Source organism: Alkalihalobacterium chitinilyticum (assembly GCF_029028005.1).
In the GTDB taxonomy this organism is placed as follows: Bacteria; Bacillota; Bacilli; order Bacillales; family Bacillaceae_F; genus Alkalihalobacterium; species Alkalihalobacterium chitinilyticum.
In genome coordinates, this window is record NZ_JAOTPO010000006.1 from 115344 (window position 1) to 173014 (window position 57671).

A 57671-nucleotide genomic window follows, 5' to 3' on the forward strand; every position below is an offset into this window, starting at 1 on the left:
GACGACCAGAACGAAGCCGCTTCACCACGCGGGCGTATTGCCTTAATGAAAGCAGTCGTCGATGGTAAAATGGAACCGGATGAAGATTTTGAAAAACAACTAAACCTATGTTTAGGCTGCCGTGCCTGTGAAACAGCCTGTCCGTCAGGTGTAAAATACGGGCACTTACTAGAAGAAGCACGAGATATTTTAAATACAACGAAGAAACACAGCTTGCCTGTTCGTGTCATCCGTAAAACGGTGTTTGAACAACTATTCCCATATCGAAACCGCATGCGCTCTTTGAACAGCCTGATATGGTTCTATCAGAAGTCGGGTGTGCAAAAAGTCGTTCAGACAACGAATGTTCTAAAATTAATGCCAGGAAGCATGGCGACGATGGAAAAGGTACTGCCTCAAATTCCATCACCAAAAGCGATGAAAAACCGTCCGACCTATGTGGAAGCAGAAGGTGTTAAGAAGAAGCGAGTGGCCTTTTTCTCAGGTTGCTTAATGGATACGATGTTTATGGAAACCAATGATTCTACGCTATTTTTATTGAAAAAAGCTGGTTGTGAAGTCGTTATTCCAAATAACCAAGGATGCTGCGGTGCGTTACATGCTCATAGTGGTGAAAAAAATCAAGCAAAGGAAATGGCGAAGAAAAACATCGTCGCCTTCGAGAATGAGCAAATTGATTATATTATTTCAAATGCGGGCGGATGTGGAGCTCTTCTGGTAGAGTACGATCATCTTTTAAAGGATGAGCCAGAATGGGCAGAGCGAGCACAAGCCTTTGCTAAAAGTGTCAAAGACATCTCCGAGATCTTAGTTGAAGTGGGAATGCCAAAGATGAAGCTTCCTCAACAGATCGTCACGTATCAAGACTCTTGTCACTTACGTAACGTGATGAAAACCGCTTCTGCCCCGCGTAAGTTGTTACAAGCGATCGAAGGTGTTGAATTTAGAGAAATGAAGAATGCCGATCACTGTTGCGGGTCTGCAGGGATCTACAATATCATTCAACCTGAGATGGCGAATGAAATTTTAGATTATAAGATGGAACAAGCCAAAAACACCACAGCACAAACGATCGTTACGGCAAACCCGGGCTGTCTGTTACAAATGAAAGCCGGCGTTGAGCGTGAGAAGCTGACAAAAGAAGTTAGTGCCGTGCACATTGTCGATTTACTCGCTGATGCGGTAAGATATGCAGAACAGCACAAATAACTGAAAAGATTAATAATGTTTGTAGAAGCCCGGTTTTGCTCTTGTTGAGTAAAACCGGGCTTCTTTGTGTGCTGATGCTGGTGAGAGGGAAAGAGAGGCTGCAGCGGTAACCAAAGAGGAGGAGCAATGATGCCCGCCAGAGGGAAAAAGAGAAGGGAGCGGTAATCAAAGAGGAGCAATGATGCCCGCAAGAGGAAAACCGAGGATGGAGCGGTAATCAAAGAGGAGCAATAGTACCCGCAAGAAGGAAAAAGAGAATGTAGCGGTAATCAAAGAGGAGCAATGGTGCCCGCCAGAGGGAAAAAGAGAATGTAGCGGTAACCAAAGAGGAGCAATGGTGCCCGCAAGAAGGAAAAAGAGGATGTAGCGGTAATCAAAGAGGAGCAATGGTACCCGCAAGAGAAAAAAAGAGGCAGGAGCGGTAATCTAAGAGCAACAATGGTGCCCGCAAGAGGAAACCAGAGGAGAGAGTGGTAACCAAAGAGGAGCAATCTAACCGAGCTCCCCCTAGAAGCACACTCAAGCAATTAATCTCACTCCTCTCTACTCTCTCAAACAGGATTCTTTCTCTTCTCCAACAAAAAAGCTAAAGGAGAAAACTCCTTTAGCTTTTGGCACGACTCTTTTTCTTGTCTTTTTCCATCTTCGCTTTCAGATCATCTTGAATGCTGTGTTCCCACAGCGGGACACCGATGCGGTAAGCCGATCTAGACATCATTAGACCAGCGACCGGTGCTGTTAAGAAGACGAAGAGGATCGTTAGTAAGATTTTTGCAACAAACAGTTGTTCATAAAGAAGAAAGAACAAGAAGGTTGCTGTCATGATTAAAATAACGCCTAATGTAGCACTCTTTGTAGCCGCGTGTAAGCGTCCATACACATCAGGGAACCTTATCATGCCTACCGCGCCTAAAAGGCTGAGAAGGCCGCCTAATAGGACGAACAGGCTAATTATTATCTCGATCAAAGACAACACCCCTTTCTAAGAACTTAGCTAATGCAATGGAACCGACAAAAGCAAGAATACTAATGACTAGAATGATTTCTGCGTAGGCCGTTGTTTCTTGAATAATCATGAGGATTCCAACAAAGCCAATTAAATTAATACCAAATGTATCTAGTGCAACCACACGGTCAGACATAGTTGGTCCAATAATCGCTCGAATGAAGCAAACGAAAAGTGAAATGGACATGATGACTAGAACAATTTGCAACACAGTTTGCAGCATCAATGGGTCACCTCCATGATGGCTTTTTCAAACGTATTTTGAATTTGTTTGATCATCTCTTCTTTGTCAGGAACATGGATGGAATGGATATAGAGAATTTTATTATCATCCGAGAAATCCATCGATAATGTACCTGGTGTTAACGTAATGAGAGAAGCTAATAGTGTTAATTCCCAATCCGTTTTTAATTTAGTTGGGACCGCAATAATTCCAGGCTGTATATTCATTTTAGGACTTAATACGATCTTAATAACATCCCAGTTGGCTAGAATTAATTCTTTACTAAACAGTAAGATCAGCTTGATTATTGCAATCACACGTCTGAAGTAAAAATCGAATTTAAGAAAACGTCTGAGTACAAACAGGATAAACAAACCAACTACATAACCGATTAAAAAGTCGACCCAGGTGTAGCTATTTTGCAAGAAGACCCAAATGACAGCAATGACGAGATTTAATAAAATTTGAAAAGCCATAGCAACTACTCCTTAAGTACAGAATTAATATAAATCGATGGATTTAAAAGCTCTTCTGCAACTTCTAGTGAATATGAGAAGATCGGTTCTGCGAAGAAGCCTAACACAATCGTTAAAATGACTAAAGGAACAATTGGGAGAATTAACTTTCCAACTTTTTGTTTTGCTTGCTTTTCAGTCATCTTCTGCTCTCCCCAGAAAGCATAGATAAAGATTTTCATCATTGAGAAGAGGGTTAGTAAACCTACGACTAGGGCAACGGTAACGATAATGTAACGTCCTTCTTCAAAGCCCGCAAGAATGAGGGCAAACTTACTGAAGAACCCACTAAGCGGCGGAATACCAGCTAAAGAAATCGCAGAAATAAAGAACAACCAAGACAGCCAAGGATGTGTTTTTAAAATTCCACCCATCTCTTTTAAGTTCGTTGTACCTGTTAACTTTTGTGTCGCTCCCGCAAATAGGAATAGTGCAGCTTTTACGATAATGTGGTGAGCGATATAATAAATCGCACCCGCAATCGCAAGCGGTGTAAAGATACCAAGACCCATTACCATGTAACCAACCTGACTAATGATGTGATAGGAAAGGATACGTTTGAAGTCGAACTGTGATACCGCTCCTAATACCCCAAAGAACATTGTTAATCCAGCCAGGATAAGAATGATCGTATGTGTAAAGCCAGGGTCATGATTAAAGATTAACGTAAACATTCGAATAATCGCATACATTCCTACTTTAGTTAAGAGACCCCCGAATAGTGCGGCAATCGCAGCAGGCGGGCCATAGTAAGAACGAGGCAACCAGAAGTAGAGTGGAAATAAGGCACCCTTCATTCCAAATATGATCAGGAAGAGGATCGCAATTACATTTAATACCCCTTGTTGTTCTAGTAAAGCAACTTTAACTGCTAAATCGGCCATGTTTAACGTACCAGTTGCTGCGTAAATATAAGCAACACCGACGATAAACAGGATGGAAGCAAATATATTGATAGCTACATATTTTAAAGATTCACGTAGTTGATATTTGGTTCCGCCCATAACAATTAAAATGTACGATGCAATAAGCATAACTTCGAAGAATACGAACAAGTTAAACAAATCGCCTGTTAAAAATGCACCGTTTACCCCTGTCAGAAGGAAAAAGTAAAACGGATAAAAGTAAAATTTTTCGCGTTCATTTGAAATCGTTTGAAAGGCAAAAAATAAACAGACAAGACCTACAATACTTGAAAGCACGACCATCATCGTAGCAAACATATCAGCAACTAGGATGATACCAAATGGTGCTTGCCAGTTACCTAGTTCTATTGTTTGAATGCCTTCTTGATAGACTAAAACGGCTAAGTAGATAGATACACCAAGAAGAGCAAAAACTGTAATCCCACTGATTGCGCGTTGGATCTTATGCTTGTTTGCAAGGAAGATGAGTACAGTCCCGATGATAAATGGTATTAATATTGGTAATATTACTAAATTATTCATCGCCAGTTCCCCTTAATTTATCTAAATCATCTGTTTTGTGCTCTTTATATGTTCGATAAGCTAAAACGAGTAAAAATGCCGTAACACCAAAGCTGATAACGATCGCTGTCAGAATTAATGCTTGTGGCAGCGGATCGGCATAGAAGGGAGCTTCTTCTCCTAGTAAAGGAGGGGCTCCTCTTTTTAATCCCGACATTGTTAGTAACAATAGATGTGCACCATGAGAAAGCAGCATTAATCCTAAAACAAGGCGTAACAAACTTTTCGTTAAGATTAAATACGTACCGACCATAAAGAGGACACCAACTGTGATGGACATTAAGATTTCCATTAAGCATCATCCTCCGCAATCGTTAAGATTATTAACAATGCAATACCGACAACAACTAAGTAAATGCCTAAATCAAACGGTAATGCAGTTGTTAAGTGAAACTCGCCTAAAAACGGGACTGTAACATAACGATCGAACTGGGTTAAGAAAGGAAAACCGCTAACGATACTTCCCAGTCCCGTAAAGATTGAAATTAATAAACCCACCGCAATCATATGAGTGAAATTAAATGGGATTGCTTTTTTTACACTTTTCATATCAAAGCCCAAATACATGAGCAATAAAGCACTTGCCGTCATTAATCCACCGATAAATCCTCCACCTGGATTGTTATGACCCGCGAAAAATAAGTAGACGGAGAAGGCAAGAATAATGAAAGTAACAATCCGCGTGATTGTGTGAAGCATTACGTTGTTCGACCTCATACATCTTCCCTCCCAGTCATTCTTAACTTAATAAGCGTCACTACTCCAAGTGCTGCTATTCCAAGTACGAGTACCTCTAGTAACGTATCAAGTCCACGGAAGTCAACTAGGATAACGTTAACCATATTTTTACCGGCAGCCAGCGTATAAGAGTTTTCCACGAAAAATTGAGAGATCGGCTCAATTCCATTGGACGTACTAAGAGCAAATGAACTAAATGCAGTTACCGTTACAAAAATACCGACAGCAATTGAAATGATTAAGTTCACACCATTGAAGCGTGGAGTGAATTTTTCTTTTCTAAGCTCAGGTAAATGATAAAACGCAAGTAATAACAATACGACCATTACTGTTTCAACGAGCAACTGAGTTAACACAAGGTCAGGCGCTCTAAATACAGCGAAGAATAGAGCGAGCAAGAACCCGATTACCCCGACAATAATGATGGCAGTAATTCGGTGATTAATAAACGGAACGGATAGTGTTGCTGCAATAAATACGAGTGTTAAGATCCACATGTAAGGTGAGATGGTAGCTACATTGACTGTATCAATGGCAAAAACATCGTATCTGATAAAGGTGTATCCAAGTAAAAGAACTGTGAACGTAATCATGTAAGCAAAGTAATCACGTAATAATCCAGTCATTTGAATTTGAGTAACGCTAGTAGAGCCTTTAATTAACCCAACTAATGATTGATCGTAAAAGTAATTTAGCGGGTCGCGCTCTTTTAGGTAAACATTTAACTGCATCCACTTCTTCGCTGTTAAATAAATGAATACCCCAACAGCAATTACACCAATCGTCATTAATAATTCGGTATTGAACCCGTGCCAATGATAAATATTGACATAGAAGCGCTGACCTTCATCCAACAGACCTGGAAGAATTGCCGCCATTGCCGGTTCAATTACAGTGTAAGATAGCAGGTTCGGGAAAAATCCGAAAATAACAACTAATGATACTAAGATGATCGGACTGATTAACATTCCAATCGGTGCTTCGTGTACATGTTTTACATCGAAGTTTTCAGGTTTGAATTTACCAGTGAACGTTTTGAAGAACATGATCGTACAGTAGACGAATGTAAAGACACTAGCAATCCAACCGACTACAGGGAAAAGTAAGCCCCACGTTTGCATATTGAAAATGTCTAGCTCAGAAGCTCTTAAAATTCCTGTAAAGAACATTTCCTTACTTAAGAAACCATTCAATGGAGGAAGACCTGCCATTGCTGCAAGACCAATTAAAGAGATCGTAAAGGTAATTGGCATGATGGCCATTAATCCACCTAACTTGCGAATATCCCGTGTCCCTGTTTCATGGTCGATAATACCGACGGCCATGAACAAGCCGCCTTTAAATGTTGCATGGTTAATTAAGTGGAAGACCGCTGCTAATGTAGCTGCAGAATAGTAAAGTGCAGCTTCTGTCCCTGTACCATAGTATAAAGAAGCTGAGCCTAGACCTAGTAATGCCATAATTAAACCAAGCTGACTGATCGTTGAGAAGGCGAGAATAGATTTTAAATCCTTCTGGCGAACAGCTGAGACTGAGCCCCATAGCAACGTGAATATACCAAACACTGAAATGATCCAAAACCACTCTGGCAACCCGCCAAAAACAGGAGTCAAGCGAGCAACTAGATAGATACCGGCTTTAACCATTGTCGCTGAGTGTAAGTATGCACTTACAGGTGTTGGTGCTTCCATCGCATCCGGTAACCAGATGTGGAATGGGAACTGTGCTGATTTAGTGAATGCCCCTAATAGAATGAGAAGCATAGCAGGTAAAATTAACGGATCATTTGCAATGACAGCTGCCTGTTCAATAATGCCGCGAATACTGAACGTATTAGTCATGACGTAAAGCAGTGAGAAACCACCAAGCATTGCAAATCCGCCGAACACAGTAATAAGCATTGATTTTTGTGCCCCGTAAATCGACTTCTCACGGTGGAACCAATAACTAATTAAAAGGGATGACGCTAAACTTGTTAATTCCCAGAAAACGTATAAGACAATTAAATTGTCAGAAATAACAACTCCAAGCATTGCCCCCATGAACATTAATAAATAAACATAGAAGTTATTTAGAGATTCTGTTTTATTTGACAAGTAATAGATCGAATAGAGAACTACAAGAGAACCAATTCCGGTAATCAGTAATAGGAAGAGTAAACTAAGTCCATCCACATAAACAGTGAAATTAATGCCTAAAGAAGGTACCCATGGAACTGTATGTTTTACGACATTCCCATTCGATGTCACCGGAAGAAATTGAATGAAGTAAATAAATAAGAAAACGGGTAATGCCAGTACGAACCAGCCCGTATGTATATTTCTAATATACTTATAAAGAAATGGAACAAGAATGGCTAGTAAAAATGGTGCTACTGTAGCCCAGTGTAGAGCAGTCAATGTTTATTACCTCCTTAAATTATTTTATGTGACATATCAGACTTAAAGAGGCTGAGTCATCAGTGTTAAGTTTCCTGAGTCCATAAACGAATAGTTGCATATCACGATTTAAGATTGTAACTATTCATTTATCTTGAGGAACTTATCACTAGCATTTGATTCAGCCTCTTTAGAGAACACCAAGATTGCTATGTCAAAGAAATACGTGTACGAACAAAAAAGTCATTTCAGTTAAAAACAGGTGCTTCATCGTTCATGATATGCGGACATTACAAGGCTAAAACAAATTATATAATAAATTAAAAACACTTGCACCTTTGAAACCATAGCAAAACACTCAGTATTTATCGTTTATTTTAAATATGAAGAAATTCGCAAAAACGAAAAAAAAATTTTTTTTTAAAGCGTGTAAAAACATTGATAGTTTTCACCTAAATGACAAAAATATGTAACTTTTTACTAAATCCATGTATAAAAGTTTGGTTTATTTTTCATTCTATAAGTACAACCACTTTCTTTTAGAACTTACTGGAGTGAAAAAAATGAGACTTAGAAAAGGTTTAGTTGCGCTGTCCATCTTTACGATCATGTTCATTGCTGCCTGGCAAGCTGATTCATTTAATGACCGCATGATACAAATGTATAATTTAGATGAAGAGCATGAAAATATGGGTATTCTAGAAGCACCGCAACAAATCCAACAGCTTGAACCGTTTAGGCCGAGAGAATATATTAAAATTCGATAAAGCAGAGGATATCCAAAACCAGTTGCTTGGGTGTCCTTTTTCGTAATTAAAAAGATAAATTGTCGGCAAAGAAGATTATTCGACGTATAATAGGAATGAACTAAGTACAATAACGCCGCTGTCTTCGCTTAAAGGGCTCGCCTAATCGGCGAGTTTTCTTTATTATGGTTTAGAGGAGAAGTTGTGAGAAGGGCGTTTTTTACATTTAACCTTTAAGTTACTTAACGAAATCGCCATAAGCAACGCACATTTAATCGTGTTTACAAAAATATATTACAAAAAAGACCAACTCGAGAATATACCGAGTCGGCCTGTTGATTTTCTAAGGTGTCTTAAGAAGAAAGTTTAATTTTGTCTGCTAACGATCGACGGTCAATTTCAAGTTTAATGAGGTAGATAAAATCTTCACTTAATTTAAGTTCGATCGCTTTAAAATACGTTTCAATTAATAGATCATCTGATAGTTTCTTCATTAATATTAACCTCCTCAAAAGGAAATTTACTTGGCGATTAAAAAGTAACGGTTAACGAGTATACTTTTATGTATTAAGCATGTTTTACTAGTTCGATTAATATACTAATAGGATTTCCAATTTGTTGTAACCTAATCCTAACATGTACAAAAAAATAGAACAACCGTTCGTTTTATCCACAATTGACAGTGGATAACTTGTTGATTACTTGTTTATAAATGTAAAAATTCCATAATTTATAAGATGTTAATAGGTGAATAAAGTTATCCACAGTGTAGATAACAGCCAATTTTTGTCGAAAACTTTTTTAATTTTTTTTGAAAAAAAAACGAATTCTTTCGAAATATCTCATATTTTTTAGAGATACGTTGTCTAAAGCGACAGATTATTTTTTGAGCGCATTTTTACATAACATAAGCTGTTTCATAAATGCAGCAACTCCTCAAGATAAAATCATTGAAATAAACAGAAAAAAATTGTATACTTACGGTTTGATTAAAGGTTTGGAACATTTATCCTTTGATGACAAATAGAACACGTCAATTGCTATACCCGGAAAGAAAAGATCTTACACATTTTCCAGAAAATCATTAGACATAAGAGGATAACAAGATACTTGTTTCAAATAATAGGAATAAGGAAAAGTGTAAAGAAAAAGTAAATCACTTAAAAGCACGAACATTGGAGGATGAATAGTGGAAGAAAGAGATATTATTTGTGCTGGTTGTGGTGTCAAAGTTCAATCCACTGATAAAAGTGAATTGGGGTATGCCCCAGCTTCAGCATTAGAACGCGATGTAATTATCTGTCAACGCTGCTTCCGTTTGAAACATTATAATGAAGTCCAAGATGTTAAATTAACCGATGATGATTTCTTAAAAATCTTAAATACGTTAGGGAATACTAATTCTCTCATCGTAAAAATTGTTGATATCTTTGACTTCAATGGTAGTTGGTTACCTGGTTTACACCGTTTTGTAGGTAATAATGATGTCCTTTTAGTAGGTAATAAAGTCGATTTACTTCCTAAATCGCTGAACCCTAACAAATTGGTCAACTGGATGAAGCGCTCATCAAAAGAATTAGGTTTGAAACCGATTGATGTGATGTTGATTAGCGCGGAAAAAGGACATGGTGTATTAGATGTTGCTAATCGGATTGAAGAATTGAGAAAAGGTAAAGATGTTTATGTTGTAGGTTGTACAAATGTCGGGAAGTCCACATTTATTAATCGGATCATTAAAGAATTCGGTGGAGATGAGGAGCAACTAATTACGACATCTCACTTTCCGGGAACGACCTTAGATATGATTGATATCCCTTTAGATGATGGCTCAGCTCTCTATGACACACCAGGTATTATTAATCATCATCAAATTGCTCATTATATTGATAAAAAAGAATTAAAAACGATCACACCGAAAAAAGAAATCAAATCTATGGTGTTTCAACTAAACGAAGAACAAACATTATATTTCGGTGGTTTAGCAAGGTTTGATTATGTAGAGGGTGAAAGAGGTTCATTTGTTTGTTATTTCTCTAACGAAATTAATATTCATCGTACGAAATTAGAGAAGGCAGATGAGTTGTATCAAAATCACCTAGGTGAATTGTTGTCACCGCCGGGGCCAGAAACAAAAGAAAACCTGCCGGAACTAGTTAAACATGAATTTTACATCAAAGAAAAAAGCGATATTGTTTATTCAGGTTTGGGCTGGGTTTCGATACATCAAGAAAATGTACGCGTCCAAGCATACGCTCCTAAAGGTGTAGGTGTGACGATTCGACCAGCGCTCATTTAAAAGGGGAGAGAACGATGGGGAAACTATTTGGATTGATTGGTCATCCGGTAAGTCATTCTATGTCACCAAGTATGCATAATGATGCTTTTAGAAACCTAAACGTAAACCATCATTATCACGCTTTTGATGTAAAGGAAGAGGATCTTGAAGCTGCAATTTCAGGTATACGTGCATTAGGAATAAAGGGATTTAACGTAACTATTCCTCATAAAGTGAATGTGATGAAGTTTCTTGATGAGGTTGATGATGAAGCGAAATTAATTGGGGCTGTAAATACAGTTGTAAATGAAGATGGAAGATTAATCGGATATAACACAGATGGAGAAGGGTACTTACAATCATTATTAAAAGTAACTGGACCAAACCTTCAGCAAATGAAGACAATGATCATTGGTGCCGGCGGAGCTGCACGCGCTGTGTTTACGGTTCTTTCCCGGTACGGGGTTTCCGATTTGCACATTTCTAATCGTACAACAGAAAAAGCAGCTACACTTGCAAGTGAATGTAATTGCGGTCAGGCAAACGTCGGGGTTCTTTCAATAGAAGAAGCCGGGGAACGATTGGCCGAATATCAATTAATTATAAATACAACTTCAGTTGGAATGAGTCCTCACACAGACGATATGCCGATTGTTTTGAAGAACTTAAGCGAGGCATCAGTCGTGAGTGACTTAATTTATAATCCCTTACAAACGAAATTTTTGCGTGAAGCAGAAGGAAAGGGAGCAACCATCATAAACGGAGTAGGAATGTTTGTGGAACAAGGGGCGCTCGCTTTTGAAAAGTGGACAGGTACTGCACCTGACCGCCAAAGAATGGAAAATATTGTATTACAACAACTAGGAGGATTTTAAAATACATGTTAACGGGAAAACAAAAACGTTTTTTACGCTCAAAGGCACATCACCTCACACCGATTTTTCAAGTAGGAAAAGGCGGCGTGAATGAAAATATGATTAAACAAATTAACGATGCATTAGAAGCGAGAGAATTATTAAAAGTAAGCGTCTTACAAAATTGTGAAGATGATAAAGATGAAGTGGCCAATGATCTAACTAAAGGAGCCAGAGCTGAACTTGTTCAAGTGATTGGGAATACGATAGTACTGTACAAAGAATCAAGAGAAAATAAACAGCTGGAGCTCCCACAATAATTAGAAAAAAGGGGAGAAGGATGGTGCGAAAAATCGGTATTCTTGGAGGTACTTTTGACCCTCCGCATATCGGACACTTACTTATTGCTCAAGAAGTGCTGGAGCAATGTAAGTTAGATGAAATATGGTTTATGCCAGCAAATATTCCTCCCCATAAAAAAAACGATGAAGTATCATCTGTTACTGACCGTATTGAGATGGTAACGAAAGCAATTGAAGGTGTTGAGCAATTTACTGTATCTACTGTTGAGTTGGAGCGAAATGGGCCATCTTATACAGTAGACACATTAAAAGAGCTTAAAATGAAATTACCAGATGTTGAATTTTACTTTATTATCGGTGGAGATATGATTGAACAACTTCATACGTGGGAACGGATCGATGAGTTGTTTGAGTACGTGACGTTTGTAGGGCTGCAGCGACCTGGGTACTCACAATCTTCCAAGTATGCGGAGAAGTTGCAATTGTTAACAATCCCACAAGTGGACATTTCTTCATCAGATATTAGAGAAAGACTTAAGGAAGGGCGAGGTATTCGCTACTTTGTGCCTGAACAAGTCCGTCAGTTTATTGAGGAGAGACAGTTATATGGAACGAGCGCAAGCGTTAGAAATCGTTAAACCACACTTAACCGAGCATCGTTATATTCATACAATCGGCGTGATGGAAACGGCTATACAACTTGCTGAACAAGAAGGGATCGATCAAAAAAAAGCGGAACTGGCTAGCGTTTTCCACGATTATGCTAAATTTCGGCCAAAAGAAGAAATGCGTCAACTCATCAAAGAGCAAAACTTAGGCATGGATTTTCTTCACTATGGTGATGAACTGCTTCATGCCCCATGTGGAGCGTATTGGGTAAAACATGAGGTCGGAATTGACGATGTGGAAGTATTATCTGCGATCCGTTATCACACGACGGGAAAACCGGGGATGACGACGTTAGAAAAGGTTGTTTTTTTAGCTGACTATATTGAACCTGGGAGGCATTTTCCTGGTGTCGAAGAAGTGAGAGAAGCGGCTGCTAAAGACATGAATTATGCTTGTATAATGTCGTTACGTAATACAATGACATTTTTAATGAAAAAAGATCACCTCGTATACCCGGATACATTAGCCGCTTACAATCACTTAGTAACTGAATGGAAAAAATAAGGAGGTAATTAACTTAATGGATGTAAAAAATGTATTAAAATTAGCTGTTAATGCAATTGATGATAAGAGAGCCGAAGATATTGTTGTACTTAATATGAAGGGTGTTTCTTTAATTGCCGATTATTTTATCATTTGTCACGGGAACTCAGATAAGCAAGTTCAGGCAATTGCACATGAATTAAAGAAAGTCGCTCAAGAAAACGGATTCGATTTAAAACGTTTAGAGGGGTTTGACCAAGCACGCTGGGTTCTTGTTGACTTAAATGACATTGTCGTTCATGTGTTCCACCGTGATGAGCGTTCATACTACAATTTAGAAAAACTATGGGGCGACGCACAAGTGATGGAGCTTGAAGGGGAACTACTGTAGGGTAAATAGAAAGGAAAAATGATGAACTACGAGCAGTTTGCTTATTTATATGATCAATTAATGAAGGACGCACCGTATGACGAGTGGTTAAATTTCACAAAAGACAAGCTTCACCTATATTTACCAGAGGCTAGCGAGCTATTAGATGTTGGTTGCGGGACTGGCGAACTATTGCTTCGATTAGCCAAAGCTGGGTACGATGTGACAGGGGTAGATTTATCGAGTGATATGTTAGTTGTTGCCAATAAAAAGGTAGAGGCTGAAAAGGTAACTGCGAAGTTGTTTGAGCAGGATATGAGAGATCTGGAAGGACTAGGTCATTTTGACGCTGTTCTTACGTATTGTGACAGTCTAAACTACTTACCGAATGAGGATGATGTTCAAGCTGCATTGTCAGCTTTTAACCGATCATTAAAAGATAATGGCTTATTAATCTTTGATGTTCATTCTTGTTATAAAATGGATGAAATCTTTACCGGGCAAGTTTTTGCGGATGCTGATGAACAGATCTCCTATATTTGGCAGGCGTTCGAAGGTGAGTATCCATATAGTGTGGAACACGATTTGACGTTTTTTGTTCAAAATGAAGATCAGACCTACACTCGTTATGAAGAGTTTCATGAACAGCGGACTTATAGTATTGACCAATATAAGCAGTGGTTAAAAGACGCGGGCTTTTCAGTCCTTGAAATCAGCGCAGACTTCGGTGGAGAGGTTACTGAAGTAAGTGAGCGAATTTTCTTTGTGGCGCAAAAAATATAAGCAGGAATTTGAATATCAACAAAGAATAAGACAAGAGACGAAGTAAAGTCTCTTGTCTTATTCTTTGTATGTTTTAGATGAAAATTGTTGTTCAATCAACTCTTTGTCTTCGTAATACTTGGCATGTGTTTGTTGAAAAAGATGATCAAACATTGGGCCAATCTCTTCCTCTAATACTTTAATTCCTTCACCCGTGATGCCCCCAGGTACACAGACTCTTTGTTGTAATGTTGGTAATGTAAATACCTCTTTTTCCAACAGCTTACCCATTCCGATAATCATATTCGTTGCAAGTGTCGTTGCATCCTCATTTGTAATTTCGGTTTGTCTTACAGCCGCATCCACAAACCGTTGTAAAATGTAACTAAAAAAAGCAGGCCCGCAACTTACGATATCCGAAGCCACTCTCGTAACATTTTCATCAATGACAAGAGGGGTAGAAATATGACTCAGAAGGGAGGTGAGTACTTCTTTGTCTTTACTCGAACAACGGCTGCCGAAACTAAGTAGTGAAGGACCCGCGTGTGCACGGTTCAAAATACTTGGAATTGCTCTTGCCACTTTACAATTTACCATCTGTTCAAGCTGCTGGACGGAAATCGGACTTGTAATGGAAATGAGTAACTGACTGCTGTACAAATCCGCTTGAATCGATTCTAACAACGAGTGAAATTGTAAAGGTTTTACACAAATGAAAATGAAGTCCGTTTTCTGTACAACCTCATTTGGTGTTTCACATACGTTAAGAGATTGGTGCTTTTTCTCAAGATTTTTTGCCTTTTCTAATGTGCGATTATGAATGAACAGCTGGGATGGAGTGACAGCTTTTGCTTCAATTAAGGAATCAATTAAAATGGTTCCCATGCTTCCTGTACCGATTATCCCAATATTCATGTTGCATCCCTCCCTTTCCTCACGCTGTGCTACTAGGGGTTACAGAATGTCCTCTAGACAGTCTTTAAGGTAAATATATGAGGGATGCTATCGTATTATGTTTGTTTTTAAATTAACCGTTTGTATTCGATCTATTTGCGTATTCTGAAACCATTTCTTTTGTCACCGTTTTTCTAGTTGGAAAACCAAACTTCATCGCTATTCCGTTCATCTCATTTGTAATTTGATTAATTTCAGTAACTGAAAAATCCTTCCCATTCTTCGCATCAGCTACTACCTTTTCAATAGTTGCTTCACGCATGGCATCTAGTCTTTTAAATTCCGTTTGTCCATTTATATGGTTTTCAACCTGTTTAGATATCGCTAAGTGTACACTCATGTTTTTAACATCCTTTCCGAAAGCGAGGTGTAGTGATTGATGAAATTCTCCAAGCGTGAGCTAGTGCTCGTTAGTTTGATTGGAGTATTACTTCTAGTAGTAAGTTTAAGCTTTATTTTTAACTTTGACAACAACTCCGATGCAGAAGAATTAAATTGGTACTTTGAAGAAGAGGCGGACAATGAACAAGTTCCGGTTGAACAAAAATTTTCTATAATTGTCGATGTAAAAGGGCAAGTTGTGTTACCCGGTGTTTACGAGCTTGAAGAGGGTCAAAGAATGAAAGACTTAATTGAATTAGCGGGGGGGTTAACGCCAGATGCAGATGAAATGAAAATTAACTTAGCAGCCATTCTATCTGATGCGATGGCGATTTATATCCCTAAAGTGGGGGAGGAAGATTCGACAATGATTGATTCAGTCATGGTCGGTAATGAATCATCAACAAGTAAAAATGGAAAAGTTAATATTAATCAGGCAACAGCCGAAGAACTTCAAAAGCTCCCCGGTATTGGTCCGGCAAAAGCAACTGCTATCATTGCTTATCGCGATGAAAATGGTCCCTTTCAAACAATTGATGACCTGCAGAATGTCTCAGGCATTGGTCCAAAATCGATTGAAAAAATGAGCGATGAAATAACAACTAGATAACAGAAAACTCATAATACATTGACAATTGGTTGGATTAAAGATATAATCAGCGCAAAATTCATATAATTTCTATCTGATTTTTAGGTGGGAGTAGGAGGAAGAAAAGCATGAGTGAGAACAAGTGGTCTTTAGAAACTATAGCTGTTCATGGAGGACAAGAAGTAGATCCTGCAACGCAATCAAGAGCTGTACCTATCTATCAAACGACATCATACGGCTTTAAAAGTACTGAACATGCAGCAAACCTTTTTTCTTTGGCAGAACCTGGGAATATTTACACGCGTATTATGAACCCGACCCAAGACGTATTTGAAAAACGTGTGGCTGAGCTAGAAGGTGGAGTTGCCGCACTTGCTACAGCCAGCGGAAGTTCTGCGATCCATCTTGCTATTCTTAACATTTGTGAAAATGGTGATGAAATCGTCGCTTCAAGTGCATTATACGGGGGAACGTACAACTTATTTGTACATACGTTAAAAAAGATGGGAATTACTGTTCATCTTGTTGATGGAACGGATCCTGAAGCATTTGAACGTGCGATCACAGCTAATACGAAGTTACTATATGGTGAAATGATTGGAAATCCTCAAGGAGACATTCTCGATGTAGAAGCCGTTGCTGCAGTTGCGCACCGAAATGGGATTCCGCTTATGGTCGATGCGACACTTGTAACACCTGCACTATGTCGTCCAATTGAACATGGCGCAGATATTGTTGTTCATTCAGCGACTAAATTTATGGGTGGACACGGAACATCCATTGGTGGAGTAATCGTTGATGCTGGAAAGTTCGACTGGGGTAACGGAAAGTTTCCTGGGTTGTCTGAGCCGGATCCGAGTTATCATGGTTTAGTCTACACTGAAGCTTTAGGAAACCTGGCATACATTATTAAAGCGCGTGTTCAGCTGTTACGTGACCTCGGACCAGCAATTGCTCCGTTAAACTCTTTCTTATTACTACAAGGATTAGAAACGCTTCACTTACGTATGGAGCGTCATTGTGAAAATACTGAGAAGGTGGCTCAATTTTTAGACAACCATGAGCTTGTCGAGTGGGTAAGTTATGCAGGTCTGCCGTCACACCGCTCATATGATTTAGCCAATAAATACTTACCAAATGGTAAAGGGGCAATTCTTACATTTGGTATTAAGGGTGGTACAGAAGAAGGTAAGAAATTCATTAATGCATTAGAATTGCTTTCACATGTTGCCAATGTAGGAGATGCAAAATCACTTGTCATTCACCCTGCAAGCACAACGCACCAACAATTATCTGAAGCCGATCAGCGAGCAGCTGGCGTAACTCCAGAGCTTATCCGTCTTTCGATTGGGATCGAAAATGCGAATGATATTATTTCAGATATTGAGCAAGCACTTGTAAAAAGCCAAAGCTAAGCAGGATGAGGGTGACTCCTAAGTAGTTTGTACGCAGTATGATGTGATGACGTCCATTTTATTGTCGTATCACGTTACTGGAGTCACCTCTTTTTCTTGAGAAGAAACTTTTGGTTGGCAGGGGGCAGTAGAGGTCCGCGAAACGGGGATGTGGGATGTCAGCTTAGTTTTGCTGCAGCTGGCTGCGCGTTCGGCGTTTTACTGGGAGAAGGGCTTCACATTCATATCGCTCGTTTCATAGGCTTCACAAGCTTCATGTGCTTAATAATAACTGGTAGCTGCAACATGGAATATGATAGGGCACTGAAAGGCCTTTATTCGCTTCAAAAAGCCACTTTTGTTTACTTTAGGTAACTCAGAAGCCCTTATTTACTAGTTTTTATGGAGTTTTGTAATGATTTTAGGCAAATAGGGTCCTCTCAGTTCCCTAATCCCTAAAGTCAAATGCTCCACAATTTGTTTTATATTTTTGCTCCAGACTTTCCTTCTAGTTTATTTTGTGCCACCTGTCGTGGTTTGACTACAGTGACAGTGCTATCTGCTCGGGGATGCTTCGGTCCATAAACGTGTCGCAACTTTTCTTACCATTGACGCATGTTTCTGACGTTGGATAAACTATAGACATAGAAGCCATTTTACTAGGAGTTGAAAAAGTTGAATCGAATTTCATGGGACCAATATTTTATCGCACAAAGTCATTTATTGGCGATGAGGAGTACATGTACACGTTTGATGGTAGGCGCTACGATTGTCCGGGATAAACGAATTATTGCAGGCGGGTACAACGGATCGATTTCCGGTAGTGATCATTGTATAGATGAAGGTTGTTACGTCGTGGATAACCATTGTATTCGAACGATCCACGCGGAAGTGAATGCTCTTTTGCAATGTGCTAAATTTGGGGTACCGACACAAGGAGCTGAAATTTATGTTACTCATTTTCCGTGCTTAAACTGTACGAAGAGCATTATCCAGAGTGGTATCTCAGCCGTCTATTATTCAAAGGATTATAAAAACCACCCATATGCGTTGGAATTACTTGAACAAGCTGGGGTGGAAGTGAAGCAAGTTGAATTGGAAGAAATGATCTTAGATAAAAATTCAAATGAAAAGCTTCAATTTACTGCATCATTGTTAGAAAAGCTGGCTGCAAGCGGGCTTTCGGAAGACGAGCTTAAAAAGCTTCGTGATGAAGCAAACAAGCTTTATACTCCACTTTAATGTAAAGGAGTTACTTTCTTTGACTGGACGTTGGCATATTGTTGTGTTGGCAGCGATCATTAGTATTGTAACGGCTACAAAAGGATTTCAAATGTGGTTACTTTTTCTTATAGCATACCTAAGCTATTATTTAATGGTTCACAGGCGAAGGATAAGGATGGACGGACTCATACTTGTCCTTTGCTTGCTGTTATTTTATACGAGTAGTTCTTTTATTCATCATCATAATGTAACGAATTATTCCTCAGAACAAACCTCTTTTATTGGTACAATTAATTCCATTCCGCAAATCAATGGCGACCGCCTTAGCTTTCAATTCAAGACCTTAACGGGTGAAAAGTTACAGACGAATTATTTAATAAAAACCGAACAGGAGCAGCTACAGTTAGAAGCTCTTACAGTTGGAATGAAGTGCCCTCTGCAAGGTAAGCTCCGTAAGCCGTCTCCGTCAACGAACTTTTATGCTTTTAATTATGAGGAGTTTCTTTTTTATCAAAAAATCCACTGGAATTTCCATCCTGAGACGATAGATATGCAAAAATGCAACTCATCATCTTTCTCTTTTCGCTATGCTCTACAAACCATTCGGCAGCATGGAATTCAATACATTAGTGCTCACTATCCAGATGGTTCAAAGGGAATTGTAACTGCTTTACTATTCGGTGATCGAGCGAGTATGGAGGAGGGTGTGTTAGAAGCGTATCAGCGTTTAGGTGTTATTCATCTTTTAGCTGTTTCTGGACTTCATGTAGGACTCATTTTCTCTGCGTTATTTTTTCTCTTCATTCGTTTGGGTATCACGCGTGAGCGAACGATTGATCTATTGTTAATTTTATTACCGATGTACATGCTCGTTGCGGGTGGCGCTCCTTCTGTTATTCGTGCGGTATGTATGACTATTGTCGTGCTGGTTTCATTGCGTTTTAAAAAGAAATTACATCCACTTGACGGAATTAGTTTCGTCTGTCTTTTGTATTTACTTCTATCACCTTATTCCTTATACCAGTTAGGCTTTCAGTTATCGTTTTTAATTAGCTTTACTTTAATTGTTTCTGCAGATATGGTCAGTAAACAAAATCATTATTTCAAGCAGCTGGTAACCGTAACTGCCATCTCACAGCTCGCCTCTTTTCCCATTATCGTTTTCCACTTCTATGAAATTTCTTGGCTAAGTCTTCCACTTAATTTGGTGTATATTCCATTTATCTCTTTACTCGTTTTACCTGCTGTTTTTTTAACCTACTTTATTCGTTTAGTTTCACCTCTTTTTGGAAACTTCTTATTAGAGATTCTGGATAGAATCATTGTTTATTCACATTCAGGTTTAACATACCTTAATGATTTGCCTTTTAGCTCGATCCTTTTTGGTCAATTTGATATTTGGATTGCTTTCTCCTTCACGTTCATTAGCTTCGTCGCGTTCCTTTTTTATGAGAGGAAAGTTGCGTTCAATCGTTGGGTCATTCTTATAGGTGTCTTGACAAGTTTGATGCTCATCCATTTTCTTAGCCCTTTTTTTACAGGAAAAGGTGAAGTGACGATGCTGGATGTAGGGCAAGGTGACAGTATTTTCATTGAACTCCCGCATCGTCAAGCGGTTTATTTAATTGATAGTGGAGGCTTGGTGAGTTTTGGAAGGGATGAGGAATGGAAAAGAAGATCTCGTGAATTCGATGTCGGCAAACATATCGTCGTTCCGTTTCTTAAAGCAAAAGGCATTCACACGATCGATAAGTTAATTTTAACGCACGGTCATTACGATCATATAGGTGGTGCCGAGGCGCTTCTTGATCAAGTAAAAATAAAAGAAATCGTCTATGCTTACGGTCCTGTTGAGGGAGATTTTGAGCGGTATTTATTAACTGAATTTCAGCAAAGAGGGACTGACATACGATTTGTTAAAGAAGGAATGGGGTGGGCGGTGGCAGAAAATGATTTTCGTGTTTTATCACCTCAAGGAAATGAAGACAGCCTGAATAATCGATCCATCGTTTTGTATAGTACATTGGGAGGGGTGCGGTGGCTTTTTACCGGTGATTTAGAGGAAAGTGGTGAAGCGCGTCTTATTCGTGATTTTGGTGAGTTAGACGTCGATATTTTAAAGGCGGGTCATCATGGCAGTCGTACATCGTCAACTCCTCCATTTATCGATCATATTCAACCTAAACTGGTGCTCATTTCCGCTGGTAGAAATAATCGGTTTCAACATCCTCATCCCGAGGTGATTGAAACATTTAATGAACGTAACATTCCTTTTTATCGCACGGATGAACATGGAGCGATCCGCTTCGTTTTCTCGAAGAAAGGACTTCTTCATATAGAGACGGCAATCCAATACAAACAAGAAAAAAGGTTACCAATGCGGTAACCCTTTTCCTTCTTTAAGTATGTTGTCTTACATGTTGCCGAATACGTCAACTAGTGAAGCGATAATAAATAAAGTGGCAAAGAAGCCGAAAGAAACGATAAACCCAACACCTGAATCAATTGCGTCGTTGCGTTTACATTGTACTCTTTTTTCGAACTCACTCATTAGTAACCCCTCCTATTTCATTCTTTAGTATAAGGGAAGACAAGAAAAAAATCCATACCATCCATGAGTCCTTTTTATGTGACATATTCGCAGCTGTCTAGCTCCAACGCCCAGCGACTAGTGAGACTTCCCTCACCTCGTACGATAAGTCAACATCGACTCACTGTCGTTCATCGTGTTTCCTTTATCTCCTACGGCTCAGTCCAGTCCATACGTCGTTGAACGTGCGTTTGCGCTTTTCGTGTCAAATTTTAAAATATTGTCTTCCACTGCTGTAAAGAGTTGTCACCTATAGTTTTCAACAGCATAGGATATCATAACTAGTGTAGAGGTCGCAAACATGATTATCGTCATTAGAGGGGTTTCCTAGGGTCCCTTTGGTGGCGTTTATCATAAATGGAGGTTAACTCATGTAATTGGGTCTTAACTTAGTTATGTTAATGAGATGACTCGCTCATTTCATTATTAGGGATTAAGTTTGGGAGCCAATGAATAATGGGTTGACCTCTTTTTCATGCTTAAATTGCTTCACAAGTATGGACAATGCTTTTTATATTACCCATAATAATATTACCAATCTCTTTTAGGAATATCCAACTATTAGAAAGGGACGTAAAAATGTCATACATAGAAACAAAACGAAACATTCTGAAAGAAAAAATTGCCCCGGTTTATTTGTTTATTGGTGAAGAGCGCTTTTTAGTTGATGATTTAATTCATTCGATTGTTGCTAAGACATTAACGGAAGATGAGCTGGATTTTAATTTATCAACTTATGAATTAAAAGAGACACCGGTTGATGTGGCTGTAGAAGATGCTCAAACCCTTCCATTTTTAGGGTCAAAACGAGTAGTGATTGCAAAAGATGCCAATTTTTTAACTGCACAAAAAGACGATAGTAAAATAGACCATAATTTTAAATTACTGGAAACATATCTACAAAATCCAGTTCAAGAAACGGTATTTATTTTAACGGCACCGTATGAAAAATTAGATGAGCGGAAAAAGTTAGTGAAATTGTTAAGAAAAGAAACAGAAGTTGTTGATACGAAAGAGTTTGACGAAAAAATGTTAAACGAGTGGCTAAATGAACAAGCGATGAGTCATTCAATTGAATTGACATCAGGTGGAAAAGAAAAGTTAATTCAGTTACTAGGCGGAAATTTATTAATGCTCGTTAATGAAATTGAAAAGCTTTCTCTTTATGTCGGGGAGCATGGGACGATTGATGAAACAGTAGTTGATCAACTTGTAGCAAAGACGGTTGAGCAAGATGTTTTTATGTTGATCGACCATATTGTACATAAACGCATTGAAAAAGCTTTAGAAATTTATTTTGACTTAATGAGACAAAAGGAAGATCCCATTAAGCTAGTCGCTTTATTAGCCCGTCAAGTTCGTATCATTTATCAAGTAAAAGAATTGTTGAAAAGAGGGTATTCGCAACAACAGATTGCAGGCCAAATTAAAGTTCACCCGTATGCTGTTAAGCTAGCGGGTCAACAAGGAAAAGCATTTCAAGAAGCTACATTGTTTCGTTTATTAGAGAGGCTGGCGGAGACTGACTTTCATATTAAAAGCGGACAAGTCGATAAACATTTAGCAATTGAGCTGCTTTTGATGGAATTTCATCGGTAATTGGGTGTGAACCCATCCATGTCCATCTACAAAATCAAATTTTAATTAAGAATATAAAAAACGGAGAAACTCCAAAAGAGTTCCTCCGTTTTTTACCTTAAAAAAGTTAACTTTTTTAAGGTAAGCCAATCATTCGATTATGCAGAAACTTCGTTTAATTGCTTTTGTAAACGAGACTTTTGACGAGATGCTGCATTTTTATGAATAAGGCCTTTGCTTGCTGCTTTGTCAAGCTTCTTAGCAGCTGCAACGTAAGCTTCTTTCGCTGCTTCTACTTCGTTAGCTGCAACTTTAGCTTCAAAGTTCTTGATAGCTGTACGAAGAGCAGACTTTTGAGAAGTGTTTTGCACACGGCGCTTGTCGTTAGTTTTTACACGTTTAATCGCAGATTTAATGTTAGGCATTCCTTTCACCTCCCTGATGTAACCTTCACAATTGTGAATAAGTACAACAAACAGCATTCTATCAAAAACCATGAATAATTGCAATAGAAGAATGAAAAGCTTCTTCACGGGAAACCTATTTTCAAAAGGAATACTACTAGTGTGTTTTCAAAAAGGGAGGACAAAAAGAACCTTTTGAACAACCTGACTAGTGTGTTTTCAAAAAGGAGGATCTCTCTGTGTCGGAAAAAAACTTAGATTTAAGTAAATATAACGTACGAACAGACTTAGCGGTAGAGGCCCATGAAATTGTTCAAGAAGAAGAACAAAAGAAGGCGCCTTCCAAAGAAAGAAGAAGAATTGAAGGTGTTGTTGTTAAAGAAAGGGAACAAGACGGTGTAAAAATAACAAGAGTAGAAATTACAGACCAAGGTGCTGAAAGGTTAGGCAAAAAAGCCGGACGATACTTAACATTTGAAACACAAGGAATACGAAAAAAGGATACAGCACTACAAGAGAAAGTGGAGTCTGTCTTTGCACGCGAATTTAATTTGTTTTTGGAAGAGCTTAACATTACAAAAGAATCGAGCTGCCTTGTTGTCGGCTTAGGAAACTGGAACGTGACACCAGATGCTTTAGGTCCGATTGCAGTTGAAAACCTTCTCATCACGAAGCATTTATTTGCGCTGGCACCCGAACAAGTAGAAGACGGCTTTCGTCCTGTAAGTGCAATCGCACCTGGCGTAATGGGGATTACTGGAATTGAAACAAGTGACATTATTCACGGTGTTGTTGAAAAAACAAAACCTGACTTTGTCATTGCGATTGATGCATTAGCTTCTCGTTCAATTGAAAGAGTCAATACAACGATACAAGTTTCTGACACCGGTATCCACCCTGGAAGCGGGGTGGGGAACAAACGTAAAGAGTTAAGCCGAGAAACATTAGGGATTCCAGTTATTGCCGTTGGTATTCCTACTGTCGTAGACGCCGTTTCAATCACGAGTGATACCATTGATTTTGTTTTAAAACATTTTGGCAGAGAAATGAAAGAAGGCAATAAACCTTCACGAGCTTTAACACCTGCAGGAATGACTTTCGGTGAAAAACGTCAGTTATCGGATGAAGATTTACCTGATGAGTCAAAACGCCAAACCATTTTAGGAATGATTGGAACTTTAGAGGAAGAAGAAAAGCGCCAGCTCATTCGTGAAGTGTTAGCACCGCTTGGCCATAATTTAATGGTGACACCAAAAGAAATCGATGTATTCATTGACGATATGGCAAATGTACTTGCGATGGGGCTAAACGCAGCACTCCACGGCGAAGTGGACCAAGATAATGTTGGGTCTTATACGCATTAAGCCGATCGAAATATGTATATAAATTTTACAAAAAAGTTGCTTCTTCATAGAAGCAACTTTTTTATTTAATGCTTATTAAATAAAAAAGTTCTCCGTCCATGTGAAGGACATTTCAAACCCGAAATGTCCTTCAACAGCAAAATGAAGGACACTTCGCTTACATTTCAAACCCGAAGAGTCCTTCAACAGCACTATGAAGCCCCCTCCCCTAAAATTTCTCCCTTGTTTTTCCTTGATCCATTTAAGCGAATGCGAATGTTACTCCTCAAAAAAGGAAATTAAAACTCCACGCTTTTTTAGTTCTATACAAGACAGCTTGTACATAGAGTGTGATAAGAGTAATCGAAAGGGTGGGAGTATGAAGAGAAACCGATTCCATGGTTTGACCATCTCAATAAATAGGACAAGTCTTAGAAAAATGGCCGTTTTTATTATTGTTGGGATTATCGCTGTTTTTATCTTTACAGGAATGTTAACATCCATTGATCCAGGATACGGCATGGCCTCTTCAACGGTTCATAGTTGGACAACCCAAGTTACTGGAGAAAATCTCGTTTACTTAATGGGAATGGAAAATAGATATTTTCAGCAGGCGCTGCCTGAAGAAAGCCAACCTCCTAATTTGTCTAGTATCGCATTTGAACTCGCAACGAGTATAAATCCCGATGACCCGAGGAGTTTGCTGGGGAGGGAGTTACCTGGATTTGCATTGTTTGACGGGAATATCGTCGTTGCCGGTGACAAGTCAGACTATACGAACATGCCAATTGAGTCGGCACCGCCAATGGAAGTGTTAATGGCAGAACGAGAAGCGGCAACAACGTCTTTTGATGAGTTGGACAAGCCGACAGATCAAGCGCAACCTGAAATGACAACAGGTGAACGAAAAGTTGTTCATATTATTCATTCGCATACAAGGGAATCGTTTTTACCGGAGCTAAAGGGTGTAACAAACCCGAATGAAGCATGGCACGCAGAAGTTAATATTTCGCTTGTCGGTGAAAGATTAGGTCAATCTTTAAGAAATCGCGGCATTGGTACGGATGTTGATAGTACAGACATTCAGAGCATTTTAAACCAAAGAGATTGGGGCTATCCGAAATCATATGATGCTTCAAGAGAATTAGTCAAAGAAGCAATGGCAAGCAATGATCAATTAGAGTTCTTCTTCGATTTACACCGTGACTCTTTATTGAGAGATAACACGACAGTTACGATTAACGGTGAACACTATGCAAGGATTTATTTTGTAATTGGTAGAGATAACCGAAATAGAGAACAAAATACAAAATTAGCGAAAGACTTACACCATAGACTAGAGGAAAAATACCCTGGTTTAAGCCGCGGGGTTGTTGAAATGGGTGGTATTGGTAGAAATGGTGTATACAACCAAGATTTACATGGTAATTCTATTTTAATTGAATTTGGTGGAGTTGAAAACTCAGTGGAAGAAAACTTTAGATCAGCCGATGCCTTTGCCGAAGTATTTAGTGAATTTTACTGGGAGCAAGCAAAAGTATCAACAGAGTAACGTCAGCAAATATAAAACTGGAAAAGATGAGGAGGAAGAGAGATGACCAAATTTTTGCTTAAAACTTTTTTTGTACTAACGATCTTATTGTTTGGAGTTGTCTTTGGAATTCACCAAGCGAATGAAGGGACATTAAGCCTGTTTGGCAAAAAAGAAGCAGAACAAACGGTCACAGCACCTTCCTCCCCTCCGGTTGAAAAACAAAAAGTAAAAGACGAGAAACAAACTGTTCCACCAGTTGAAAAGGAGCAACCTAAAGAAGAAGAACGAGTAAAAACAACCCAACAATTACAAGAGAAACAGCAACTTGCTGCTGATGTTGGTGCTTTTAATTTTTATTCTGAGCTTGGTTCAAATATAGGGGAACTACTAGAAATACTTGTTTATCATACGGTTTCAGCCATTACGGGAATTATCCATGGTTGGCTCAATAATTAACGAATAGTCAATAAACCTCTGTCTAGTCAAGCAGAGGTTTTTATTTTTTTTTCCTCCAAAGCACTACGGTTATTGAAGGACGAGCAACACATTGGTATAATCAAACTTAGTGCATATAGGAGTGATAATGACTATGAATAAAGAACAACGTTTAACGCGCAGGTCGAAAATCAGAAACTTTTCGATTATTGCTCATATCGATCATGGAAAATCAACGTTAGCAGACCGAATTCTAGAGAAGACTAGTGCGTTAACGCAACGCGAAATGAAAGAACAAATTCTCGATTCAATGGATTTAGAACGTGAACGTGGAATTACAATAAAATTAAATGCTGTACAGCTTACTTATAAAGCAAGCGATGGCGAAGAGTATATTTTTCACCTAATTGATACGCCAGGACACGTCGACTTCACATATGAAGTTTCACGAAGTTTAGCGGCGTGTGAAGGAGCTCTTCTAATCGTCGATGCAGCTCAAGGAATTGAAGCTCAAACACTAGCGAATGTTTATCTAGCTTTGGATAATGACTTAGAGATTTTACCAGTCATTAATAAGATCGACTTGCCAAGTGCTGAGCCTGAGCGAGTGAAAAAAGAAGTTGAAGATGTCATTGGTTTAGATGCTTCTGATGCTGTTCTTGCGTCTGCGAAGAACGGTATTGGGATCGAAGATATTTTAGAGCAAGTAGTGGAGAAAGTACCGGCACCAACAGGTGATCCTGAAGCTCCATTAAAAGCGCTGATTTTTGACTCGTTATATGATTCGTATCGCGGGGTTATTGCGTATATCCGAATTATTGATGGTACAGTTAAGCCGGGCCAGAAAGTTAAGATGATGGCAACAGGTAAAGAGTTTGAAGTCAATGAAGTTGGCGTATATACGCCGAAGCCAACTCGCCGTGATGAATTAACAGTTGGTGATGTAGGTTTCTTAACCGCTTCAATTAAAAATGTAAGTGATTGTCGTGTCGGTGATACGGTTACACTTGCAGAAAACCCAGCTGATGCTCCGTTACCTGGTTATCGTAAAATGAACCCGATGGTATTCTGTGGTATTTACCCAATTGATACAGCGGATTACAATGATTTACGTGAAGCGTTAGAGCGCCTGCAACTGAATGACGCGTCTTTACAATTCGAGCCGGAAACTTCGCAAGCTCTAGGCTTTGGTTTCCGTTGTGGTTTCTTAGGTTTACTTCATATGGAAATCATTCAGGAACGTATTGAAAGGGAGTTTAATATCGACCTTATTACGACAGCACCAAGTGTTGTCTATCACGTATATCAAACGGATGGAGAAACTTTAGAAATTGATAATCCGTCTAAAATGCCTGATCCACAAAAAATTGAGCGGATTGAAGAGCCTTATGTTAAAGCGAAAGTGATGGTGCCAAATGATTATGTTGGTGCGGTTATGGAACTTTGCCAAGGTAAGCGTGGTATTTTTATCGATATGCAATATTTAGATGAGAACCGAGTTTCGATCGTTTATGATATTCCATTGTCTGAGATCGTTTATGATTTCTTTGATCAATTAAAATCAAATACAAAAGGCTATGCATCGTTTGATTATGAGTTAATTGGCTATAAGGAATCGAAACTGGTGAAGATGGATATCTTATTAAATGCAGAAAAAGTTGATGCTTTATCGGTCATCGTTCACCGTGATTCTGCTTACGATCGTGGAAAAATTATTGTTGAGAAGTTAAAAGAACTTATTCCTCGTCAACAATTCGAAGTGCCTGTTCAAGCAAGTTTAGGGCAAAAGATTATTGCACGTTCAACGATTAAAGCGATGCGTAAAAACGTTTTAGCCAAGTGTTACGGGGGAGATATTTCTCGTAAACGTAAACTATTAGAGAAGCAAAAAGAAGGTAAAAAACGTATGAAGAGTGTTGGTAGTGTAGAAGTGCCGCAAGAAGCATTTATGGCGGTATTGCGTATGGATGATTCGAACCCTTCAAAGTAATTTGGATTGACTAAACTATAGACTAAGCAAAACCGCAGGCCTAAAAATCCTGCGGTTTTTTACCACCTAAGAAAGTTTTTTTGATTATTAGGTGTAATTTTGATCAAGAACGACAACTAATGAATAAGAGAGATGACATTGTGTGTTCGAATGTCTTTATCTTTTCATAGAAAGTAGGAAGACCATGCCGACTGCGATTTATGTTCACATTCCTTTTTGTGAACACATTTGTCATTATTGTGATTTTAATAAAGTATTTTTACAGGGACAGCCTGTCGATGAATATGTCCAAGCTCTTGATATCGAACTAGCTGATGCAGCCGATAAATATTTTACAGAACCGATTCAGACGATTTATATCGGGGGAGGAACACCCACAGCTCTATCAGCCAAGCAATTAGAGAAAGTATTAGCTAGTTTGCATAAACATTTCACTCTTAACGATTCATTAAAAGAATGGACAGTGGAAGTTAATCCAGGCGGGGTTACTGATGATCAGCTGAATGTTTTACGAGACTATGGTGTAAATCGTCTAAGTATTGGAGTTCAAACATTTGATCCATTTTTATTAAAAAAAATTGGCCGAACCCATCAGCCTGAAGATATTTATAAAACCATTGAGCGAGCAAGACAAAAAGGGTTTAACAACTTAACGGTCGACCTTATGTTTGGATTACCGGAACAAACTATGGAAGCATTTGATGCTACTTTAAAAAAAGCTTTTTCATTAGAAATTGAACATTTTTCTGCCTACTCGTTGAAAGTGGAAGAAAAGACGGTTTTTTATAACCTTTTAAGAAAAGGAAAACTGCCCCTTCCTACAGAAGATGAAGAAGCGTTGATGTATGAACGGTTGATCGAACAGATGAACAAGCATGGATACCATCAATATGAAATTTCTAATTTTGCAAAGTCTGGTTATGAAAGTAAGCATAATATCATCTATTGGAATAACGAGGAATATTTTGGGATTGGTGCAGGTGCACACGGTTATATCAACGGTGTTCGTTACGCGAATATTGGTCCCGTGCAAAAGTATATCCAATCTATATCGGAGAAGAAACAAGCAAGGTTTGAAGCCAACGAACTGAGTGAAAAAGAACGGATGGAAGAAGAAATGTTTATGGGGCTGAGGATGCTTGATGGTGTTTCGAAGCAAAAGTTCTATGAACGTTATGGAATTCAGCTAACAGAAATGTACCAAAAGCAAATTGAACAACTGGCAGCAAGTCAATTAATTCAAGTGACACCGGATCGGGTAAAATTAACAAGAAAAGGTGTTTTCTTGGCAAATGAAGTTTTTGAACAATTTTTAGTAGTAGAGTAGTGTCTAACTAGTTGACAAAAAATAACCTTTTTGATAATTTTATTTTAGATTTAGCACTCGATACATTAGAGTGCTAACAGAGGTGATTTGGGATGTTGACAGAACGACAACTTTTAATTTTACAAGCAATAGTTGATGATTATATTCGTTCTGCAGAGCCAGTCGGTTCACGCAGCATTTCAAAACGTGAGGACGTTGAGTATAGTGCAGCGACCATTCGTAACGAAATGGCTGATTTAGAAGAACAAGGCTATATAGAAAAGCCTCATAGTTCTGCTGGACGAATACCGTCGCACAAAGGATACCGCTATTATGTGGATCACTTGTTAATGCCTCATCATTTGACTGGTGATGAAATTGAAAAAGTAGAAACTCTGTTTTCTAGTAAGAAAGAAGAAGCTGAACAAGTCATTCAACAGTCAGCAAAAATATTGTCACAAGTTACGAGTTATATTTCGATCGTACTAGGTCCTGAAATGTTTGAAGCTTCCTTAAAGCATGTTCAAATTATTCCACTTTCAGACCGTAAAGCGGTTTTTATTCTCGTGACAGACACAGGCCATGTTGAGAATTTTTCGATTAAAATTCCAGAGGGGATGAACCCTTCAGAAATGGAAAAAGTCGTTAATATCTTAAATGACCGTCTAAAAGGGGTACCACTCTATCAATTAAGGGAAAAACTGAATAATGAAGTTGCTAGTATTTTTAAAGAGCACCTTTACAACTATCAAGCTATCTTAGAAATGTTTCAGACAACGTTTCAAACGGATCGGAATGACAAAGTGTTCTACGGTGGGAAAACTAATTTACTCACGCAACCAGAATTTCGGGATGTAGAAAAAGTTAGACACCTGATGAACATTTTAGAAGAGGACACACTCGTTCAGCAGATTTTCCGCTCAGAGTCCTCAGGAATTCAAGTGAAAATTGGGCATGAGACAAATATGGATGCTTTAGAAAATTGCAGTATTATCACAGCATCGTATTCCATTGGCGGAAAACATATGGGAACAGTGGGAATCCTCGGGCCGACGAGGATGGAATATCGTCGGGTCATTGGACTCGTTGATTATATTTCAAAAGATTTAACGAAATTATTAACTCACTTGTATCAAAGAGGGTAGGAATGGTAATATTGACAATTAGTTGTGGGGACGTTTTCCCCACAGCTCAAAGTCATGTCATTCTAACATATGACTTTATAAATACGGGAGGTGAACAGGTTGGAACAGGAAAAAAATCAAACCGAAACAATAGTTGAAGAACAAACTACTGAAGAAGTAAATGAACAACCTGAAAGTGAAGTTGAACAAACGGAAGTGACTGAAGAACTTTCGGAAGAACAACAAAAGATAAATGCACTAGAGCAACAAGTTGCTGACTTAAATAGTAAGTTGTTACGCGTTCATGCGGACTACGATAATTTTCGCCGTCGTACAAAAGATGAAAAAGAAGCGGCAGCAAAATATAGAGCACAAAGTCTAGTAGAAGAACTATTACCAGTACTAGATAACTTTGAGCGGGCTTTAGCTGTAGAACCAGCCAATGAAGAAACAAAAACATTGCTTCAAGGCATGGAAATGGTTTATCGTCAATTTCAAGATGGACTGCAAAAAGAAGGCCTAGAAGTTATTGAATCTGTTGGACAAACGTTTGACCCGCATTTACACCAGGCAGTTATGCAAGTTCAAGAAGAAGGACACGAACCAAATACGGTCGTAGAAGAATTCCAAAAAGGGTACAAACTGAAAGACAGAGTCATTAGACCTTCAATGGTTAAAGTGAATGGTTAATGCATTTAATCCACTACATATATGAACTGAAAATTGAATTGATTTGAATGGAGGAGTTACAAAATGAGTAAGGTTATTGGTATTGACTTAGGTACAACAAACTCGTGTGTTGCTGTTATGGAAGGTGGAGAAGCGGTTGTTATTCCAAATGCAGAAGGAAACCGTACGACGCCTTCAGTAGTAGCGTTTAAAGATGGTGAGCGTTTAGTTGGGGAAGTAGCAAAACGCCAAGCAATCACAAACCCAAATACGGTTATTTCAATCAAACGCTTCATGGGTACAGATCACAAAGAAGAAATTGAAGGTAAACAATTTAGTCCTCAAGAACTTTCAGCGATCATCCTGCAAAAATTAAAATCAGATGCTGAAAGCTATTTAGGTGAGACTGTAACAAAGGCAGTAATCACAGTTCCAGCTTACTTCAATGACGCTCAACGTCAAGCTACTAAAGACGCTGGTAAAATTGCTGGTCTAGAAGTTGACCGTATTGTAAACGAGCCAACAGCAGCAGCACTTGCTTACGGGCTTGAAAAAGAAGAAGATCAAACGATCCTAGTATATGACCTTGGTGGAGGTACATTTGACGTTTCTATCCTTGAGCTAGGTGATGGTTTCTTCGAAGTTAAAGCTACTTCTGGTGACAACAAACTTGGTGGAGATGACTTTGACCAAGTAATCATTGATCATCTAGTAGAGCAATTCAAAAAAGACAATGGCATTGATCTTTCTCAAGATAAAATGGCAATGCAACGTTTAAAAGACGCAGCTGAAAAAGCGAAAAAAGACCTTTCAGGTGTAACACAAACACAAATTTCATTACCATTTATTACTGCTGATGCGACAGGTCCTAAGCACTTAGAGCTAAGCTTAAGCCGTGCAAAATTTGAAGAGTTGTCTGCTGACTTAGTAGAACGCACATTAGGCCCGACTCGTCGTGCACTTCAAGATTCAGGTCTTTCTGCAAGTGAAATTGATCGTGTTGTATTAGTAGGTGGTTCAACTCGTATTCCTGCAGTACAAGATGCAATTAAAAAGCTTACAGGAAAAGACCCGCACAAAGGTGTAAACCCGGATGAAGTAGTTGCTCTTGGTGCAGCAGTTCAAGCTGGTGTATTAACTGGAGACGTTAAAGATGTTGTTTTACTTGACGTAACACCGTTATCACTAGGAATTGAAACAATGGGCGGCGTATTTACGAAATTAATCGACCGTAACACAACGATCCCAACAAGTAAGTCACAAACGTTCTCAACAGCAGCTGATAACCAAACAGCGGTTGATATCCATGTTCTTCAAGGGGAGCGTGAGATGGCTTCGTACAATAAAACATTAGGACGTTTCCAATTAACAGACATTCCTCCAGCTCCACGTGGTGTGCCGCAAATCGAAGTATCATTTGACATCGATGCAAACGGAATTGTAAACGTAAGAGCGAAGGATTTAGGAACAAATAAAGAACAATCAATCACGATCACTTCTTCTTCTGGTTTATCAGATGATGAAATCGAAAAAATGGTAAAAGAAGCTGAAGCGAACGCTGAAGAAGATAAGAAGCGCCGTGAAGAAGCTGAACTTCGTAACGAAGCAGATCACTTAGTATTTACGACAGAAAAAACGTTAAAAGACCTTGGAGATAAAGTAGAGCAAGCTGAAATTGACAAAGCGAACGAAGCAAAAGATAAAGTGAAAACAGCTTTAGAAGGAACTGATCTTGACGCAATCCGTACTGCAAAAGATGAGCTTCAAGAAGTAGTTCAACAGCTTTCTACAAAGCTTTATGAGCAAGCAGCTCAAGCTGCACAACAAGCACAAGGTGAAGCAGGTGCTGAAGGTGCTGGAGCACAACAAGCAGACGAAAATGTATTTGATGCAGAGTACGAAGAAGTAAACGATAACGACAAGAAATAACAGTCTTTAGATACTTCTATTGAAAAAGTCAAAGTCAGGCTTTCTTGGCTTTGGCTTTTTCATCTAATTAGGCACAGTGTCAAAATGGAGGGATAAAATATCTAGATTGGAATTTGTCTAACCTTTTTGAACGACACCTAATGTGGTATGATTACTGTTATGTAAAAAAATCGGGAGTGGATAGGATGAGCAAGCGAGATTTTTATGAAGTCCTTGGAGTCGATCAGAACGCTTCAGAAGACGAAATTAAGAAAGCGTACCGAAAATTAGCACGTAAATATCATCCAGACGTCAATAAAGCCGCTGATGCGGAAGAGAAGTTTAAAGAAGTGAAGTCTGCCTATGATACGTTAAGTGACTCACAAAAAAGAGCGCACTATGATCAATTTGGTCACACAGATCCGAACCAAGGCTTTGGTGGTGGCGGCGCTGGTGATTTCGGCGGTTTTGGGGATATTTTTGATATGTTCTTTGGAGGCGGCGGCGGTGGACGTAGAAATCCAAACGCTCCTCGTCAAGGTGCTGATTTACAATACACGATGACGATCGATTTTAAAGAAGCGGTATTCGGCAAAGAAACTGAAATTGAAATTCCTCGTGAAGAAACATGTTCAACGTGTACGGGATCGGGTGCTAAACCGGGAACAAAACCTGAGACATGTTCGCACTGTGGAGGAAGTGGTCAATTAAACGTAGAACAAAATACGCCATTCGGTCGAATTGTTAATCGTCGTGTCTGTAACCACTGTAGTGGAACGGGTAAATTTATTAAGGAAAAATGTTCAACTTGCCGAGGAGAGGGTACTGTAACTAAGCGTAAAAAGCTTAAAGTTCGTATTCCAGCAGGTATTGATCATGGTCAACAAATTCGTCATACAGGTCAAGGTGAAGCTGGTGTAAATGGCGGACCTCCTGGAGACTTATATATTGTATTTAATGTAAAACCACATGAGTTCTTTACTCGTTCTGGTGATGACATCTATTGTGATATGCCAATCACATTCGTTCAAGCCGCACTTGGTGATGAAATTGAAGTACCGACATTAGAAGGAAAAGTGAAGTTGAAAATTCCTGCAGGTACGCAAACAGGAACAAGTTTCCGCTTAAGAGGAAAAGGTGTACCGAACATTCATGGTCGTGGTCAAGGCGATCAGCATGTGAAAGTTAAAGTGATTACACCGAAAAACTTATCAGAGAAACAAAAAGATTTATTACGCGAGTTTGGTAAACTAAGTGGTACTGAAGTCGATGAACAGCATGATAACTTTTTTGCAAAAGTGAAGCGAGCTTTCAAGAGTTAATTTTTAATTAAGAATTTGGATGGAGTTGGTAGTTTTGAAATGGACAGAATTTAGTATTCATACAACACAAGAAGCAGTTGAACCAGTAAGTAATATTCTGCATGAAGCTGGAGCAAGCGGAGTAGTCATTGAAGATCCTCATGATTTAATTAAAGATTGGGGTGTCCATCTCGGCGAAATCTACCAACTCTCTCCTGATGATTATCCCGAAGAAGGAGTAATCGTCAAAGCGTATTTCCCAGTTAATAGTTTTTTAGCTGAAACAGTTGATGAAGTAAAAGAAGCGATTAATGGGCTGCTTTTATACGATATTGATTTAGGTTACAACAAAGTGACCTTACATGAAGTGAAAGAAGAAGATTGGGCAACAGCATGGAAAAAGTATTACAAACCTGTTAAAATTTCTAACTCTATTACAATTAGTCCAACTTGGGAAGAATATAAACCAGTACGTCCTGATGAATGTGTCATTGAACTAGACCCTGGAATGGCGTTTGGAACAGGCACACATCCTACTACAGTCCTTTGTGTCCAAGCGATAGAGAAGTATATTCATGAAGGTGACGAAGTGATTGATGTTGGTACGGGGACTGGTGTGTTAAGTATCGCTGCCGCAAAACTTGGGGCAGGTAGAGTCATTGCCTTAGACTTAGATGAAATTGCTGTTGAAAGTGCCAAGTTAAATACGGAGATTAATAAAGTAGATGACGTCGTTGCTGTTAAACAAAACAATCTTATTGAAGGAATTGAAGGGCAGTATGACGTGATTGTTGCTAATATTCTAGCTGAGATCATCGTTCGTTTCGTCCAAGATGCGGCAAGGGTACTTAAACCAGGTGGAACTTTTATTACATCAGGAATTATCCAACGAAAGAAAGTAGAAGTTAAAGATGCACTTCTTTCCCATGGATTTGAAATTGAGGAAATATTAGAAATGGAAGATTGGGTAGCTATCATTGCAAAAAAGGTGTAAAATAAACACTACCGTAGTAGGGTAATACTACCTTCTCCAGTAGTAATAATTAGGTGAAAATGATGCAAAGATACTTTGTTGCAAAAGAACAAATGAATGACCATATGGTGCTCATACACGGTGAAGATGTAAAACATATTACTCGTGTCATGCGGATGACAGAAGGCGACCAGATTATTTGCAGTAATAATTTTGATCGAGTCTGTTTATGTGAAATTGATCGTTTTGAAGATGATCAAGTGGTCGCATTAATTGTTGAGGATCTACCGAGTAAGAGTGAGCTACCAGTAAATATTACAATTGCTCAAGCTCTTCCAAAAGGAGATAAGCTTGATTATGTCATACAAAAAGGAACTGAGCTCGGAGCAGCTCAGTTTATTCCTGTTCAAGGTGAGCGCTCTATCGTCAAATGGGATGGAAAAAAAGAAGGCAAGCGAATTGAGCGTTTAAGTAAAATCGCCAAAGAAGCTGCAGAACAGTCGCATAGAAGTCGTATTCCAGCCATCGAAAGCCTTCATACACTAGAGAAATTAATAGAGCGTAAGAACGAGTTTGACCATCTCTTATTTGCATATGAGGAAGAGGGGAAGACGGGTAATCATAAACAGTTGGCTGACGTTTTTGCGAAAGCAGAAAGCGGCGAGTCCCTACTATTTGTGATTGGACCAGAAGGAGGCTTTTCTGAAGCGGAAGCTGTTAAACTCGGTGAAGCTGGATTTACTCCTACGAGTCTTGGTCCTAGAATTTTACGAGCAGAAACAGCACCTATGTATATTCTTTCAGCTGTTTCGTATTATTTTGAATTAGAGAGGTGAGATAAATGCCTACAGTTGCATTTCAAACATTAGGTTGTAAAGTGAACCACTATGAGACGGAAGCGATCTGGCAGCTATTCAAAGCGGATGGTTACGAAAAAGTAGACTTTGAAAAAACAGCCGATGTTTATGTTATTAATACATGTACGGTTACGAATACAGGAGATAAGAAAAGTCGTCAAGTCATTCGTCGTGCAATACGCAAAAATCCGGATGCGGTTATTTGTGTAACGGGTTGCTACGCGCAAACGTCTCCAGCAGAAATTATGGCGATCCCTGGTGTTGATATCGTAGTAGGGACACAGGACCGTACAAAAATGCTAGAGTATATCGAGCAATATACAAAAGAACGTGAGCCGATTAATGGTGTAAGTAATATTATGAAAACACGTGTTTACGAGGAATTGGATGTTCCAGCTTTTACTGATCGTACGCGTGCATCTTTAAAAATCCAAGAGGGCTGTAATAACTTCTGTACGTTTTGCATTATTCCTTGGGCACGTGGCTTAATGCGTTCACGTAACCCAGAAGAGGTTATTAAACAAGCGACACAGCTAGTGAACGCTGGTTATAAAGAAATTGTATTAACAGGAATTCACACAGGTGGATACGGCGAGGACTTAAAGGATTACAGCCTAGCACGTTTACTTGAAGATTTAGAAAAAGTAGAAGGCTTAAAACGTATTCGTATTTCTTCAATTGAAGCAAGTCAAATTACGGATGAAGTAATTGATGTGATTGACCGTTCAACAAAAGTTGTCCGTCACCTTCATATTCCACTTCAATCAGGTTCGGATACGGTCCTGAAAAGAATGCGCCGTAAATATACAATGGAATTTTTCGGTGAGCGTTTAGACCGTTTAAAAGAAGTCCTTCCTGGATTAGCAGTAACATCTGATGTGATTGTCGGGTTTCCTGGAGAAACAGCAGAAGAGTTCCAAGAAACATACGACTTTATTGCAAAACACAAGTTTTCTGAACTTCATGTCTTTCCGTATTCTAAACGTACAGGAACGCCTGCTGCACGTATGGAAGATCAAGTCGATGAGGATGTAAAAAATGAACGAGTTCACCGTTTAATTGAGTTGTCCAATCAATTAGCGAAGGAATATGCTTCCCAATTCGAAGGAGAAGTTTTAGAAGTCATTCCCGAAGAAATGGATAAAGAATCAGCAGATAGCGGCATGTATATCGGTTATTCAGATAACTATCTAAAAGTAAAATTCCCTGCCACTGAAAGCATGATCGGGCAAATTGTTAAAGTAAAAATTAAAAAAGCCGGATATCCTTACAATGAAGGTGAATTTGTGCGTGTCGTAGAAGATCAACATCAAGCTATCGTTACTGGATAAAAAATAATAAAGAGACTAACTTTACTAGTTTAGTGTCATGTTGTAAAAATAGTTCCATGTTTTAGTGGGTATACTATATTTGCAATAGAAGCACATACTAGCTTAGAGTTGGTCTCTTTTTGTTTTCCGATAGGTTAACGAACATAGCTTGCACAATTTTATACTCTTATGCTAGGATTGAAGAGGTACGTACAAGTAAATCGAGAGTGAGGAATACATAATGAGTGAAAAAATCGCTGAAATGATCGACCATACATTACTTAAAGCAGAAGCAACAAAGGAGCAAATTATTCAGCTTTGTAAAGAAGCAAAAGAATACAAATTTGCATCTGTTTGTGTAAATCCAACATGGGTTCAAACCGCTTATGAGCAATTAAAAGATACACCAGAAGTGAAGGTGTGTACGGTTATTGGGTTTCCGCTCGGAGCTAGTGCATCTGAAGTGAAAGCTTTCGAAACGACAAAAGCGATTGAGGACGGTGCTACTGAAGTCGATATGGTCATCAACATCGGTGCCCTTAAAGATAAGAATGACGAACTAGTCGAGGCTGACATTAAGGCTGTAGTTGAAGCGGCAAAAGGTAAAGCGTTAACAAAAGTAATTATTGAAACAAGCTTACTGACGGATGAAGAAAAAATTCGTGCTTGTAAGCTGGCAGTACAAGCTGGAACGGACTTTGTGAAGACTTCAACAGGATTTTCAACAGGCGGTGCCACAGTTGAAGATATTCGCCTAATGCGCGAAACGGTCGGACCTGACATCGGTGTGAAAGCTTCAGGCGGTGTTAGAGACCGTCAAGGTGCATTAGCTATGATTGAAGCGGGTGCCACTCGAATCGGAGCGAGTGCAGGTATTGCTATTGTGAATGGTGGTCAATCACAATCCGATTACTAGAATTTTTGAGTAAATTGAATCACAAGGCTGACTACTAGAACGAAGAGTAGTTGCTTCCGATGAATTGCAGAAGACAGTTTTGAGCACTCACAGGACCTTATTTCCTTAAAAATGACTATTTGATCGGTGGTAGAGCACTGAGGGGACCTTATCTGTAACAATTCTTGTGCAAAAGGCTGTTCAAGGATGAAATAAGGGCTCTTGACTGCCCTAAACTGTAAAAATCACTGTTTTTAACACAAATAAGGGTCGCTGGAGTCCCTAATGCTAATCTTCTCATTTAGAGGTGCTCATCAACGCCCAAGTTGATGAGCACCTCTGCTTGGTGTGTCACGTCATATTTGCTCCTTATTTTTTGAAGCATAGTCAACCCACTTATTTTCGTCAGTTCTTTCTGCCATGTACAAAAATAATAAACTTCGCATACCAATGCACAAAAGGTAGAAGTACTAGCGAAGAAATGATATTGAATATGGTACTCGCATGGGCCAGTTGTAAGCTCGGTAAGTGAGTTAAGGAACTTGCGACCTCACTTAACCATCCGATGAATGGAAAGAATAAAATAACACCTAATAGATTTAACCAAATGTGTGCAAAAGCAACTAGCCTAGCGGAATGATTTGCACCAACACTAGCTAAAAATGCACTAAAGCATGTACCGATATTCGCTCCTAGCATAATCGCTATTCCAGATGTGAGCCCAAAAATTTCATCATTCATAAATCCCATCGCAATGGCAGTCGTGGCAGTACTCGATTGAATAATGGCTGAAAAGACAGTTCCTAACCCCACTCCAAATAATTCACTATTATTCGTCCAGGTAAAAAAGGAATGGGCGAATGGCAAAGATGAGATTGGAAATGCGAGACCTTCTAAACCGTGCATAGCTACAAAAATACACCCTAAACCAAACGAAATACATCCGAGAAAATACGTAATCTGGTTCTTTAAGAAGATTAAGAAAACCCCGATTAGTAATAATGGCATGATAAAGGCTGAAAGGTCAAAGGCTAACATTTCCAATGTTAGACAAGTCCCAATGTTCGTTCCAAGTATGATGCCGATGGACTGCTTAAAAGTTAGGATTCCTGCAGCGACAAGACCAACGGCCATAATCATAACGGCTGAACTACTTTGGAGTAGTGCTGTAATTCCAGCACCTAACAATAAACCTTTCCAAGGACTATCCGTCATTTTTTCTAATATATGCTTGAACCGATCCCCCGCTAAATTATGAAGACCTGCCCTCATAATTGTCATGCCAAATAGGAATAAGGCGATAAACACAATAAATAAAGTGAATAATTCTTTATGAGTCATAAAATCACCTCTATTACATCCTATGGACAAGAGGATACAAGCATGACAACTTCATGATTTTAATAATTTACTCTTGAATATTCTGAAAATATAGTCTAATATAATACAAGAATAAGTTTTTCAATCAGTCATATATTTTTTTATCTCTAACATACTAACCGGTTAGTGAGTATGTAAAATTCCATTTTGGAGGGGTATATTATGAATTTCGATTTTAGTCCGAAAGTTCAGGAGTTACAAGCAAGGTTAACTGATTTTATGAACGAAGTTGTGTACCCAAATGAAAAGGCTTACAAAGAGCAACTTGATCAACAAGAAACTCGTTGGAGTGACATTCCGCCAGTTATGGAGGAAATGAAGAAAAAAGCTAAAGAAGCTGGCCTATGGAATTTATTTTTACCAGAAAGTGATCATGGGGCTGGTCTTTCCAATTTAGAATATGCTCCATTGTGCGAGATTATGGGACGTTCTTTTATTGCTCCAGAAGTTTTTAACTGTAATGCTCCTGATACAGGAAATATGGAGGTCCTTGTTCGTTACGGAAAAGAGGAACATAAGGAAAAATGGCTAAAGCCATTATTAGAAGGTGAAATTCGTTCTGCGTTTTGTATGACAGAACCAGATGTTGCTTCTTCAGATGCGACAAATATTCAAGCTGAAATTCGCAGAGATGGCGATGAATATGTAATTAACGGAAGGAAATGGTGGTCGTCTGGAGCTGGTGACCCTCGTTGTAAAATTTTGATCGTCATGGGGAAAACAGATCCTAGTGCAGCTCGACATGAACAACAGTCGATGATCCTCGTACCAATGGATACACCAGGAGTTAATGTTCTTCGTATGCTTCCTGTATTCGGCTATGATGATGCACCTCATGGACATGCGGAAATTGAATTTAAAGATGTTCGTGTACCAGCGTCTAACATTCTTTGGGGAGAAGGAAAAGGATTTGCCATTGCACAAGGACGATTAGGACCTGGTAGAATTCACCATTGTATGCGAACAATCGGAGCTGCTGAACGAGCATTTGAACTGATGGTTAAACGTGCAAAGGAACGTGTCGCTTTTGGAAAAACGATTGGTGAGCAAGGTGTAGTAAGAGAAGCAATTGCCAATTCAAGAATTGAAATTGAACAAGCCCGTCTTCTTACGCTAAAGGCAGCTTATATGATGGACACGGTTGGAAATAAAGTGGCGAAAAAAGAAATCGCAATGATTAAAGTCGTTGCACCTCAAATGGCTCTAAACGTCATTGACCGAGCGATTCAAGTGCATGGAGGAGCTGGTGTAAGTGAAGACTTCCCGTTAGCTTATCAGTATGCAGGAATTCGTACACTTCGATTAGCGGATGGTCCAGATGAAGTTCATAGAGAGTCAATTGCTAAACTGGAATTAAGAAATTATTAATTGGAGGGTCTGTTAAATGAGTAAGAGTTGGTTACCTTTATACCATGAAAACATTAGTGAACAATCTAATATTGAAGAAAGATCTCTAACTAACTTATTTGAAGAAACGGTGAAAAAATATCCTCAAAATACAGCATTAACTTTCTATCATCTCACTTGGACATATGAAAAAACATATGCAATCGTTGAAAAGCTAGCTTCAGCTCTAGCAGCAAGCGGTATGAAAAAAGGTGATCGCCTTGCTATTATGTTACCGAATTGCCCGCAATACGTATTCTCGTTATTTGCAACATTTAGAGTAGGCGGTATTGTTGTTCAAGTCAATCCGATGTATGTCGAGAGAGAGTTGGAATATATATTAAAAGATTCTGATGCAGAGTATATGGTCATTTTGGCTGATTTGTATCCACGTCTCAACAATGTCCGGAAGAAGACTTCTTTAAAGAAAGCAATCGTTGTCGGTTTACAACCAGGAGTTGAAGTTGACCTTCAAGGAGATGATATTCTTTTTGATGATTATGTAGCCGAGAGCCATCCGCCAGCGCCAACAGTTACCATCGATCCAGCTGATGATATTGCCGTACTTCAATATACAGGTGGAACAACAGGCGTATCGAAAGGGGTTATGCTGACTCATCTTAATTTCATCTCAAATATCGAACAAACTTACGACTTCATGTACAAAGTACTTGATGAGTTTCCAAACAATGCAAAAGTAGTGAATGTTTTGCCGATGTTCCATATTTTCAGTTTAACTTGTGTCAATTTCTTATGTGTTCGTCACGGTGGAAATCAAATTTTACTGCCGCGTTTTGAAATGCAAGAAGTACTTGAAACAATTAAGAAAGAGCAGCCTTTCCAATTCGCTGGTGTTCCAACGATGTATGTAGGGTTTAATGCGGTCGGTCAATACGATGTATTTGGACTTGATCAAATTAAGAGCTATGTAAGTGGCGGATCTTCTCTTCCAGTAGAAGCTCTTGAGCAGTTTGAAAAAGGAACAAATACTCAAATTTGCGAAGGGTTTGGCCTTTCTGAAGCTTCACCAGTAACTCATTTCAACCCATCTTTTAGAGAACGTAAGGCAGGAAGTATTGGTATTCCATTACCAAGTACAGATGCTAAAGTTGTTCGAGTAACGGAAAATGGGTTTGAAGAAGCTCCTGTCGGAGAAGTAGGAGAATTAATTATTAAAGGCCCGCAAGTGATGAAAGGGTATTGGAAAAAGCCTGAAGCTACTGCTGAAACAATTAAAGACGGCTGGTTGTATACTGGTGATTTGGCACGAATGGATGAAGATGGCTATTTCTACATCGTTGATCGTAAGAAAGATATGATCATTGCTAGTGGATATAATATTTATCCTCGTGAAATTGAAGAAGTGCTGTATCAACATCCAGACGTTCAAGAGGTTATTGTACTTGGTATCCCTGATCCATACCGTGGTGAAACCGTTAAGGCATATGTAACACTAAAGGGTGGATCACCTCTAACAGAAGAAGAGCTAATTAAATTCTCTCAATCTTATTTAGCAGCTTATAAGGTACCGAAATTCATTGAATTCCGAGATGAATTACCAAAATCTGCGGTAGGGAAATTATTAAAACGTAAACTGAGAGACGAAGAGTTAGAAAAAATTAAAGCACCGAAGTAATAGATTACGAGAAATAGAGAAAGAGGCGAAAAAAAGATGAACGTACTAGATTTATTTAAACTCGATGGAAAAACAGCCATCGTTACAGGTGGTGGCCGAGGACTTGGAGCACAAATGGCTGAAGCCTTTGCTGAGGCGGGGGCCAATGTAGTGGTTTGTTCTAGAAAGCTCGAAGCTTGTGAAGAAATTAGTAAACAATTACGTGAAAAAGGTGTTCGTTCGATTGCATTTCAATGTGATGTAACAAATCCAACTGAAGTCCAAGACGTAGTCGATGGAACTCTTGAGGAATTTGGTTCGATTGACATCCTCGTTAATAATAGCGGAGCAACTTGGGGGGCACCAGCAGTTGAAATGCCGTTAGAGGCGTGGAACAAAGTAATGAATGTTAATGTGACAGGTACTTTCCTAATGTCACAAGCTGTTGGTCGCGAAATGATTAAACAACAATCTGGAAAAATCATTAACATTGCCTCTGTAGCCGGGCTTGGCGGTGCTGACCCTCGTGTGATGGATACGATTGGGTACAACGCTAGTAAAGGTGCAGTGATAACGTTTACAAAAGATCTAGCTACAAAGTGGGGTCAATATAATATTAACGTAAATGCGATCGCACCAGGATTTTTCCCTACTAAAATGTCTCAAGGATTATTAGATCAAGGATCCAAATTAATTTTAGAAGGTACACCGTTAAATCGCTTTGGCAGCGATTATGACCTTAAAGGGGCAGCTTTATTTTTAGCATCGAATGCCTCGAACTTCGTAACTGGCGATGTTCTTATCGTTGATGGTGGCAGCCACGCTATGTAATTCAAAATCTAAAATGTAGGAGGAAAAGATATGTCTAAAAGAGATGCTGTTATTGTTTCAGCGGTACGTACGGCAATTGCAAGACAAGGAGGTGCTTTTGCAACACTTCAAGCTCACGAATATGGAGCTGTTGTGATTAAGGAAGCATTGAAAAGAGCCAATGTGTCAGCAGAAATGGTCGAAGACGTTATATTTGGAAATGTACTAAGCGGCGGCGGAAATATTGCTCGCTTAACTGCTTTACAAACAGGATTGTCACAAGAAATTCCTGGGGTAACGGTGGATAGACAGTGTGGTTCAGGAATGAATGCAATTAACCTAGCAGCTCAAGCAATCAAAGCAGGCGACGGTGATATTTTTGTCGCTGGTGGAACTGAGAGTATGAGTCGAGCACCTTATTTAATGGACCGTCCAACAAAACCATACAGCATGATGCCTCCAAAATTTAGATCAGCTCAATTATCACCGAAAGAAATTGGTGACCCGCCAATGGGAATTACAGCTGAAAACTTAGCTAACAAGTATTCTATTTCTCGTGAAGAGCAAGATGAATACGCTTTAATGAGTCAGCAACGAATGGCTACTGCAATGGAAGCCGGTTATTACAACGAACAAATCGTTCCTGTCGATATTCCAGTTCGAAAAGGCGAGCCGATCCGTGTTGCTGTCGACGAGCATCCGCGTCCGTCTACAACACTTGAAGGATTACAGAAGCTTCCACCAGCCTTCCTAAAAGATGGAACGGTAACAGCAGGAAGCAGTTCAGGGTTAAATGATGCTGCTAGTGCTCTCGTTCTCATGTCTCGTGAAAAAGCAGAGGAGTTAGGTTTAAAACCGTTAGCGGTTGTAAGAGAGTACACAGTTAGTGGTGTTGACCCGAATATTATGGGGATTGGACCAGTACCTGCAACTCGTAAACTATTAAATAAAGCTGGTTTGACAATGGATGATATCGATCTAGTGGAATTGAATGAAGCTTTCGCAGCCCAAGTGATTGCTTGTAACCGCGAGCTAGAAATTGACTTAGCAAAGCTTAACGTAAACGGTGGAGCAATTGCACATGGTCACCCGCTTGGTGCAACAGGAGCGATCCTGACGACAAAAGCTGTATATGAGCTTGAGCGCAGAAATGCTAGAAGAGCAATAATTACGGCTTGTATCGGCGGTGGCCAAGGGATTGCTACATTAATTGAACGAGAAGTGTAATTGTTAATGAACAAGGATCGGGGTGCTAATGATGAGAGTTAAAGATAAAGTAGCGGTTGTAACAGGGGGTAGTAGTGGCATTGGCCGTGCCACTGCTCTTCGCTTAGCTGAAGAAGGAGCTAAGATCGTTGTTTCTGATGTCAATGAAGAAGCAGGAAAAGCGACTGTTTCTGATATTGTACAAAAAGGTGGAGAAGCACACTTCCATAAAGCTGACGTTTCGAATGAAGAAGATGTAAAAGCATTAATGGCAACTACTTTTGAACGATATGGATCCATTGATGTTGTCTTTAACAATGCAGGGGTTGGAAATCAACAATTAAAAATTACCGAAATCGAAACCGATGAGTGGGATCAAGTCGTAAATATTAACTTAAAGGGTGTTTACCTCGGTATGAAGCATGCCATTCCATATATGGAAAAAGGTAACGGCGGGTCGATCATCAATACATCAAGTGTTCTTGGAATTAAAGGAATGAGGTACCAAGGTCCATACAATGCTGCCAAGGGCGGCGTGATTACGCTGACGAAAAATGCAGCTCTGGAGTTTGGTACAAAAAATATCCGTGTAAATGCAATAGGACCAGGAGTGATAGATACACCTATCATTAATAACTGGAAAGAAGATGAGTGGAAGTGGGGAATTATCTCTAAAGCAAATGCTTTGAGACGCTTAGGGAAGCCGGAAGAAGTGGCCAACGTCGTATTATTTTTAGCATCAGATGAAGCATCGTTCGTTACAGGGTCAACGATGATGGTTGATGGCGGCGGTCTCACATATTAAATCAGGGTTGAGGAGGAGTAAAGTGATGGAGAAAGTTTGGCTCAATCAATATCCAGATGAAATTAAAACAACGGTAGATATCCCGGTAAAAACGATACCGGATATCTTAAAAGAAACGACTCAAAAATACCCGCAACATATTGCCTTAACGTTTTATGGAAATGAAATGACATATGAAAAGTTAGCACAATTATCACAAGCATTTGCTTCTGCGTTACAAGGAGCTGGTGTTAACAAAGATGACAGAGTAGCTATTATGCTGCCAAACTGTCCTCAATTTGTCATTTCCTATTACGGGATTTTGACAGCTGGAGCTATTGTGACCCAAGTTAATCCAATGCTTGTAGAACGAGAATTAGCTCATATTTTAATTGATTCTGGTGCAGAAACAATCGTAGTCTTTGATGCGTTATATCCTCGTTTTAAAGCAGTACAAGAGCAAACGAAGGTAAAGAATGTGATTGTTGTCAGCTTTGGTGAGCCACCATCACTAGAGGAAGATCTCAGCTTTGAACAATTTCTTGGCACAGCAAAAAGCTTTACTCCTCCTAAATTTGATCCTGAACAAGATGTTGCCGTACTACAATATACAGGGGGAACAACCGGCCGTTCCAAAGGGGCCATGTTGACGCATCGTAATTTAATGGCCAACCTAGAGCAAGTCTATGAATTTTTTAAAAATGATTTTGAAGTAGGAAAAGAACGAACGTTGACCGTTATTCCATTGTTTCATGTATTTGGGATGACGTCTTGTATGAATTTAGCTATTTATACAGCGGCAACAAATATCTTATTTCCGCGCTTTGATTTACAAGAAGTCCTCGAGACGATTAAAAAAGAAAAGCCGACTACATTCCCTGGGGTTCCAACGATGTACGTTGCGATAACGAACCATCCGAACGCCCAAGACTATGGAATTGACAGTATCCGGATTTGTAACAGTGGTAGTGCACCGATGCCAATTGAACTGATGAAAGACTTTGAAGCTAAGACAGGAGCAAAAATTCTTGAAGGCTATGGCTTATCTGAAACAGCACCGACTACACATGTCAATCCGATGTTTTCCAAACGAAAACCCGGCAGTGTAGGTATTGGTATACCATCAACTGAGTATAAGATCGTCGATGTTGCATCAGGGACAGAAGAAGTTCCTGCCGGGGAAACAGGTGAAGTGATCATCCGGGGACCTCAAGTAATGAAAGGGTATTGGAATATGCCTGAAGAAACAGAGCATACATTACGTAATGGTTGGTTGTATACGGGCGATATCGGAAAAGTAGATGAAGAAGGGTACCTATATATTGTCGATCGTAAAAAAGATATGATCATTGCCAGCGGATTTAATATTTATCCAAGAGATATTGAAGAAGTATTATATGAACATGAAGCAGTACAAGAAGCCGTCGTTATTGGTGTACCAGATCCGTATCGCGGGGAAACCGTAAAGGCCGTTATTGTATTAAAACAAGGAAAGACCGCAGATGAACAAGAAATGATGAAGTATTGTCAGAAAAACCTTGCTGCTTATAAAGTTCCCAAAATTATAGAATTCCGTGATGAGCTTCCGAAAACGAGTGTTGGAAAAATTTTAAGACGGACACTTCGCGAAGAACATCAAGAAGATAAGAAAATGTCATAAAAATACTAGATCATGTATGAAGGGAAGTGACACATAGTATGCTATAATGGGAAATTGAATAAAGAGAGATGGTGAGGTTAAGGCCAATGAAAGATAAAATTTTTGAAAAAAGTATAGACCTTTTTGGTGAAAATGGATTTTCAGAGACATCCATTCAACATATTGTGGATGCACTAGGTGTGACAAAAGGTACATTTTATTATTATTTTACGAGCAAAGAACAAATCTTGATGGAAATTCATTTACGCTTTATAAATGATATATTGGCGAAACAAGACGCTATTATTCAAGATCCTAACCGGAATTATCAAGAAAAGATCTATGAGATCATCTGTATGTTAATGAAAAATATTGAAGTCCAAGGAAAGAGTGCAAAAATCTTCTTTCGAGAAATGCAAAATCTTTCTGATGGTCACCTTTCACAAATATTTGAAAAACGCGATGAATTCCGAATTAAGTTTCAAGAGTTAATTGAATTGGGTATGGAGAAAGGTGAATTCCGAAAAGATCTAGACTCACACATTGCTGCACTAGGGATCTTAGGAATGGTGAACTGGAGTTATCATTGGTTTGACCCAGATGGTCCATTATCTGATACCACAGTTGCAAAAATATATATCGATCTAGTCCTTAATGGAATAAAAGCTGAATAGTAAAGATAATCTCCCTTTTTGGGAGTTATTATATCAATAACATACTAAACGGTCAGTATAAAAGGAGGAACAGAAGATGAATGTAAACGATATTAAAAATATTACGGTTATAGGTGCAGGTTCAATGGGGCATCAAATTGCAATGCTTTGTGCTTTAGGTGGATATCAAACCACGTTGCAAGATATTCAGGAAGGTGCACTGCAAAAAGCGAAAGAAAGTCTACAGTACCAAATGAGTAAATGGGTGAGCAAAGGTAAGATCAGCCAAGAAGCTTTAGACCAAGCATTTGCTAGATTAAACGTTACGACGAGCTTAGAAGAAGCTTCTGTTAATGCAGATTTTGTTATTGAAGCAGTTGTCGAAAAGCTTGATGTGAAAAGAGAGCTGTTTGAAAAACTGGATCGTTTAACGCCGCCGCATGCTATTTTAGCAACAAACAGTTCAACGATTGTTAACTCTAGTATTGCAGACGTCACTTCAAGACCGGAAAAAGTGTGTAATATGCATTTCTTCTTCCCGCCTCTAGTTATGGACTGTGTAGAAGTGGTTATGAGTGATCAAACATCTGAAGAAACAGCGCAAATTACTATGGATGTATGTAAGCAAATTAACCGTACAGCTGTTTTACTTAAAAAAGAGATTTGGGGCTTTGTTGCCAACCGTCTATTATTTGCTCTTCATGCGGAAGCTATTAAACTTTATGAAGAAGGAATTTGTGACTTCAAAGATATCGATATTATTACGAAAAAATCATTAAACCATCCTTTAGGACCGTTCGAGTTAATGGATTTATCAGGAATTGATGTAGGGTACTTTGCTCAACAGCAGCACTATAAGGAAACTGGTGATCCAAAAGATAAGCCTGCAAAATGTATTGAAGAAAAAGTAAAAGCCGGTGAGTTAGGAAGAAAAACAGGTAAGGGCTGGTATGATTATGAAAAAGCAGGGGTGAAGAAATAATGGGACAATTAGTATCATTAAAAAAAGAGGCTGGTATTGGAATTGTAACAATCGATAACCCGCCACTAAACGTACTTAGTCAACAAGTGGTTACAGAATTAAATGAAGTTTTTACAGCTATTGAGAGTGATGATGAAGTAGTTACTGTCATTTTAACAGGTGCCGGAAACAAAGCATTTATGGCTGGAGCAGATATCAAAGAGTTCCCTCAATCCATTGGCCAACCAAATATGAAAGAAAATGTGATGAAAACACATGAAGTGCTTAACCATATCGACTTCTTACCAAAGCCGACAATCGCTGTATTAAATGGTCTCACATTTGGCGGCGGGGCTGAGTTAGCTTTAACTTGTGATTTAAGAATTGCTGAAGAGCACAGCCAATTAGGTTTACCTGAAATTAAACTCGGTATTTTCCCAGGAGGCGGCGGTACACAACGTTTACCACGCTTAGTTGGAGAAGCAAAAGCTAAAGAATTGATGTTCATCGGTGATCCAATTACTGCCGAAGAAGCAGAGAAAATTGGCTTAGTCAATAAAGTAGTCCCTAGCGGAAGCGGGATGGAAGCAGCAATGGCTGTAGCTAAAAAAATCAGCGGTTATTCTCTTCAAGCCCTTTCAAGAATTAAAAAAGCAGTGGATGAGGGAACCAATATGGAATTTAATGCAGGGATTGAGCGAGAAGCTGAGCTTTTTGCTGAAGTCTTCCAAACAGAAGATGTCCGTGAAGGCGTTCAAGCCTTTATCGAAAAAAGACGTCCAGTGTTTACTCATAAGTAATAATTAAATTGGATTAGTAAAGAGGTGAAATTTTTCACCTCTTATGTACCCTCAGAAGCTTACCAATAAGTATTAAATAGTATGAAAAAGAAGGGGGCTCGTTCATGAAACATGAAATACAAGTGAAGGTGCGGGCTTGTGAAACAGACGGCTTAGGCCATGTTAGTAACATAAGCTATTTTATTTACTTAGAAGAAGCACGAGTGGAATTTTTTAAATTATTTACTTCAGAGATGGATATGAAAAGCTGGAATTTTATCTTAGCGCATACAGGCTGTGACTTTGTGAATCAGGCTTACTTTGATGAAATATTGACAGTAGCTACGTCTGTTGAACATGTAGGTAATTCTAGTTTTGAAGTGTCTCATCACATCTATAATCGTCATCAACAATTAATTGCAAAAGGAAAAGCAATCGTTGTTTACTTTGATTTTGAAGACCAAAAGAGTAAGCCGATACCCGAACCAATAAAAGAAAAGTTAAACCAATTTTCGATAAGTACTCCATCTTAAAGAAAGTTGTCTAATTTAAAAACTGAATTTTCTTGAAAAAGGAGGGCTTAGGATGAGTTATAAAGATACAATTCCAGTTCGCCAAGGCGAGGAATTAAATCAAAAGCAATTAGAGACATACTTAAGAGGTTATGTTGAAGAACTTGAAGCACATCCTCTAGAAATTGAACAATTTCCTTCAGGGCATTCTAATTTGACGTATGCCTTAAAGGCTGGCCCGTGGGAGGCAGTACTTCGCCGTCCGCCTCTAGGACCGGTAGCCCCTAAAGCTCATGATATGCAGCGTGAGTATCACATTTTAAAGGAACTTCATCCGCTTTTTCCAGTTGCGCCTAAACCGATCGTATTCTGTGAAGATGAAGATGTAATAGGCCGTCCGTTTTTTATTATGGAGCGTCGTCATGGGGTCGTCATTGATACGGAATTCCCAGCGAATATTGAAGTGACTCCTGAGATTTGCAGAAGTATTTCCGAGACGATGATCAATACTTTAGTAGATTTGCACAGCGTAGATTATCGTTCTACTAGACTATTAGAAATGAGTCGTCCCGAAGGTTTCCTCGAACGCCAGGTAAACGGCTGGATTGGCAGATATCACAAAGCAAAAACCGATGAAGTAAAAGGAGTAGAAGAGCTTACGAATTGGTTAGCCAATAACGTTCCAACGTCACCAGATCCATCTGTTATTCATTATGATTTTAAACTAAATAATTCAATGTTTGCTCATGATGATATAACCAAGATTGTTGGTCTGTTTGACTGGGAGATGACAACAGTTGGTGATCCGCTCGCTGATTTGGGCGTTGCTTTAGGATATTGGATTGAAGATACTGATCCAGATCTGCTAAAGATTGGTTTTGGCAAACCGCCAGTTACCGTCCTTCCTGGATTTATGACAAGAAGTGAAATGGTCGAAGCTTATGCGAAAAGAAGCGGACGTGATGTGTCCGATGTTCATTACTACCTTACTTTCGCGTATTTCAAACTAGCTGTTATTGCCCAGCAAATCTACTATCGATATAAAAAAGGCCAAACGAATGACGCCCGTTTCTCGAAGTTTAACTATACTGTTGCGAGTTTAATTCATCACGGGCTAACGGTTTCAAAAGAACCGTTCTAGTCCAAATGAGGTGGTGTACATGAGTAAAATTCATGTCGTTTTAAAAAAAGAAGAAGTAAGCAAGGAAAAGGTAGAAGGTAAAATTGCGATCGTATTTGATGTTCTACTAGCTACATCAACTATTACAGCATCGATACATTATGGAGCAAACTGTGTCATTCCTGTAATGGACCAAGAAGAGGCAAAAAAAGCAGCAAACGAGAGAAATAACGATGATGATGTTTTAGTTGGGGAATATGAAGGAAGAGCTATCGACGGCTTTCTTGTTCCCAATCCGGTCATGATTCGAGATCAAGTTAAAGGAAAAAACGTTATTCTTTCAACGACAAATGGCACAGTAGCTATTCATAAAGCATCACCAGCTGAACACATCTATATCTCATCGTTACTCAATTGTAAATCGATTGCTGATGTGATCAACGAGCGTCATCCGGATGAGACGATTGTTATTATTTGCTCAGGTTCTTCTAACGAATTTTGCTTGGAAGATTTCTATGGAGCAGGTTGTATCATTGACCATTTACTAGCTGATGATGAGTCTAACTGGGAACTTACTGACTCGGCTAGAGCGGCAAAATTATTTTTCTCGGCTTATAAAGAACAAGGAAAGAACGTCTTAAAAGATTCATATGTAGGACAAATGCTCATACATTTTGATTGTGAGGAAGAAATAGACTTTGTTGCCAGCCAAGATATTTTACCGATTGTTGCCGTGTATGATCAAAAAAATAAGAGAGTAGTCAAGGAGGAATAAAGAATGGGAGAAACACAAATGAAAGCAAAAGGCGGAAGCTTTCTTATCTCATCATTAGAAGCGAATGACCTATTTACTCCAGAAGACTTTACCGATGAACAGAAAATGATTGGTCAAACAGCTAGACAATTTATTGAAAAAGAAGTAGAACCTCATAATGAAGCAATTGAAAATCAAGATATCGAAAAAATTGTATCTCTTCTTCAACAAGCTGGTGATTTGGGTCTTCTAGCGCACAGTATTCCTGAAGCTTATGGTGGATTAGGACTTGATAAAGTCAGTAAAGGACTTGTCGGTGAAATTGTGGGCAAATCAGGAGGTTATGGGGTCGCTCATTCCAATCACACGTGTATTGCTACCTTGCCGATTACGTACTTTGGAACGAAGGAGCAAAAAGAGAAATATTTGCCTAAAATGGCTTCAGGTGAATATTTAGGTGCGTACTGTTTAACAGAGCCTTCTTCAGGGTCAGACGCGTTAGCTGCTAAAACAACTGCAACATTGAATGAGGAAGGAACTCATTATCTTTTAAATGGCACGAAACTCTATATAACAAATGCCGTCTTCTCGCAAACGTTTATCGTTTATGCGAAAGTCGATGGAGATAAGTTTACTGCATTTATAGTAGAAAAAGATTTCCCAGGTTTATCTTTAGGTCCAGAAGAAAAGAAAATGGGGATTAAAGGATCTTCTACTCGTTCTGTCATTTTTGAAGATTGTCGTGTTCCAGTTGAAAACGTACTTGGAGAAATTGGAAAAGGACATGTCATTGCATTAAATGTATTAAATTTAGGTCGTTTCAATTTAGGTTCAGCTTGTATGGGTGGGGCAAAATCAGCTTTAGCATTAGGGATTACTCATACGAATGAGAGAAAGCAATTTGGAAAAAGAATTGCAGAATTTGGAGCAACTAAAGAAAAAGTAGCTAAAATGGCTGCTCGTATCTATGCCGCTGAGACATTGCAGTATCGCACAGCTGACTTATTAGAAAGTGCATTGGACGGCGTATACGATACGGAAGATAAAGGTCTTGTATCGCAGCGATTAATGGAGTTTGCCTTAGAATGTGCCATTTGTAAAGTTTATGGTTCTGAAACATTAGATTATGTTGTTGATGAGTCATTGCAACTACATGGTGGTGCAGGCTTTATTAAAGAATATCGAATTGAACAGGCGTATCGTGACTCACGGATTAACCGAATTTTTGAGGGTACGAATGAAATTAACCGCTTACTTGTTCCAGGAATTTTCTTCAAAAAAGCAACAAAAGGTGAATTGCCAGCTTTAGAAGCTGTTAATCAAGCTATTGAAAGACTAAAGACAGGTGCTGCGACGGTTGAGGGCGGAGAGCTCTTAGCAGAACGTCAAGCGGTCCAATCTATTCGAGATACGTATTTAGCTTTAGCTGGGCTGGCTTATCAGAAGTTTGGGGCCAAATTAGACAACGAACAAGAGCTAGTGATGAAGTTAGCGGATATTGGAATTGAATTATTTGCTGCTGAGTCAGCGGTGTTACGATCTCAGAAAGCGTTAGAAAGAAATGGCTCTGACAAAGAAAGATTAAAAGAACAACTGGCGAAATTAGTCACAGAAGAAGCATTATTAAAAGTTCAAACCTTAGCAAGAGAATTCATCGGCGGGCTAGAAGCTTCAACCGAAAGCGACGGTCTTCTTTCACTTATTACGAACCAACTTGGTTCTTACCGCATGGAAAATAGAGTAGCTAGATTCCGCGAAATTGCGTCGTATGCCAATGAAAGCGGTCAGTATACATGTTAAGCATTTGGAGGAGATGAGATGTCACGATTTGATGGGCAAGTTTGTGTTGTTACAGGTGCAGGCAGCGGCATAGGAAAAGAAGCGGCTGTTCGTTTTGCAAAAGAAGGAGCCAGAGTGGTTCTTGTTGGTCGTACAGAATCGAAACTAAATGATGTAGCAAAAGAAATCAACGCATCGTTTGGAGAAGGAACTGCTACTCCTTTTCCTACTGATGTGACAAAAGAAGAAGATGTTATGAAATTAGCTCAATTTGTTCAAGATACTTTTGGTCGTCTTGATGTTGTAGTTAATAATGCAGGAGGGTCAGGGTCTTCTTCGATTTTAGAAATGGATGTAGAAGAATGGGAGCGAACACAGGATACGAATTTAAAGAGTGTTTTTCTCGTATCAAAGCAACTAGGCAAGGTAATGATTGACTCAAACGTACAACAAGGATCGATTGTAAATGTAGCTTCATTATCAGGCTATAAAGCAGGAGCTAAAATCCCTCATTATAGTGCAGCAAAAGCAGGAGTTATTAATTTTACTAGAGCTCTTGCCAATGAATTAGCCCCGCATCATATTCGAGTCAATTCAGTTTCACCTGGGTTTATAGAAACCCCTTTAACTGAAAAAGGCTTAGAAAATGAACATTTTACAGCTGCAATTAGAAGAAATACAGCTTTGAAGAGAGTTGGGAACGCTGAGGAAATTGCAAATGTTATTACGTTTGTCGCTTCAAGAGAAGCAAGTTATATGACGGGTTCTGATGTATTAGTTGACGGTGGTTGGCTTATTACCTAAAAGGAGGAAATCGAATGGAAAATCAACATTTATTAACTCATATTGAAGCAGGTGTAATGAGACTTACTTTAAATCGCCCTGAAGCGCTAAATGCCTTTAGTCCAGAAATGATTACAGGATTAATGAACTCTATTAAAGAAGCAAAGGAAAATCAAGATGTGAAAGTTGTCGTTATTAACGGAGCAGGCCGTGCATTTAGTTCTGGCGGTGATGTCAAAACGATGGGAAAGGCACAAGGTGTTCAAGTATATGAACACATTGGAAAGCTAAATGAACTAATCCTAGAAATTAAATCGTTAGAAAAACCTGTCGTCGCAGCCGTTCATGGTTTTGCCGCTGGTGCTGGATTTAACTTAGCTTTAGCTTGTGATTTAATCTTAGCTTCCGATGATAGTAAATTCGTACTTAGTTTTGCACAAGTAGGGCTCATTTCTGACGGTGGTGGTCTATTTTTCCTGCCAAAAGTTCTTGGGCCGTATCGAGCAAAGGAGTTACTATTTAGCGCTAAACCATTAGAAGCGGCAAAAGCAAAAGACTGGGGTCTAGTGAATGAAATTGTCCCAGTCGAAGAATTAGAGAGTACAGTTGGAGTATTTGCAAAACAATTAGCCAATGGACCGACAAGAGCCATTGGATTAATGAAGACAATCGTAGACGAATCAGTAAATATGACACTAGAAGATGTATTAAAGCGTGAACAGATTACACAAACATTAATGGTTACAACCGAAGATCATTTAGAGGGTGTTCAAGCCTTTGTAGAAAAAAGAAAAGCCAAATTTACAGGAAAATAACTAGAAAAAGTAGGAGCGTGTAAATAATGAGAGCAATCCAATTTAGCAAATATGGTGGTCCAGAAGTATTAGAAATGGTAGAACTAGAAAAGCCAAAACCTGTAGGTAAAGAAGTATTAATTGAGATTAAAGCAATCGGGGTTAATTATGCAGATACAGCTAGAAGAGAAGGGCAGTATGTTGTTCCAACTCCTCTGCCATATGTTCCAGGGGCTGAAGTAGCTGGTGTTATTACTGAGGTTGGAGATGAAGTTAAGAATGTAAAAGTAGGAATGTCTGTCGTAACTTTATTAGGAACAAAAAAATCAACAGGGTACGCTGAATATACGATTGCTGATGAACGTGGATTAATTCCTATTCCTGATGGTGTTGATTTTAATCTAGCGGTTGCTTTACCACTTCAAGGGTTAAGTGCCTACCACATCATTAAATCGATGGGACGTCTAGAAGAAGGAGAGACGGTATTAGTTCATGCTGCAGCAGGAGGAGTAGGTACGATTGCCGTACAGTTAGCTAAACTTATGGGAGCTGGTAAGGTAATTGCTACTGCGAGTAATGATGAGAAATTAGCTCTAGCAAAAGACCTTGGTGCGGATGTTCTAATTAATTATACGGAAGAAGGCTGGGAACAGAAAGTTCTTGAACATACAGATGGTAATGGTGTCGATGTAGCACTTGAAATGGCCGGAGGCGACATTTTTTACAAGACTCTTGCGTGCCTGGCACCGTTTGGTAGATTAGTTGTTTACGGTGTGGCAAGTGGTCAACAAAGTAAACTCTATCCTTCGTCTTTAATGGCGAAAAATCAGTCGGTTATTGGCTTTTTCTTGCCACAAATGATGAGAAAGCCAGAACTGTATAAACAAAGCTTAATTGAACTGTTACAATATATCCAATCGGGTCAATTGAAGCTGCAAATTGGCGGCACATATCCATTAGATCAAGCAGCAAAAGTACATGAGCTGATGCAAGGTAGACAAACGAGCGGTAAACTGATACTAGTACCATAGGAATTGGAAGAAAAATGCAGTAAAGTTCTGTTTATATTTGTAGTAAATTGTCTTAAATAAGAGCATTAACCTGTCGCAAAAGAAGGGATTAGAACAAGTTTTGTCGTCTAATCCCTTCTTTTTAAAATACTAGTTTACAAATTTTCAAAACATTTAGTATAATTATCCTTAATGATACTAACCGGTAAGTATGATGGTTGTTACTTATATACTAACCGGTTAGTATATAGAAAAATTAAAAGGGGGTAGACCAAGTTGGAATTATTTTTTCAACAGCTATTAAATGGACTCACAACTGGAAGCGTTTACAGTCTTGTGGCTCTAGGGTTAACACTAGTTTTTGGTATTTTACATGTTCCAAACTTTGCACATGGGGCCTTTTATATGGTAGGGGCGTATGTGACATTGACAGTAATGACGGCACTCGGGGTTCATTATTGGGTAGCAATCGCAATTTCCGCTCTAGTAATTGCTTTATTATCAATCTTAACTGAGCGTTTGGTCTTTAGTAAACTAGGGACTGCTGACCCATTATCATTAATGATCGCAGCCATTGGTATACTTTTCTTCCTTGAGTCATTTGCTCAATATTTATGGGGGACAGAATACCAAAGAATGTTCACTCCATATGGTGACACTGTTAATTTGTTTGGTCTAACAGTTACATTTCAAAGGGTACTTATTATTATTGCAGCAGTAGTGCTGATGATCTTATTACATTTATTCTTAACTCGTACAATGACTGGGGCTGCCATTGTAGCGATGTCTCAAAATCGTGATGGTGCCTTCCTTGTAGGAATTAACGCTAATAAAGTAGCCATGCTAACATTTGCAATCGCTGGTGCTTTTGCAGCAATCGCAGCATCGTTAGCTGCTCCTATTAATCTAGTATTTCCTAGTATGGGGAAC

The 57671-nt window shown here is 39.0% G+C and carries 57 protein-coding genes (2 of these 57 cut by a window edge); 44 read left to right on the forward strand and 13 right to left on the reverse strand.

Annotated elements, in window-relative coordinates:
• Positions 1–1209 carry the 3' portion of a (Fe-S)-binding protein gene (locus tag N7Z68_RS10565; RefSeq protein ID WP_275118449.1) on the forward strand. Its footprint begins 126 nt before the window's first position, so 1209 of the gene's 1335 nt are visible here — the last part of the coding sequence; the start codon falls outside the window, past its left edge; it ends in the stop codon at positions 1207–1209.
• Positions 1210–1813: 604 nt separating this feature from the next.
• On the opposite strand, the gene mnhG is transcribed toward N7Z68_RS10565, so the two are convergent.
• The 7 genes from mnhG to N7Z68_RS10600 are packed head-to-tail and all read right to left on the reverse strand — an operon-like array spanning position 1814 to position 7577.
• Complete coding sequence (mnhG, locus tag N7Z68_RS10570) at positions 1814–2182, reverse strand: monovalent cation/H(+) antiporter subunit G (protein WP_275118450.1); 369 nt, start codon at positions 2180–2182, stop codon at positions 1814–1816.
• On the reverse strand, positions 2157–2438 hold the full coding sequence (locus N7Z68_RS10575) for a Na(+)/H(+) antiporter subunit F1 (protein WP_275118586.1): 282 nt from the start codon (positions 2436–2438) through the stop codon (positions 2157–2159). The genes mnhG and N7Z68_RS10575 overlap by 26 nt, the downstream gene beginning before the upstream one ends.
• The gene (locus N7Z68_RS10580) at positions 2438–2914 is read right to left on the reverse strand and encodes a Na+/H+ antiporter subunit E (protein ID WP_275118451.1); all 477 of its coding nucleotides are present in this window, start codon (positions 2912–2914) and stop codon (positions 2438–2440) included. The genes N7Z68_RS10575 and N7Z68_RS10580 overlap by 1 nt, the downstream gene beginning before the upstream one ends.
• 5 nt (positions 2915–2919) lie before the next feature.
• Positions 2920–4401 (reverse strand): Na+/H+ antiporter subunit D, encoded by a 1482-nt coding sequence (locus N7Z68_RS10585; RefSeq protein WP_275118452.1) that lies wholly within the window; start codon positions 4399–4401, stop codon positions 2920–2922.
• Positions 4394–4732, reverse strand: coding sequence for a Na(+)/H(+) antiporter subunit C (locus tag N7Z68_RS10590; RefSeq protein WP_275118453.1), 339 nt, complete (start codon positions 4730–4732; stop codon positions 4394–4396). Before N7Z68_RS10590 ends, N7Z68_RS10585 begins: the two co-directional genes overlap by 8 nt.
• Positions 4732–5157, reverse strand: a complete 426-nt coding sequence (locus N7Z68_RS10595; RefSeq protein ID WP_275118454.1) for a Na(+)/H(+) antiporter subunit B — start codon at positions 5155–5157, stop codon at positions 4732–4734. The genes N7Z68_RS10590 and N7Z68_RS10595 overlap by 1 nt, the downstream gene beginning before the upstream one ends.
• Entirely contained in the window at positions 5154–7577 is a 2424-nt protein-coding gene (locus N7Z68_RS10600) for a Na+/H+ antiporter subunit A (RefSeq protein ID WP_275118455.1), read from the reverse strand. The genes N7Z68_RS10595 and N7Z68_RS10600 overlap by 4 nt, the downstream gene beginning before the upstream one ends.
• 542 nt (positions 7578–8119) lie before the next feature.
• Between N7Z68_RS10600 and N7Z68_RS10605 the strand changes: the two genes are divergently transcribed.
• Positions 8120–8323, forward strand: a complete 204-nt coding sequence (locus N7Z68_RS10605) for a hypothetical protein (RefSeq protein ID WP_275118456.1) — start codon at positions 8120–8122, stop codon at positions 8321–8323.
• Positions 8324–8655: 332 nt separating this feature from the next.
• On the opposite strand, the gene N7Z68_RS10610 is transcribed toward N7Z68_RS10605, so the two are convergent.
• The gene (locus N7Z68_RS10610) at positions 8656–8796 is read right to left on the reverse strand and encodes a sporulation histidine kinase inhibitor Sda (protein WP_275118457.1); all 141 of its coding nucleotides are present in this window, start codon (positions 8794–8796) and stop codon (positions 8656–8658) included.
• Between the two features lie 695 nt (positions 8797–9491).
• On the opposite strand from N7Z68_RS10610, the gene yqeH reads away from it, so the two are divergent.
• From yqeH to N7Z68_RS10645, 7 genes are read left to right on the forward strand one after another with little or no spacing between them, the layout of a single operon-like run.
• Positions 9492–10598 carry a ribosome biogenesis GTPase YqeH gene (gene yqeH / locus N7Z68_RS10615; RefSeq protein WP_275118458.1) on the forward strand — a complete coding sequence of 369 codons (1107 nt, stop codon included), beginning with the start codon at positions 9492–9494 and terminating at the stop codon, positions 10596–10598.
• Positions 10599–10612: 14 nt separating this feature from the next.
• Positions 10613–11452 carry a shikimate dehydrogenase gene (aroE, locus tag N7Z68_RS10620; protein ID WP_275118459.1) on the forward strand — a complete coding sequence of 280 codons (840 nt, stop codon included), beginning with the start codon at positions 10613–10615 and terminating at the stop codon, positions 11450–11452.
• 5 nt (positions 11453–11457) lie between these two features.
• The gene (yhbY, locus tag N7Z68_RS10625) at positions 11458–11751 is read left to right on the forward strand and encodes a ribosome assembly RNA-binding protein YhbY (protein ID WP_275118460.1); all 294 of its coding nucleotides are present in this window, start codon (positions 11458–11460) and stop codon (positions 11749–11751) included.
• 23 nt (positions 11752–11774) lie between these two features.
• Positions 11775–12371 (forward strand): nicotinate-nucleotide adenylyltransferase, encoded by a 597-nt coding sequence (locus tag N7Z68_RS10630; protein WP_275118587.1) that lies wholly within the window; start codon positions 11775–11777, stop codon positions 12369–12371.
• Positions 12340–12906 carry a bis(5'-nucleosyl)-tetraphosphatase (symmetrical) YqeK gene (gene yqeK / locus N7Z68_RS10635; protein WP_275118461.1) on the forward strand — a complete coding sequence of 189 codons (567 nt, stop codon included), beginning with the start codon at positions 12340–12342 and terminating at the stop codon, positions 12904–12906. The genes N7Z68_RS10630 and yqeK overlap by 32 nt, the downstream gene beginning before the upstream one ends.
• Before the next feature lie 16 nt (positions 12907–12922).
• Positions 12923–13276 carry a ribosome silencing factor gene (gene rsfS / locus N7Z68_RS10640; RefSeq protein WP_275118462.1) on the forward strand — a complete coding sequence of 118 codons (354 nt, stop codon included), beginning with the start codon at positions 12923–12925 and terminating at the stop codon, positions 13274–13276.
• Between the two features lie 18 nt (positions 13277–13294).
• Positions 13295–14038, forward strand: coding sequence for a class I SAM-dependent DNA methyltransferase (locus N7Z68_RS10645; protein WP_308447224.1), 744 nt, complete (start codon positions 13295–13297; stop codon positions 14036–14038).
• A gap of 57 nt (positions 14039–14095) precedes the next feature.
• Here N7Z68_RS10645 and comER read toward each other — a convergent pair whose 3' ends face one another.
• Positions 14096–14932 (reverse strand): late competence protein ComER, encoded by an 837-nt coding sequence (gene comER / locus N7Z68_RS10650; RefSeq protein WP_275118463.1) that lies wholly within the window; start codon positions 14930–14932, stop codon positions 14096–14098.
• 112 nt (positions 14933–15044) lie between these two features.
• Positions 15045–15311: a DUF2533 family protein gene (locus tag N7Z68_RS10655; RefSeq protein ID WP_275118464.1), complete on the reverse strand. Its 267-nt coding sequence runs from the start codon at positions 15309–15311 to the stop codon at positions 15045–15047.
• Between the two features lie 39 nt (positions 15312–15350).
• On the opposite strand from N7Z68_RS10655, the gene N7Z68_RS10660 reads away from it, so the two are divergent.
• From N7Z68_RS10660 to N7Z68_RS10675, 4 genes are all read left to right on the forward strand, one after another.
• Positions 15351–15962: a helix-hairpin-helix domain-containing protein gene (locus tag N7Z68_RS10660; RefSeq protein ID WP_275118465.1), complete on the forward strand. Its 612-nt coding sequence runs from the start codon at positions 15351–15353 to the stop codon at positions 15960–15962.
• 107 nt (positions 15963–16069) lie between these two features.
• Entirely contained in the window at positions 16070–17356 is a 1287-nt protein-coding gene (locus tag N7Z68_RS10665) for a homocysteine synthase (RefSeq protein ID WP_275118466.1), read from the forward strand.
• A gap of 654 nt (positions 17357–18010) precedes the next feature.
• Complete coding sequence (locus N7Z68_RS10670; RefSeq protein ID WP_275118467.1) at positions 18011–18577, forward strand: ComE operon protein 2; 567 nt, start codon at positions 18011–18013, stop codon at positions 18575–18577.
• A gap of 19 nt (positions 18578–18596) precedes the next feature.
• Positions 18597–20945, forward strand: coding sequence for a DNA internalization-related competence protein ComEC/Rec2 (locus tag N7Z68_RS10675; RefSeq protein WP_275118468.1), 2349 nt, complete (start codon positions 18597–18599; stop codon positions 20943–20945).
• A 27-nt stretch (positions 20946–20972) separates the two neighbouring features.
• Here the strand turns inward: N7Z68_RS10675 and N7Z68_RS10680 are convergent, their stop codons facing one another.
• A complete protein-coding gene (locus N7Z68_RS10680) occupies positions 20973–21110 on the reverse strand; it encodes a YqzM family protein (RefSeq protein WP_209122973.1) in 138 nt (45 codons plus the stop codon).
• Positions 21111–21728: 618 nt separating this feature from the next.
• Here N7Z68_RS10680 and holA point away from each other — a divergent pair.
• Positions 21729–22748 (forward strand): DNA polymerase III subunit delta, encoded by a 1020-nt coding sequence (gene holA / locus N7Z68_RS10685; RefSeq protein WP_275118469.1) that lies wholly within the window; start codon positions 21729–21731, stop codon positions 22746–22748.
• A 137-nt stretch (positions 22749–22885) separates the two neighbouring features.
• Here holA and rpsT read toward each other — a convergent pair whose 3' ends face one another.
• The gene (gene rpsT / locus N7Z68_RS10690) at positions 22886–23152 is read right to left on the reverse strand and encodes a 30S ribosomal protein S20 (protein ID WP_275118470.1); all 267 of its coding nucleotides are present in this window, start codon (positions 23150–23152) and stop codon (positions 22886–22888) included.
• A gap of 218 nt (positions 23153–23370) precedes the next feature.
• Here rpsT and gpr point away from each other — a divergent pair, with 218 nt between their 5' ends.
• The 13 genes from gpr to deoC all read left to right on the forward strand — a co-directional run bounded on the left by gpr (position 23371) and on the right by deoC (position 38797).
• Positions 23371–24495 (forward strand): GPR endopeptidase, encoded by a 1125-nt coding sequence (gene gpr, locus N7Z68_RS10695; RefSeq protein WP_275118471.1) that lies wholly within the window; start codon positions 23371–23373, stop codon positions 24493–24495.
• 358 nt (positions 24496–24853) lie between these two features.
• Complete coding sequence (spoIIP, locus tag N7Z68_RS10700) at positions 24854–26026, forward strand: stage II sporulation protein P (RefSeq protein WP_275118472.1); 1173 nt, start codon at positions 24854–24856, stop codon at positions 26024–26026.
• A gap of 42 nt (positions 26027–26068) precedes the next feature.
• Positions 26069–26464 carry a DUF3679 domain-containing protein gene (locus tag N7Z68_RS10705; protein ID WP_275118473.1) on the forward strand — a complete coding sequence of 132 codons (396 nt, stop codon included), beginning with the start codon at positions 26069–26071 and terminating at the stop codon, positions 26462–26464.
• Positions 26465–26597: 133 nt separating this feature from the next.
• The gene (gene lepA, locus N7Z68_RS10710) at positions 26598–28433 is read left to right on the forward strand and encodes a translation elongation factor 4 (protein WP_373323128.1); all 1836 of its coding nucleotides are present in this window, start codon (positions 26598–26600) and stop codon (positions 28431–28433) included.
• A 184-nt stretch (positions 28434–28617) separates the two neighbouring features.
• Positions 28618–29760: a radical SAM family heme chaperone HemW gene (hemW, locus tag N7Z68_RS10715; protein WP_275118475.1), complete on the forward strand. Its 1143-nt coding sequence runs from the start codon at positions 28618–28620 to the stop codon at positions 29758–29760.
• A 92-nt stretch (positions 29761–29852) separates the two neighbouring features.
• Positions 29853–30884: a heat-inducible transcriptional repressor HrcA gene (gene hrcA / locus N7Z68_RS10720; RefSeq protein ID WP_275118476.1), complete on the forward strand. Its 1032-nt coding sequence runs from the start codon at positions 29853–29855 to the stop codon at positions 30882–30884.
• A 99-nt stretch (positions 30885–30983) separates the two neighbouring features.
• Positions 30984–31553, forward strand: coding sequence for a nucleotide exchange factor GrpE (grpE, locus tag N7Z68_RS10725; RefSeq protein ID WP_275118477.1), 570 nt, complete (start codon positions 30984–30986; stop codon positions 31551–31553).
• A 63-nt stretch (positions 31554–31616) separates the two neighbouring features.
• Positions 31617–33461 carry a molecular chaperone DnaK gene (gene dnaK / locus N7Z68_RS10730; protein WP_275118478.1) on the forward strand — a complete coding sequence of 615 codons (1845 nt, stop codon included), beginning with the start codon at positions 31617–31619 and terminating at the stop codon, positions 33459–33461.
• A 185-nt stretch (positions 33462–33646) separates the two neighbouring features.
• Positions 33647–34762 carry a molecular chaperone DnaJ gene (gene dnaJ, locus N7Z68_RS10735; protein WP_275118479.1) on the forward strand — a complete coding sequence of 372 codons (1116 nt, stop codon included), beginning with the start codon at positions 33647–33649 and terminating at the stop codon, positions 34760–34762.
• Between the two features lie 34 nt (positions 34763–34796).
• Positions 34797–35735: a 50S ribosomal protein L11 methyltransferase gene (prmA, locus tag N7Z68_RS10740; RefSeq protein WP_275118480.1), complete on the forward strand. Its 939-nt coding sequence runs from the start codon at positions 34797–34799 to the stop codon at positions 35733–35735.
• Between the two features lie 62 nt (positions 35736–35797).
• Positions 35798–36550 (forward strand): 16S rRNA (uracil(1498)-N(3))-methyltransferase, encoded by a 753-nt coding sequence (locus N7Z68_RS10745; protein WP_275118481.1) that lies wholly within the window; start codon positions 35798–35800, stop codon positions 36548–36550.
• Positions 36551–36555: 5 nt separating this feature from the next.
• Complete coding sequence (gene mtaB, locus N7Z68_RS10750; RefSeq protein WP_275118482.1) at positions 36556–37902, forward strand: tRNA (N(6)-L-threonylcarbamoyladenosine(37)-C(2))-methylthiotransferase MtaB; 1347 nt, start codon at positions 36556–36558, stop codon at positions 37900–37902.
• Positions 37903–38122: 220 nt separating this feature from the next.
• Entirely contained in the window at positions 38123–38797 is a 675-nt protein-coding gene (gene deoC, locus N7Z68_RS10755) for a deoxyribose-phosphate aldolase (protein WP_275118483.1), read from the forward strand.
• 384 nt (positions 38798–39181) lie between these two features.
• On the opposite strand, the gene N7Z68_RS10760 is transcribed toward deoC, so the two are convergent.
• Entirely contained in the window at positions 39182–40117 is a 936-nt protein-coding gene (locus tag N7Z68_RS10760; RefSeq protein ID WP_275118484.1) for a Na/Pi symporter, read from the reverse strand.
• A gap of 201 nt (positions 40118–40318) precedes the next feature.
• On the opposite strand from N7Z68_RS10760, the gene N7Z68_RS10765 reads away from it, so the two are divergent.
• The 17 genes from N7Z68_RS10765 to N7Z68_RS10845 all read left to right on the forward strand — a co-directional run.
• Positions 40319–41524 (forward strand): acyl-CoA dehydrogenase, encoded by a 1206-nt coding sequence (locus tag N7Z68_RS10765; protein ID WP_275118485.1) that lies wholly within the window; start codon positions 40319–40321, stop codon positions 41522–41524.
• Between the two features lie 16 nt (positions 41525–41540).
• Entirely contained in the window at positions 41541–43178 is a 1638-nt protein-coding gene (locus N7Z68_RS10770) for a long-chain-fatty-acid--CoA ligase (protein ID WP_275118486.1), read from the forward strand.
• Between the two features lie 36 nt (positions 43179–43214).
• Entirely contained in the window at positions 43215–43988 is a 774-nt protein-coding gene (locus N7Z68_RS10775) for an SDR family oxidoreductase (RefSeq protein WP_275118487.1), read from the forward strand.
• A gap of 30 nt (positions 43989–44018) precedes the next feature.
• Positions 44019–45194 (forward strand): thiolase family protein, encoded by a 1176-nt coding sequence (locus tag N7Z68_RS10780; protein ID WP_275118488.1) that lies wholly within the window; start codon positions 44019–44021, stop codon positions 45192–45194.
• Positions 45195–45225: 31 nt separating this feature from the next.
• Entirely contained in the window at positions 45226–45978 is a 753-nt protein-coding gene (locus N7Z68_RS10785) for an SDR family NAD(P)-dependent oxidoreductase (RefSeq protein WP_275118589.1), read from the forward strand.
• 22 nt (positions 45979–46000) lie between these two features.
• A complete protein-coding gene (locus N7Z68_RS10790) occupies positions 46001–47617 on the forward strand; it encodes a long-chain-fatty-acid--CoA ligase (RefSeq protein ID WP_275118489.1) in 1617 nt (538 codons plus the stop codon).
• Between the two features lie 86 nt (positions 47618–47703).
• Positions 47704–48270, forward strand: a complete 567-nt coding sequence (locus N7Z68_RS10795) for a TetR/AcrR family transcriptional regulator (protein ID WP_275118490.1) — start codon at positions 47704–47706, stop codon at positions 48268–48270.
• Between the two features lie 76 nt (positions 48271–48346).
• Entirely contained in the window at positions 48347–49231 is an 885-nt protein-coding gene (locus tag N7Z68_RS10800) for a 3-hydroxyacyl-CoA dehydrogenase family protein (RefSeq protein WP_275118491.1), read from the forward strand.
• Entirely contained in the window at positions 49231–50010 is a 780-nt protein-coding gene (locus N7Z68_RS10805; protein WP_275118492.1) for an enoyl-CoA hydratase, read from the forward strand. The genes N7Z68_RS10800 and N7Z68_RS10805 overlap by 1 nt, the downstream gene beginning before the upstream one ends.
• Positions 50011–50114: 104 nt before the next feature.
• Positions 50115–50522: an acyl-CoA thioesterase gene (locus N7Z68_RS10810; protein WP_275118493.1), complete on the forward strand. Its 408-nt coding sequence runs from the start codon at positions 50115–50117 to the stop codon at positions 50520–50522.
• A 52-nt stretch (positions 50523–50574) separates the two neighbouring features.
• On the forward strand, positions 50575–51642 hold the full coding sequence (locus tag N7Z68_RS10815; RefSeq protein WP_275118494.1) for a phosphotransferase family protein: 1068 nt from the start codon (positions 50575–50577) through the stop codon (positions 51640–51642).
• Positions 51643–51661: 19 nt separating this feature from the next.
• On the forward strand, positions 51662–52396 hold the full coding sequence (locus tag N7Z68_RS10820) for a 2-phosphosulfolactate phosphatase (protein ID WP_275118495.1): 735 nt from the start codon (positions 51662–51664) through the stop codon (positions 52394–52396).
• Positions 52397–52399: 3 nt separating this feature from the next.
• Positions 52400–54175: an acyl-CoA dehydrogenase FadE gene (locus tag N7Z68_RS10825; protein WP_275118496.1), complete on the forward strand. Its 1776-nt coding sequence runs from the start codon at positions 52400–52402 to the stop codon at positions 54173–54175.
• Between the two features lie 18 nt (positions 54176–54193).
• On the forward strand, positions 54194–54958 hold the full coding sequence (locus N7Z68_RS10830) for an SDR family NAD(P)-dependent oxidoreductase (protein WP_275118497.1): 765 nt from the start codon (positions 54194–54196) through the stop codon (positions 54956–54958).
• A 14-nt stretch (positions 54959–54972) separates the two neighbouring features.
• Positions 54973–55752 carry an enoyl-CoA hydratase/isomerase family protein gene (locus N7Z68_RS10835; protein WP_275118498.1) on the forward strand — a complete coding sequence of 260 codons (780 nt, stop codon included), beginning with the start codon at positions 54973–54975 and terminating at the stop codon, positions 55750–55752.
• Between the two features lie 26 nt (positions 55753–55778).
• Entirely contained in the window at positions 55779–56762 is a 984-nt protein-coding gene (locus N7Z68_RS10840; protein ID WP_275118499.1) for a quinone oxidoreductase family protein, read from the forward strand.
• A gap of 255 nt (positions 56763–57017) precedes the next feature.
• Positions 57018–57671, forward strand: partial view of a branched-chain amino acid ABC transporter permease gene (locus tag N7Z68_RS10845; protein ID WP_275118500.1) — the 5' portion only. The gene runs 210 nt beyond the window's last position; the window shows 654 of its 864 coding nt (coding positions 1–654); it begins with the start codon at positions 57018–57020; the stop codon falls past the right edge of the window.

Coding starts and splice junctions, on each gene's coding strand:
- N7Z68_RS10575 (WP_275118586.1), bottom strand. CDS start 2,438: ATGCTGCAAACTGTGTTGCAAATTGTTCTAGTCATCATGTCCATTTCA.
- N7Z68_RS10580 (WP_275118451.1), bottom strand. CDS start 2,914: ATGGCTTTTCAAATTTTATTAAATCTCGTCATTGCTGTCATTTGGGTC.
- N7Z68_RS10585 (WP_275118452.1), bottom strand. CDS start 4,401: ATGAATAATTTAGTAATATTACCAATATTAATACCATTTATCATCGGG.
- N7Z68_RS10590 (WP_275118453.1), bottom strand. CDS start 4,732: ATGGAAATCTTAATGTCCATCACAGTTGGTGTCCTCTTTATGGTCGGT.
- N7Z68_RS10595 (WP_275118454.1), bottom strand. CDS start 5,157: ATGAGGTCGAACAACGTAATGCTTCACACAATCACGCGGATTGTTACT.
- N7Z68_RS10605 (WP_275118456.1), top strand. CDS start 8,120: ATGAGACTTAGAAAAGGTTTAGTTGCGCTGTCCATCTTTACGATCATG.
- N7Z68_RS10610 (WP_275118457.1), bottom strand. CDS start 8,796: ATGAAGAAACTATCAGATGATCTATTAATTGAAACGTATTTTAAAGCG.
- aroE (WP_275118459.1), top strand. CDS start 10,613: ATGGGGAAACTATTTGGATTGATTGGTCATCCGGTAAGTCATTCTATG.
- yhbY (WP_275118460.1), top strand. CDS start 11,458: ATGTTAACGGGAAAACAAAAACGTTTTTTACGCTCAAAGGCACATCAC.
- yqeK (WP_275118461.1), top strand. CDS start 12,340: ATGGAACGAGCGCAAGCGTTAGAAATCGTTAAACCACACTTAACCGAG.
- rsfS (WP_275118462.1), top strand. CDS start 12,923: ATGGATGTAAAAAATGTATTAAAATTAGCTGTTAATGCAATTGATGAT.
- N7Z68_RS10645 (WP_308447224.1), top strand. CDS start 13,295: ATGATGAACTACGAGCAGTTTGCTTATTTATATGATCAATTAATGAAG.
- comER (WP_275118463.1), bottom strand. CDS start 14,932: ATGAATATTGGGATAATCGGTACAGGAAGCATGGGAACCATTTTAATT.
- N7Z68_RS10655 (WP_275118464.1), bottom strand. CDS start 15,311: ATGAGTGTACACTTAGCGATATCTAAACAGGTTGAAAACCATATAAAT.
- N7Z68_RS10660 (WP_275118465.1), top strand. CDS start 15,351: ATGAAATTCTCCAAGCGTGAGCTAGTGCTCGTTAGTTTGATTGGAGTA.
- N7Z68_RS10665 (WP_275118466.1), top strand. CDS start 16,070: ATGAGTGAGAACAAGTGGTCTTTAGAAACTATAGCTGTTCATGGAGGA.
- N7Z68_RS10680 (WP_209122973.1), bottom strand. CDS start 21,110: ATGAGTGAGTTCGAAAAAAGAGTACAATGTAAACGCAACGACGCAATT.
- holA (WP_275118469.1), top strand. CDS start 21,729: ATGTCATACATAGAAACAAAACGAAACATTCTGAAAGAAAAAATTGCC.
- rpsT (WP_275118470.1), bottom strand. CDS start 23,152: ATGCCTAACATTAAATCTGCGATTAAACGTGTAAAAACTAACGACAAG.
- spoIIP (WP_275118472.1), top strand. CDS start 24,854: ATGAAGAGAAACCGATTCCATGGTTTGACCATCTCAATAAATAGGACA.
- N7Z68_RS10705 (WP_275118473.1), top strand. CDS start 26,069: ATGACCAAATTTTTGCTTAAAACTTTTTTTGTACTAACGATCTTATTG.
- lepA (WP_373323128.1), top strand. CDS start 26,598: ATGAATAAAGAACAACGTTTAACGCGCAGGTCGAAAATCAGAAACTTT.
- hemW (WP_275118475.1), top strand. CDS start 28,618: ATGCCGACTGCGATTTATGTTCACATTCCTTTTTGTGAACACATTTGT.
- hrcA (WP_275118476.1), top strand. CDS start 29,853: ATGTTGACAGAACGACAACTTTTAATTTTACAAGCAATAGTTGATGAT.
- dnaK (WP_275118478.1), top strand. CDS start 31,617: ATGAGTAAGGTTATTGGTATTGACTTAGGTACAACAAACTCGTGTGTT.
- dnaJ (WP_275118479.1), top strand. CDS start 33,647: ATGAGCAAGCGAGATTTTTATGAAGTCCTTGGAGTCGATCAGAACGCT.
- N7Z68_RS10745 (WP_275118481.1), top strand. CDS start 35,798: ATGCAAAGATACTTTGTTGCAAAAGAACAAATGAATGACCATATGGTG.
- mtaB (WP_275118482.1), top strand. CDS start 36,556: ATGCCTACAGTTGCATTTCAAACATTAGGTTGTAAAGTGAACCACTAT.
- deoC (WP_275118483.1), top strand. CDS start 38,123: ATGAGTGAAAAAATCGCTGAAATGATCGACCATACATTACTTAAAGCA.
- N7Z68_RS10760 (WP_275118484.1), bottom strand. CDS start 40,117: ATGACTCATAAAGAATTATTCACTTTATTTATTGTGTTTATCGCCTTA.
- N7Z68_RS10765 (WP_275118485.1), top strand. CDS start 40,319: ATGAATTTCGATTTTAGTCCGAAAGTTCAGGAGTTACAAGCAAGGTTA.
- N7Z68_RS10770 (WP_275118486.1), top strand. CDS start 41,541: ATGAGTAAGAGTTGGTTACCTTTATACCATGAAAACATTAGTGAACAA.
- N7Z68_RS10775 (WP_275118487.1), top strand. CDS start 43,215: ATGAACGTACTAGATTTATTTAAACTCGATGGAAAAACAGCCATCGTT.
- N7Z68_RS10780 (WP_275118488.1), top strand. CDS start 44,019: ATGTCTAAAAGAGATGCTGTTATTGTTTCAGCGGTACGTACGGCAATT.
- N7Z68_RS10785 (WP_275118589.1), top strand. CDS start 45,226: ATGAGAGTTAAAGATAAAGTAGCGGTTGTAACAGGGGGTAGTAGTGGC.
- N7Z68_RS10795 (WP_275118490.1), top strand. CDS start 47,704: ATGAAAGATAAAATTTTTGAAAAAAGTATAGACCTTTTTGGTGAAAAT.
- N7Z68_RS10800 (WP_275118491.1), top strand. CDS start 48,347: ATGAATGTAAACGATATTAAAAATATTACGGTTATAGGTGCAGGTTCA.
- N7Z68_RS10805 (WP_275118492.1), top strand. CDS start 49,231: ATGGGACAATTAGTATCATTAAAAAAAGAGGCTGGTATTGGAATTGTA.
- N7Z68_RS10810 (WP_275118493.1), top strand. CDS start 50,115: ATGAAACATGAAATACAAGTGAAGGTGCGGGCTTGTGAAACAGACGGC.
- N7Z68_RS10815 (WP_275118494.1), top strand. CDS start 50,575: ATGAGTTATAAAGATACAATTCCAGTTCGCCAAGGCGAGGAATTAAAT.
- N7Z68_RS10820 (WP_275118495.1), top strand. CDS start 51,662: ATGAGTAAAATTCATGTCGTTTTAAAAAAAGAAGAAGTAAGCAAGGAA.
- N7Z68_RS10825 (WP_275118496.1), top strand. CDS start 52,400: ATGGGAGAAACACAAATGAAAGCAAAAGGCGGAAGCTTTCTTATCTCA.
- N7Z68_RS10830 (WP_275118497.1), top strand. CDS start 54,194: ATGTCACGATTTGATGGGCAAGTTTGTGTTGTTACAGGTGCAGGCAGC.
- N7Z68_RS10835 (WP_275118498.1), top strand. CDS start 54,973: ATGGAAAATCAACATTTATTAACTCATATTGAAGCAGGTGTAATGAGA.
- N7Z68_RS10840 (WP_275118499.1), top strand. CDS start 55,779: ATGAGAGCAATCCAATTTAGCAAATATGGTGGTCCAGAAGTATTAGAA.